Origin of the sequence: Clostridium ganghwense (assembly GCF_026735165.1) — a bacterium.
In the GTDB taxonomy this organism is placed as follows: Bacteria; Bacillota; Clostridia; order Clostridiales; family Clostridiaceae; genus Clostridium_H; species Clostridium_H ganghwense.
On record NZ_JAPQES010000006.1, the window covers coordinates 235,689 to 293,359 of the forward strand.

At 29.1% G+C, this 57,671-nt stretch carries 69 protein-coding genes, 1 tRNA gene, 1 riboswitch and 2 other annotated features (2 of these 73 cut by a window edge); of the genes, 7 read left to right on the forward strand and 63 right to left on the reverse strand.

What is annotated here, in order from left to right; all coding sequences use genetic code 11:
- The 34 genes from cobC to OXH55_RS16470 all read right to left on the reverse strand — a co-directional run.
- A protein-coding gene (gene cobC, locus OXH55_RS16305) for an alpha-ribazole phosphatase (protein ID WP_268051117.1) crosses the window boundary here: on the reverse strand, nucleotides 1-291 show its 5' portion. Its footprint begins 300 nt before the window's first position; the window shows 291 of its 591 coding nt (coding positions 1-291); its start codon is at nucleotides 289-291; the stop codon falls past the left edge of the window.
- A gap of 6 nt (nucleotides 292-297) precedes the next feature.
- Nucleotides 298-1,566 (reverse strand): glutamate-1-semialdehyde 2,1-aminomutase, encoded by a 1,269-nt coding sequence (hemL, locus tag OXH55_RS16310; protein WP_268051118.1) that lies wholly within the window; start codon nucleotides 1,564-1,566, stop codon nucleotides 298-300.
- Nucleotide 1,567: 1 nt separating this feature from the next.
- Nucleotides 1,568-2,536: a porphobilinogen synthase gene (hemB, locus tag OXH55_RS16315; RefSeq protein ID WP_268051233.1), complete on the reverse strand. Its 969-nt coding sequence runs from the start codon at nucleotides 2,534-2,536 to the stop codon at nucleotides 1,568-1,570.
- A 26-nt stretch (nucleotides 2,537-2,562) separates the two neighbouring features.
- On the reverse strand, nucleotides 2,563-4,041 hold the full coding sequence (cobA, locus tag OXH55_RS16320) for a uroporphyrinogen-III C-methyltransferase (protein ID WP_268051119.1): 1,479 nt from the start codon (nucleotides 4,039-4,041) through the stop codon (nucleotides 2,563-2,565).
- Between the two features lie 54 nt (nucleotides 4,042-4,095).
- Nucleotides 4,096-4,971, reverse strand: a complete 876-nt coding sequence (gene hemC, locus OXH55_RS16325; RefSeq protein WP_268051234.1) for a hydroxymethylbilane synthase — start codon at nucleotides 4,969-4,971, stop codon at nucleotides 4,096-4,098.
- Nucleotides 4,946-5,623 (reverse strand): NAD(P)-dependent oxidoreductase, encoded by a 678-nt coding sequence (locus OXH55_RS16330; RefSeq protein WP_268051120.1) that lies wholly within the window; start codon nucleotides 5,621-5,623, stop codon nucleotides 4,946-4,948. The genes hemC and OXH55_RS16330 overlap by 26 nt, the downstream gene beginning before the upstream one ends.
- On the reverse strand, nucleotides 5,581-6,777 hold the full coding sequence (hemA, locus tag OXH55_RS16335; RefSeq protein ID WP_268051121.1) for a glutamyl-tRNA reductase: 1,197 nt from the start codon (nucleotides 6,775-6,777) through the stop codon (nucleotides 5,581-5,583). Before hemA ends, OXH55_RS16330 begins: the two co-directional genes overlap by 43 nt.
- A 38-nt stretch (nucleotides 6,778-6,815) precedes the next feature.
- Nucleotides 6,816-7,883: a nicotinate-nucleotide--dimethylbenzimidazole phosphoribosyltransferase gene (gene cobT, locus OXH55_RS16340; RefSeq protein WP_268051122.1), complete on the reverse strand. Its 1,068-nt coding sequence runs from the start codon at nucleotides 7,881-7,883 to the stop codon at nucleotides 6,816-6,818.
- A gap of 141 nt (nucleotides 7,884-8,024) precedes the next feature.
- Nucleotides 8,025-8,202, reverse strand: a riboswitch (cobalamin riboswitch).
- A 63-nt stretch (nucleotides 8,203-8,265) separates the two neighbouring features.
- On the reverse strand, nucleotides 8,266-8,457 hold the full coding sequence (locus OXH55_RS16345) for a hypothetical protein (RefSeq protein ID WP_268051123.1): 192 nt from the start codon (nucleotides 8,455-8,457) through the stop codon (nucleotides 8,266-8,268).
- Nucleotides 8,458-8,585: 128 nt separating this feature from the next.
- Nucleotides 8,586-9,500 carry a branched-chain amino acid transaminase gene (locus tag OXH55_RS16350; RefSeq protein ID WP_268051124.1) on the reverse strand — a complete coding sequence of 305 codons (915 nt, stop codon included), beginning with the start codon at nucleotides 9,498-9,500 and terminating at the stop codon, nucleotides 8,586-8,588.
- Nucleotides 9,501-9,584: 84 nt separating this feature from the next.
- Entirely contained in the window at nucleotides 9,585-11,279 is a 1,695-nt protein-coding gene (gene ilvB, locus OXH55_RS16355; RefSeq protein WP_268051125.1) for a biosynthetic-type acetolactate synthase large subunit, read from the reverse strand.
- Between the two features lie 32 nt (nucleotides 11,280-11,311).
- Nucleotides 11,312-12,307: a ketol-acid reductoisomerase gene (gene ilvC / locus OXH55_RS16360; RefSeq protein ID WP_268051126.1), complete on the reverse strand. Its 996-nt coding sequence runs from the start codon at nucleotides 12,305-12,307 to the stop codon at nucleotides 11,312-11,314.
- A gap of 135 nt (nucleotides 12,308-12,442) precedes the next feature.
- Nucleotides 12,443-12,635: a binding site (T-box leader), on the reverse strand.
- Between the two features lie 114 nt (nucleotides 12,636-12,749).
- Nucleotides 12,750-12,944 (reverse strand) — a binding site (T-box leader).
- 277 nt (nucleotides 12,945-13,221) lie between these two features.
- Nucleotides 13,222-13,743, reverse strand: coding sequence for a flavodoxin domain-containing protein (locus tag OXH55_RS16365; protein ID WP_268051127.1), 522 nt, complete (start codon nucleotides 13,741-13,743; stop codon nucleotides 13,222-13,224).
- Nucleotides 13,744-13,977: 234 nt separating this feature from the next.
- Nucleotides 13,978-14,415 (reverse strand): hypothetical protein, encoded by a 438-nt coding sequence (locus tag OXH55_RS16370; RefSeq protein ID WP_268051128.1) that lies wholly within the window; start codon nucleotides 14,413-14,415, stop codon nucleotides 13,978-13,980.
- Between the two features lie 135 nt (nucleotides 14,416-14,550).
- On the reverse strand, nucleotides 14,551-15,072 hold the full coding sequence (locus OXH55_RS16375) for a hypothetical protein (protein WP_268051129.1): 522 nt from the start codon (nucleotides 15,070-15,072) through the stop codon (nucleotides 14,551-14,553).
- An 84-nt stretch (nucleotides 15,073-15,156) separates the two neighbouring features.
- Nucleotides 15,157-16,008, reverse strand: coding sequence for a pentapeptide repeat-containing protein (locus OXH55_RS16380; RefSeq protein WP_268051130.1), 852 nt, complete (start codon nucleotides 16,006-16,008; stop codon nucleotides 15,157-15,159).
- A 62-nt stretch (nucleotides 16,009-16,070) separates the two neighbouring features.
- Nucleotides 16,071-16,250 carry an SdpI family protein gene (locus tag OXH55_RS16385; protein WP_268051132.1) on the reverse strand — a complete coding sequence of 60 codons (180 nt, stop codon included), beginning with the start codon at nucleotides 16,248-16,250 and terminating at the stop codon, nucleotides 16,071-16,073.
- Nucleotides 16,251-16,327: 77 nt separating this feature from the next.
- Nucleotides 16,328-16,591: a hypothetical protein gene (locus OXH55_RS16390; RefSeq protein WP_268051133.1), complete on the reverse strand. Its 264-nt coding sequence runs from the start codon at nucleotides 16,589-16,591 to the stop codon at nucleotides 16,328-16,330.
- 166 nt (nucleotides 16,592-16,757) lie between these two features.
- Nucleotides 16,758-17,060, reverse strand: coding sequence for a hypothetical protein (locus OXH55_RS16395; protein WP_268051134.1), 303 nt, complete (start codon nucleotides 17,058-17,060; stop codon nucleotides 16,758-16,760).
- Between the two features lie 76 nt (nucleotides 17,061-17,136).
- Entirely contained in the window at nucleotides 17,137-17,649 is a 513-nt protein-coding gene (locus OXH55_RS16400) for an LURP-one-related family protein (protein WP_268051135.1), read from the reverse strand.
- Nucleotides 17,650-17,749: 100 nt separating this feature from the next.
- Nucleotides 17,750-18,160 carry a hypothetical protein gene (locus OXH55_RS16405; protein ID WP_268051136.1) on the reverse strand — a complete coding sequence of 137 codons (411 nt, stop codon included), beginning with the start codon at nucleotides 18,158-18,160 and terminating at the stop codon, nucleotides 17,750-17,752.
- Nucleotides 18,161-18,776: 616 nt separating this feature from the next.
- Nucleotides 18,777-19,418 (reverse strand): hypothetical protein, encoded by a 642-nt coding sequence (locus OXH55_RS16410; protein ID WP_268051137.1) that lies wholly within the window; start codon nucleotides 19,416-19,418, stop codon nucleotides 18,777-18,779.
- A gap of 173 nt (nucleotides 19,419-19,591) precedes the next feature.
- Nucleotides 19,592-20,257: an amidohydrolase family protein gene (locus OXH55_RS16415; RefSeq protein ID WP_336296791.1), complete on the reverse strand. Its 666-nt coding sequence runs from the start codon at nucleotides 20,255-20,257 to the stop codon at nucleotides 19,592-19,594.
- A gap of 3 nt (nucleotides 20,258-20,260) precedes the next feature.
- Entirely contained in the window at nucleotides 20,261-20,410 is a 150-nt protein-coding gene (locus OXH55_RS16420) for a hypothetical protein (RefSeq protein ID WP_268051139.1), read from the reverse strand.
- Nucleotides 20,411-20,446: 36 nt separating this feature from the next.
- Entirely contained in the window at nucleotides 20,447-20,908 is a 462-nt protein-coding gene (locus OXH55_RS16425; RefSeq protein ID WP_268051140.1) for a hypothetical protein, read from the reverse strand.
- A 54-nt stretch (nucleotides 20,909-20,962) separates the two neighbouring features.
- Nucleotides 20,963-21,115: a hypothetical protein gene (locus OXH55_RS16430; RefSeq protein ID WP_268051142.1), complete on the reverse strand. Its 153-nt coding sequence runs from the start codon at nucleotides 21,113-21,115 to the stop codon at nucleotides 20,963-20,965.
- A 52-nt stretch (nucleotides 21,116-21,167) separates the two neighbouring features.
- Nucleotides 21,168-21,407 (reverse strand): hypothetical protein, encoded by a 240-nt coding sequence (locus tag OXH55_RS16435; RefSeq protein WP_268051143.1) that lies wholly within the window; start codon nucleotides 21,405-21,407, stop codon nucleotides 21,168-21,170.
- A gap of 89 nt (nucleotides 21,408-21,496) precedes the next feature.
- Nucleotides 21,497-21,706, reverse strand: a complete 210-nt coding sequence (locus OXH55_RS16440) for a PF20097 family protein (protein WP_268051145.1) — start codon at nucleotides 21,704-21,706, stop codon at nucleotides 21,497-21,499.
- A gap of 58 nt (nucleotides 21,707-21,764) precedes the next feature.
- Nucleotides 21,765-22,079 (reverse strand): hypothetical protein, encoded by a 315-nt coding sequence (locus OXH55_RS16445; protein WP_268051146.1) that lies wholly within the window; start codon nucleotides 22,077-22,079, stop codon nucleotides 21,765-21,767.
- Between the two features lie 161 nt (nucleotides 22,080-22,240).
- Nucleotides 22,241-22,795, reverse strand: a complete 555-nt coding sequence (locus OXH55_RS16450) for a hypothetical protein (RefSeq protein ID WP_268051147.1) — start codon at nucleotides 22,793-22,795, stop codon at nucleotides 22,241-22,243.
- A 40-nt stretch (nucleotides 22,796-22,835) separates the two neighbouring features.
- Nucleotides 22,836-23,390, reverse strand: coding sequence for a hypothetical protein (locus OXH55_RS16455; protein WP_268051148.1), 555 nt, complete (start codon nucleotides 23,388-23,390; stop codon nucleotides 22,836-22,838).
- Nucleotides 23,391-23,425: 35 nt separating this feature from the next.
- Nucleotides 23,426-23,593, reverse strand: coding sequence for a hypothetical protein (locus OXH55_RS16460; RefSeq protein WP_268051149.1), 168 nt, complete (start codon nucleotides 23,591-23,593; stop codon nucleotides 23,426-23,428).
- Between the two features lie 157 nt (nucleotides 23,594-23,750).
- Nucleotides 23,751-25,064, reverse strand: coding sequence for an FtsW/RodA/SpoVE family cell cycle protein (locus OXH55_RS16465; RefSeq protein ID WP_268051151.1), 1,314 nt, complete (start codon nucleotides 25,062-25,064; stop codon nucleotides 23,751-23,753).
- Entirely contained in the window at nucleotides 25,055-25,396 is a 342-nt protein-coding gene (locus tag OXH55_RS16470; RefSeq protein ID WP_268051152.1) for a PadR family transcriptional regulator, read from the reverse strand. Before OXH55_RS16470 ends, OXH55_RS16465 begins: the two co-directional genes overlap by 10 nt.
- A gap of 284 nt (nucleotides 25,397-25,680) precedes the next feature.
- Here OXH55_RS16470 and OXH55_RS16475 point away from each other — a divergent pair, with 284 nt between their 5' ends.
- From OXH55_RS16475 to OXH55_RS16490, 4 genes are all read left to right on the forward strand, one after another.
- Nucleotides 25,681-26,475, forward strand: coding sequence for a right-handed parallel beta-helix repeat-containing protein (locus OXH55_RS16475; protein WP_268051153.1), 795 nt, complete (start codon nucleotides 25,681-25,683; stop codon nucleotides 26,473-26,475).
- Nucleotides 26,476-26,647: 172 nt separating this feature from the next.
- On the forward strand, nucleotides 26,648-27,481 hold the full coding sequence (locus OXH55_RS16480; RefSeq protein WP_268051154.1) for a right-handed parallel beta-helix repeat-containing protein: 834 nt from the start codon (nucleotides 26,648-26,650) through the stop codon (nucleotides 27,479-27,481).
- Between the two features lie 173 nt (nucleotides 27,482-27,654).
- The gene (locus OXH55_RS16485) at nucleotides 27,655-28,470 is read left to right on the forward strand and encodes a right-handed parallel beta-helix repeat-containing protein (RefSeq protein WP_268051155.1); all 816 of its coding nucleotides are present in this window, start codon (nucleotides 27,655-27,657) and stop codon (nucleotides 28,468-28,470) included.
- A gap of 169 nt (nucleotides 28,471-28,639) precedes the next feature.
- Nucleotides 28,640-29,494 (forward strand): right-handed parallel beta-helix repeat-containing protein, encoded by an 855-nt coding sequence (locus OXH55_RS16490; RefSeq protein ID WP_268051157.1) that lies wholly within the window; start codon nucleotides 28,640-28,642, stop codon nucleotides 29,492-29,494.
- A 96-nt stretch (nucleotides 29,495-29,590) separates the two neighbouring features.
- Here OXH55_RS16490 and OXH55_RS16495 read toward each other — a convergent pair whose 3' ends face one another.
- The 5 genes from OXH55_RS16495 to OXH55_RS16515 all read right to left on the reverse strand — a co-directional run bounded on the left by OXH55_RS16495 (nucleotide 29,591) and on the right by OXH55_RS16515 (nucleotide 33,128).
- A complete protein-coding gene (locus OXH55_RS16495; RefSeq protein ID WP_268051158.1) occupies nucleotides 29,591-30,805 on the reverse strand; it encodes a DUF1835 domain-containing protein in 1,215 nt (404 codons plus the stop codon).
- Between the two features lie 69 nt (nucleotides 30,806-30,874).
- The gene (locus OXH55_RS16500) at nucleotides 30,875-31,852 is read right to left on the reverse strand and encodes a S66 family peptidase (RefSeq protein ID WP_268051159.1); all 978 of its coding nucleotides are present in this window, start codon (nucleotides 31,850-31,852) and stop codon (nucleotides 30,875-30,877) included.
- 220 nt (nucleotides 31,853-32,072) lie between these two features.
- A complete protein-coding gene (locus tag OXH55_RS16505; RefSeq protein ID WP_268051160.1) occupies nucleotides 32,073-32,282 on the reverse strand; it encodes a hypothetical protein in 210 nt (69 codons plus the stop codon).
- Between the two features lie 44 nt (nucleotides 32,283-32,326).
- Nucleotides 32,327-32,581, reverse strand: coding sequence for a DUF3949 domain-containing protein (locus OXH55_RS16510; protein ID WP_268051161.1), 255 nt, complete (start codon nucleotides 32,579-32,581; stop codon nucleotides 32,327-32,329).
- A gap of 211 nt (nucleotides 32,582-32,792) precedes the next feature.
- The gene (locus OXH55_RS16515; protein WP_268051162.1) at nucleotides 32,793-33,128 is read right to left on the reverse strand and encodes a hypothetical protein; all 336 of its coding nucleotides are present in this window, start codon (nucleotides 33,126-33,128) and stop codon (nucleotides 32,793-32,795) included.
- Between the two features lie 111 nt (nucleotides 33,129-33,239).
- Here OXH55_RS16515 and OXH55_RS16520 point away from each other — a divergent pair, with 111 nt between their 5' ends.
- A complete protein-coding gene (locus tag OXH55_RS16520; RefSeq protein WP_268051163.1) occupies nucleotides 33,240-33,875 on the forward strand; it encodes a hypothetical protein in 636 nt (211 codons plus the stop codon).
- Between the two features lie 20 nt (nucleotides 33,876-33,895).
- On the opposite strand, the gene OXH55_RS16525 is transcribed toward OXH55_RS16520, so the two are convergent.
- The 11 genes from OXH55_RS16525 to OXH55_RS16575 form a co-directional block, all read right to left on the reverse strand.
- Complete coding sequence (locus OXH55_RS16525) at nucleotides 33,896-34,402, reverse strand: PIN domain-containing protein (protein WP_268051164.1); 507 nt, start codon at nucleotides 34,400-34,402, stop codon at nucleotides 33,896-33,898.
- 19 nt (nucleotides 34,403-34,421) lie between these two features.
- Nucleotides 34,422-35,786: an MATE family efflux transporter gene (locus OXH55_RS16530; protein WP_268051165.1), complete on the reverse strand. Its 1,365-nt coding sequence runs from the start codon at nucleotides 35,784-35,786 to the stop codon at nucleotides 34,422-34,424.
- Between the two features lie 101 nt (nucleotides 35,787-35,887).
- The gene (locus OXH55_RS16535; protein ID WP_268051166.1) at nucleotides 35,888-36,715 is read right to left on the reverse strand and encodes a MerR family transcriptional regulator; all 828 of its coding nucleotides are present in this window, start codon (nucleotides 36,713-36,715) and stop codon (nucleotides 35,888-35,890) included.
- Nucleotides 36,716-36,777: 62 nt separating this feature from the next.
- Nucleotides 36,778-38,136, reverse strand: a complete 1,359-nt coding sequence (locus OXH55_RS16540) for a metallophosphoesterase (RefSeq protein ID WP_268051167.1) — start codon at nucleotides 38,134-38,136, stop codon at nucleotides 36,778-36,780.
- Nucleotides 38,137-38,316: 180 nt separating this feature from the next.
- Complete coding sequence (locus OXH55_RS16545) at nucleotides 38,317-38,907, reverse strand: hypothetical protein (RefSeq protein ID WP_268051168.1); 591 nt, start codon at nucleotides 38,905-38,907, stop codon at nucleotides 38,317-38,319.
- A gap of 270 nt (nucleotides 38,908-39,177) precedes the next feature.
- Complete coding sequence (locus OXH55_RS16550; protein WP_268051169.1) at nucleotides 39,178-40,338, reverse strand: TolB family protein; 1,161 nt, start codon at nucleotides 40,336-40,338, stop codon at nucleotides 39,178-39,180.
- Nucleotides 40,339-40,428: 90 nt separating this feature from the next.
- Nucleotides 40,429-41,880: a sensor histidine kinase gene (locus OXH55_RS16555; protein WP_268051170.1), complete on the reverse strand. Its 1,452-nt coding sequence runs from the start codon at nucleotides 41,878-41,880 to the stop codon at nucleotides 40,429-40,431.
- Nucleotides 41,870-42,565, reverse strand: coding sequence for a response regulator transcription factor (locus OXH55_RS16560; RefSeq protein WP_268051171.1), 696 nt, complete (start codon nucleotides 42,563-42,565; stop codon nucleotides 41,870-41,872). Before OXH55_RS16560 ends, OXH55_RS16555 begins: the two co-directional genes overlap by 11 nt.
- Before the next feature lie 177 nt (nucleotides 42,566-42,742).
- Complete coding sequence (locus OXH55_RS16565; RefSeq protein ID WP_268051172.1) at nucleotides 42,743-43,510, reverse strand: MerR family transcriptional regulator; 768 nt, start codon at nucleotides 43,508-43,510, stop codon at nucleotides 42,743-42,745.
- Between the two features lie 79 nt (nucleotides 43,511-43,589).
- Nucleotides 43,590-44,879, reverse strand: coding sequence for a replicative DNA helicase (dnaB, locus tag OXH55_RS16570; protein ID WP_268051173.1), 1,290 nt, complete (start codon nucleotides 44,877-44,879; stop codon nucleotides 43,590-43,592).
- Between the two features lie 15 nt (nucleotides 44,880-44,894).
- Complete coding sequence (locus OXH55_RS16575; protein WP_268051174.1) at nucleotides 44,895-45,659, reverse strand: conserved phage C-terminal domain-containing protein; 765 nt, start codon at nucleotides 45,657-45,659, stop codon at nucleotides 44,895-44,897.
- Between the two features lie 272 nt (nucleotides 45,660-45,931).
- Here OXH55_RS16575 and OXH55_RS16580 point away from each other — a divergent pair, with 272 nt between their 5' ends.
- The gene (locus OXH55_RS16580; RefSeq protein WP_268051175.1) at nucleotides 45,932-46,402 is read left to right on the forward strand and encodes a heme-degrading domain-containing protein; all 471 of its coding nucleotides are present in this window, start codon (nucleotides 45,932-45,934) and stop codon (nucleotides 46,400-46,402) included.
- A gap of 118 nt (nucleotides 46,403-46,520) precedes the next feature.
- On the opposite strand, the gene OXH55_RS16585 is transcribed toward OXH55_RS16580, so the two are convergent.
- From OXH55_RS16585 to OXH55_RS16600, 4 genes are all read right to left on the reverse strand, one after another.
- The gene (locus tag OXH55_RS16585) at nucleotides 46,521-47,663 is read right to left on the reverse strand and encodes a glycerate kinase family protein (RefSeq protein WP_336296789.1); all 1,143 of its coding nucleotides are present in this window, start codon (nucleotides 47,661-47,663) and stop codon (nucleotides 46,521-46,523) included.
- A gap of 79 nt (nucleotides 47,664-47,742) precedes the next feature.
- Nucleotides 47,743-47,818 (reverse strand) — tRNA-Thr (locus OXH55_RS16590).
- Between the two features lie 109 nt (nucleotides 47,819-47,927).
- Entirely contained in the window at nucleotides 47,928-48,398 is a 471-nt protein-coding gene (locus OXH55_RS16595) for a DUF134 domain-containing protein (RefSeq protein ID WP_268051177.1), read from the reverse strand.
- Nucleotides 48,399-48,469: 71 nt separating this feature from the next.
- On the reverse strand, nucleotides 48,470-48,721 hold the full coding sequence (locus tag OXH55_RS16600; RefSeq protein WP_268051178.1) for a DUF5320 domain-containing protein: 252 nt from the start codon (nucleotides 48,719-48,721) through the stop codon (nucleotides 48,470-48,472).
- Between the two features lie 249 nt (nucleotides 48,722-48,970).
- Between OXH55_RS16600 and OXH55_RS16605 the strand changes: the two genes are divergently transcribed.
- On the forward strand, nucleotides 48,971-49,348 hold the full coding sequence (locus tag OXH55_RS16605; protein WP_268051179.1) for an Hsp20/alpha crystallin family protein: 378 nt from the start codon (nucleotides 48,971-48,973) through the stop codon (nucleotides 49,346-49,348).
- 37 nt (nucleotides 49,349-49,385) lie between these two features.
- Here OXH55_RS16605 and OXH55_RS16610 read toward each other — a convergent pair whose 3' ends face one another.
- The 9 genes from OXH55_RS16610 to lonC all read right to left on the reverse strand — a co-directional run.
- Nucleotides 49,386-51,212: a sensor histidine kinase gene (locus OXH55_RS16610; RefSeq protein WP_268051180.1), complete on the reverse strand. Its 1,827-nt coding sequence runs from the start codon at nucleotides 51,210-51,212 to the stop codon at nucleotides 49,386-49,388.
- Entirely contained in the window at nucleotides 51,202-51,888 is a 687-nt protein-coding gene (locus OXH55_RS16615) for a response regulator transcription factor (RefSeq protein WP_268051181.1), read from the reverse strand. Before OXH55_RS16615 ends, OXH55_RS16610 begins: the two co-directional genes overlap by 11 nt.
- Before the next feature lie 123 nt (nucleotides 51,889-52,011).
- The gene (locus OXH55_RS16620; protein ID WP_268051182.1) at nucleotides 52,012-53,379 is read right to left on the reverse strand and encodes a zinc-binding metallopeptidase; all 1,368 of its coding nucleotides are present in this window, start codon (nucleotides 53,377-53,379) and stop codon (nucleotides 52,012-52,014) included.
- A 158-nt stretch (nucleotides 53,380-53,537) separates the two neighbouring features.
- Nucleotides 53,538-54,443 carry a putative zinc-binding metallopeptidase gene (locus OXH55_RS16625; RefSeq protein ID WP_268051183.1) on the reverse strand — a complete coding sequence of 302 codons (906 nt, stop codon included), beginning with the start codon at nucleotides 54,441-54,443 and terminating at the stop codon, nucleotides 53,538-53,540.
- 25 nt (nucleotides 54,444-54,468) lie between these two features.
- Nucleotides 54,469-55,296: a 4Fe-4S binding protein gene (locus tag OXH55_RS16630; protein ID WP_268051184.1), complete on the reverse strand. Its 828-nt coding sequence runs from the start codon at nucleotides 55,294-55,296 to the stop codon at nucleotides 54,469-54,471.
- On the reverse strand, nucleotides 55,289-55,426 hold the full coding sequence (locus tag OXH55_RS16635) for a CD1871A family CXXC motif-containing protein (RefSeq protein ID WP_268051187.1): 138 nt from the start codon (nucleotides 55,424-55,426) through the stop codon (nucleotides 55,289-55,291). Before OXH55_RS16635 ends, OXH55_RS16630 begins: the two co-directional genes overlap by 8 nt.
- Before the next feature lie 16 nt (nucleotides 55,427-55,442).
- Nucleotides 55,443-56,039: a TlpA disulfide reductase family protein gene (locus OXH55_RS16640; RefSeq protein WP_268051188.1), complete on the reverse strand. Its 597-nt coding sequence runs from the start codon at nucleotides 56,037-56,039 to the stop codon at nucleotides 55,443-55,445.
- Between the two features lie 177 nt (nucleotides 56,040-56,216).
- On the reverse strand, nucleotides 56,217-57,548 hold the full coding sequence (locus OXH55_RS16645) for a replicative DNA helicase (protein WP_268051189.1): 1,332 nt from the start codon (nucleotides 57,546-57,548) through the stop codon (nucleotides 56,217-56,219).
- Nucleotides 57,549-57,671: the end of a Lon family ATP-dependent protease gene (lonC, locus tag OXH55_RS16650; protein ID WP_268051236.1), read on the reverse strand. 1,776 nt of this gene lie beyond the right edge of the window; only the last 123 of its 1,899 coding nucleotides appear in the window; the start codon falls outside the window, past its right edge — the gene reads right to left on this strand; its stop codon occupies nucleotides 57,549-57,551.

Here is a 57,671-nt window from a genome sequence, read left to right on the forward strand (position 1 = left end):
CTTGCATATTTCATCATAGGTTTTACCTTCAAAAACACCAAAGTCAATTTCATTTATTCTCCTATCCTTAATTAACTTTGTTTCTCTACCCTTTAAAACTATTTCTGCAGTTTGTAGTGTTCTTGTTTTTTCACTTATAAATACCTTATCCAGCTCTATATTCTTGAAGAATTCTCCTGCCTTCTCAGCTTGAATAATCCCTGTACTGTTCAGCTTAACATCCAGACGTCCATAATAAGTTTTATTTTTATTCTGCTCTGTCTGCCCATGTCTTAAAAAATAAATGTTCATATTGCCCTAAAACCTTTTAACAGCATCTATAAATTTATCAATATCTTCTTCTGTGTGTTTTGCACCTATAAATAATGCTTCAAATTGTGATGGTGCCATATAAATTCCGTTATTAAGCATATGTTCAAAGAATGCTGCATACATTTTTGTATCACAAGCTTTAGCTTCTTCATAATTAGTGACTCTTCCCTTTTCTGTAAAGAATATAGTCATCATTGACCCGCATCTATTTACTACTATAGGAAGTCCCTTTTCTTTTGCAGCCTCTTCAATTCCCTTTTGAAGTTTTGCTCCAAGCTTTTCAATGTGTGTATATATTTCTGTATTGTTGTAAAGCTTAGTAAGTGCTGCATATCCTGCTGCCATAACTATTGGATTTCCTGACATCGTTCCAGCTTGGTAAACAGGTCCTATTGGAGATAAATATTCCATAACCTCTTTTCTACCGCCATAAGCACCACACGGAAGTCCTCCTCCCATTATCTTTGCAAAAGTAGTTATATCTGGTTTTATGCCATAAAGACTTTGCGCCCCTTTATATGCCACTCTAAAACCTGTCATAACCTCATCAAAGATAAGAAGGCTTCCATTAGCTTTACATAGTCTATCTAATTCTTCTAAAAATTCCTTTTCAGCAGGAACAACTCCCATGTTACCTGACACTGGCTCAATTATTACTGCTGCTATGTCTTCTCCATACTTTTGGAACACTTCTCTTATACTTTCACAATCGTTGTAATTAGCGATAAGAGTATTTTTTATACTTTCTTCTGGAACTCCAGCACATCCTGGTATTCCTTCTGTTAAAACACCAGAACCAGCACTAACTAGGAAACCTTCAAAATGTCCATGATAGCAGCCTGCAAATTTCACTATCTTATTTCTTCCTGTAACTCCTCTGGCAAGCTTAACTGCACTCATTGTAGCCTCTGTTCCTGAGTTAACCATTCTAATCATGTCTACATTATCTAAAGTTGTACATATATGCTTAGCTAGTTTTAATTCAATATCAGTTGGTGCTCCAAAAGCGATTGCACTATCACAGGTATTCTTAATAGCATTTACAACATCTTTATCACAGTGACCTAGAATCATAGGACCCCATGCCCCTACAAAATCTATATATTTATTGTTATCTTCATCAAAAATATAAGCTCCTTCGCCTTTTTTAATTACAGGAGGATTTACATTCACATCCTTAAAAGCTCTTACTGGACTATTAACTCCACCTGGCATATATTCCTTTGATTCATTGAAAATCTCTAAATTTCTCATACTAATCCTCCTTAAGCCATTTAACTGCATCTAATGCATGATAAGTAATTATTATGTCTGCACCTGCTCTTTTCATTGATAAAAGCATTTCCATTGCTATTGCTTTTTCATTGATAACTCCCATCTTAGCTCCTGCTTTCACCATTGCATATTCGCCACTAACACTATAAGCCGCTACAGGAACATCATGTCTATCTCTTGCACATCTTATAACATCTAAATAAGAAAGAGCTGGTTTAACCATTATGATATCTGCTCCTTCCATGATATCATCCTCTATTTCCTTCATAGCTTCTCTTAAATTTGCTGGGTCCATTTGATATGTCTTTCTATCACCAAATTGAGGTGCAGAATTAGCCGCATCTCTAAAAGGTCCATAGAAAGCTGAACAGTATTTTGCACTATATGACATTATTGAAACGTGTTTATATCCTTCTTTATCTAATAAATTTCTCATAGCCATAACTCTTCCATCCATCATGTCAGAAGGTGCTACCATATCTGCTCCTGCTTTAGCATGAGATAAAGCAATCTTAGCTAGGTATTCCAAGCTTTTATCGTTATCTACCTTTGTTCCATATATTATTCCGCAGTGTCCATGACTTGTGTATTGACACATACATACATCTGTAATTACCCATAGTTCAGGTGCAATCTCTTTTATTTTTCTTACAGCTCTTTGAACTATACCATTTTCATCAAAGGCACTAGAAGCTATTTCATCTTTACTATCTGGTATACCAAAAACCAAAACTCCTCTTATGCCACCAGCTTTAACTTCATCTATAACTTCATGTAATCTATCAATAGAATAATGATAATTTCCTGGTAAAGATTCTATCTCTTCTTTAATATTTTCACCTTCAACTGCAAAAATAGGATAAATAAAATCCTTTGGAGTAAGCACAGTTTCTCTTATTAAATCTCTTATTGCACCATTTTCTCTCAATCTTCTATTTCTGCTAAACATATTATTTAACACTACCTTTCTTTAATTTATGTTGGTATATTATCCTCTTTTAACTGAAGTAATTTTTTTATAAGTCCTTCGTTACAATACTCATCACATACAAAACATTCTATATTATTTTTCACAAGTTCCTTTTCTGTAATTGGTCCAATAGCAACACATATTTTTTTGCTTATTTCTTCGATTCCCACCATTTTAATCATATTTCTCACAGTAGATGGACTTGTAAATAGTACAATGTCCACATCATTAAAGGAATTAACATTTACTATCTCTCCTATATCAGGATAGTATATATGCACTCTATCTACTTGGCAGCCACATTGTATTAATTCCTCGTAAAGATATTGTCTCGAATCTCTTGAACAAGGAATCAGCACTTTATCTCCTTCTTGTACTTCACTCTTTAAGCATTTAAATAGTTCTTCTGCCACAAATTCTCCAGCAGTAATATCCGGTATTATTCCTCTTTCTTTTATGCTGCTTTCCGTAGCACGTCCTATTGCAGCAACTCTAGCTTTTAGCTTTCTTATATCAAATTCTCTTTCTTTAAGATAATCAAAGAATATATTTACGGTATTTACACTTGTAAAAACTATATAGTCATAGTTTTCTAATTTATTCATATAGTTCTGTAGATTACTACTAGTACTTTTAATCTTTATAGAGTTTATTTCTGTAACCTCTGCTCCAAGATTAAGTAATTTATCACTCAAACTCTTAGCCTGTTCTTTTGAACGGGTAACACACACATTCCAGCCAAATAAAGGCTTTTTCTCATACCATCCTAACTCTTGAGTAAATTCAACCACTTTTCCAACTACTATTATGCATGGAGAAGTAAATCCTGCTTCTCTAACCTTATCTCCTATGCTTTTCAAGTTTCCAGTTACCCTTTTCTGTTTTGACGTTGTTCCTCTCATAATAACTGCACAAGGAGTATTTTCATCCATACCATTTGATATTAAATTATTTGTTATACCTTCTATATTTTTTAACCCCATTAGAAAAACCAAAGTTCCTTTAAGGTTTGCAACTGACTCCCAGCTTATATCAAGATTTTTGGAACTTCTCCCAGTAAAGACATGAAAGCTTTGAGCAATTCCTCTATGGGTTATTGGAATTCCTGCATAGTTAAGCACAGATATAGCAGAGGTTACCCCTGGAATAACTTCAAATTCTATACCTTCTTCATAAAGTCTTAGTGCTTCCTCTCCACCTCTACCAAAAACATAAGGATCTCCACCTTTAACTCTTCCAACTATATGTCCTTCTTTTGAAAGTGAAACAATCATATCATTTATTTCTTCTTGAGTTTTATAATGACACCCTGGCTCTTTTCCGCAGTAAAATACTTTACATTCCTCATTTATATGTTTAAGTACGTTGTTTCCTGAAAGTCTATCATATAAAACTGCTGTACATTCTTTTAGCACTTTAGCTGCCTTTACTGTCATCAATCCTTCATCACCAGGACCAGCTCCAATAAGATATACCTTTCCCATGTTTTTCTCCTTTATTTTTAAACTTTTATTTATACTTATATGCTCACTTCATTTTTACCCTTTAAGTATCTTTTCTCCTAATGCTTCCCCAAGTTTAATGTAGTCCCATTTGTTTCCTGAGATATCCTTTTTAATCAACCTATTGCCTAATTGATAAATCCCTACCATGTACATTAATTCTCCTTCTATTGCACTATAAGCTCCAAGAGCCGTATGACATCCTCCATTCAGCCTTCTCATAAAGCTTCTTTCACCGTCAACACCTATTCTGGCATCCTCATTGTCCAGCTTTCTAAAGATTTCTGCATTGATACTGTTTGATACTATCTCAATTCCAAGTGCTCCCTGTCCAACTGCTGGTAAGAACTCAACAGGATCAAAATAATCTGTTATTATGTCGTCCATGTTCAATCTTTTAATTCCTGCTGATGCAAGTATAATTCCATGAAGATTTTCTTTTTCCATCTTAGCTATTCTTGTTTGAACATTTCCTCTAACAGGTACAACCTCAATATCTGGTCTCATAAGCTTTAATTGAGCTGCCCTTCTATTACTACTTGTTCCAACTCTAGCTCCTTTAGGTTGTTCACTCAAGCTTATACCGTCTCTTGAAATGAAGACATCTCTTACATCTTCTCTTGATGGTACAGCAGCTATCTCAAAAATTTCATTTATTTCAAAAGGAACATCCTTCATACTGTGAACTGCTGCATCCGCTCTTCCTTCAGCTAAAGCAACTTCTATCTCCTTTACAAAAAGACCCTTGCCACCTATTTTGTCTAATGTAACATCAAGCTTTCTATCTCCCTCTGTTTGAATAAGAAGCTTTTCACTTTCTATATCAAATTTTTCCTTTATCAGTTTCATAACAAATTCTGTCTGAACTTGAGCAAGCTTACTTCTTCTAGTCGCTATCTTTAAATTCAAAATTCCTACCTCCGTAAAACATTCTTAATACTTTTTCATGGACACCTTTATCGTAAAAAAATTTAAAATCCTCACTAGATACAAAACCCAATATTTCATTCTTATGCCGTACATCTTTAATTCTTTCTCTCAAATTTACTATATATTTCACTAACCCATCATACTCTTTAAGCTTTTCTCTCATAGTTTCCGCTAAAAATTGAGAAGTTTTTGGACTTCCTCCTCTTGTATGCACATTAAAAATAATGTTTTCTGTCTCTCTTTGAATGGGACTTATGAAAATTCCTTCTTTAAAATTGCTGCAATTTAAATACAGTTTGTAATTATCTTCGCAATCCGTTAATATTCTTTCCATACTCTCTTCATCATCTACCGCAATTATTACAAGATGACTCTCTATGATGTATTTAATTGAGTAACTATCTTTAATCAATTTTAGGTTCAGTAGGTTTTCTTTCTTAAAAACATCAAAATTACTACTGAATTCTTTTGAAACCACTGTTACATTACATCCCCTTTTGACAAAAGAGGTACATTTGATAAAACTAGCCTTACCACCGCCAATAATTACTACCTTTGTTTTATTAGATATAAGAGAAATACAAGTATACTCTAGCTCTGAGGACAGAATATTTTCTCTAGTATCCTTAGACATTCCTTTTCTCTTCCTTTTAACTGTTCTTCCTTTAATATCTCAATAGCTCTATTTATATAAGCATCTGATGTACTTTTCAAAAGTGTTTTAGCCAAAGCTTCTGTATCTTTTGTATATCTCTTATTTCTAAAGGTAGTATATCGTTCCTTGTATACATCTTCTCCGTATTTCTTCATTTTCTTTATATGTGGAGTTATCTTTCTTAATTGTCTCCATGTAATAAATTCTTCTATGTGTTTATCTATAATGCATCTATTTTCAAGCATTAACTTTTTTCTTTTGTTCCTATTTTCATCATCAATAAAACCTATATGGTCAATATCATAAACCTTAACCTTTTCCATTTTGTACACATCCTCATGCACATCTCTAGGTACTGCCAAATCAAAAATAATCATATCTTTTTCTTGCAAATCTTCTGATGTTATTACGCAGTGAGGTGCTGAAGTGCAAGATATTATACAATCGACATCCTTGTAGTAAAGTTTTCTTTCATTAAAAGGAATTACTTTAACTCTATTGTCTGTAATTGAAACCGAATCTACATTTCTTACTGATATATATACTTCATCAAATTCTCCACTTAATATATACTTTGCTGTCAATTTTCCAACATCGCCATAACCTAAAATCATAAAGCTTCTAATTCCTCTTTTCCTACTTTCATTAACAACTATTGATGAAGAAGACACAGGTATCTTATAAAGTTCCGATTTAACCTTAAATTCTTTTCCACAAGTAATTGCTAACTGAAAAAGTCTCTGTAATTCCTTTGTCACAGCTTTTATTTTTATAGCACTATTATAAGAGGTTTTAATTTGACCTAAAATCTGGTCCTCTCCTAATATTTTTGAATGAAATCCACAGGCAACTTCCATTAGATGTTTTACTGCCGCCCTCTCCTTTAAGTGAAAAACATATTTAATTAAATCCAAATTCCATCCTAAAGCTTCAAAGATTTTTTCTAATATACTTTCATCCTCAATCTCTGAATTAAAATATATTTCTGTCCTATTGCATGTACTTATTATTACTGCTTCTTCACATATGCTTAAAAGCTTTTTCAGACATTCCTCTGAATGTTTTTGAATTATAGAAAACTTTTCTCTTGTATTTAGTTCAATATTGCTCCGTAGACCAATTAGCTGTATCATTGCATCATCTCCATAAAACTTAAATAGTATTATAAAACTTATCTTATATCAACATAGTGTTTTCTATGTAATTGAGCCTCTTCAAAGGTAGCCATATTATTAATAGTATATAATGCAGATTCAATAATATTAAAAGCCAGCGGACAACCTGACCCTTCTCCTAATCTCATTTTTAAATTAAGCATAGGCTCTAAACCAAGCTCTTTCATTGCATATATTGCACCTGGTTCTGCTGATAGATGCGAAGGGAAAATGTACTCCTTAACTAAAGGATTCATTCTATACGCACACAATGCTGCAGCTGATGCAATAAGTCCATCAATAACTATTGGAACTCTATTTTTAGCTGCTCCTAAAAAGCATCCGCAAAGTCCTGCTATATCAAATCCTCCAACTTTTGATACAACATCCAACATATCATTTTTATTGGGGTTATTTATATTAATAGCTTTTTTTACTATCTTCTTTTTATGTTTATACTGTTCTTCCGTAAGTCCTGAACCTTTTCCCACAACAATGTCTGAATCCAATCCCAACAATACACTTAAAACTGCAGCAGAAGTTGTTGTGTTTCCTATTCCCATCTCACCAGTACCAAAAAGGTCATATCCTTCTTTTACAAGTTTATCTACAGTTTCTATACCAACCTCTATGCATTTTACCGCTTCCTCTCTGCTCATAGCAGGCCCTTTTACCATATTTTTAGTGCCATAGGCTACTTTTCTATTTATAATTTTAGGATTATTAAAATCATCCTTAACTCCAATATCAACAATAGTTAAATCAGCATTTACCTGTTGTGCTAATACACAAACTCCCGTTATATTCTTAGTAAAATTATTAGTAACAATAGCAGTAATATTTTGCGGACAAGTACTTACTCCTTCTTCTACTACACCGTTATCTCCGCACATTATAATTATATTTTTCTTATTAATTTCGTTATTTAGATTTCCTGTAATACCAGCCATTTTAACTGCTATTTCCTCAAGAGTCCCAAGACTCCCTATAGGTTTCGTAAGATTATCAATTCTCTCCCATGCCTTCTTTACAATAGCTTTATCACTTGTCTGGATATTATCCAAGGTTTCTTTTAATAAACCCATAAATTCACCTTCTCATATAAAAATAAAACCTCTGTCGAAGAGACAGAGGTATAAATATTCATTTCAATAAAAAAAACTCACCATATATGGTGAGGACATATAATCGTATGAATAACTTATGCCACTCGCCTTCCCTCCGAAGGATTAGCTTAATTATAGGCAGGTCTCCTGACTCACGTATCATTCTCCTCTGACCTTCCCAGAATAATCCAGTGGTTATTCAGATTCGTCTACGCATACAGTAGCGGGGGCTGTAACGGCTTTTCACCATTTTCCCTTTTAATCTTACAAAGTAAGTACCTACAATCAAATCTCTATTCACTTTTGCCTTTATTAAATTGTATAGTAAAATTATTAATCTTTCAATAAAGTTATTTTGTTTTTAAATTTTTATACTGTCAATCAGCATTCCCTCAGCATTTCTAAGATAAATATGATCATTTTTCTTTATTCCTATTGTATAATCACTTGGAAGGCAATCTTCTGCCTGATAATACTTTATGCCATATTCACTTTCTTGTATTACCTTAGCTATTTTACGTCCAGAATTTTTAATAATATCTTGTATACTCATATACTCACCTCCTTAATATAAATTTATTTTGAATACTATTTTTTAATGTTAAATTATTTCTATATACAACAAAAAAAACATCAAGCCTATAAAAAGCTTGATGTTTTATATATTCTCTTCTATTAAATTTAATAAATAGGAGTACAAAAATGAGCATATTTAGGATTTTTCCCTCTTGTTATAGGGAAGAATAGATCTTTAATCTTCTTGCAAACTTGCCCTGTTTTTCCATCTCCAACAGCTCTATCATCTACTTCTACAACAGGAGTAACCTCCATAGCTGTTCCACTAAAGAAAACTTCCTCTGCTGCATAAAGCTCTGTCCTTGTTATACTTCTTTCAACAACTTTCATTCCTAATTCCTCTTCTGCCAGAAGCATAACTGTTTCTCTTGTTATTCCTTCAAGAATATTATCTGAAGGTGGAGGTGTAACTAATTTCCCTTTTCTAACCATAAATAAGTTTTCTCCTGGTCCCTCACATACATGACCATTTTGAGTTAAAAATATAGCTTCATCATAACCTCTACTAACAACTTCTAAAGAAGCAAGCGCTGAGTTCAAGTAAGCAGCAGTAGCTTTAGTTCTAGGTGGAAGCATATTATCGTTTATTCTTTGCCAAGAAGTCACTGCAACCCTCAACTCATCTTTACCTGTATAACTTCCTAATGGCATACAATAAATAAGCAAACGATCGTCATCATCTATAAGAGTAGGTCCTAACTTATTACTTCCTTTATAAGCAATTGGTCTTATATAAGTAGTTGTTTTAAATCCATGCTTCTTTATTAGTTCAATTGTTATATCGATAAGTTCATCAACTGTATATGGTAATTTTATATTTAAAGTTTTACAAGATTGAAGTAATCTTTCATAGTGTTCCCTCATTCTAAAACCGTAAAGTTGATTGGTTTCCTCATCCCAATAAGCTCTTATACCTTCAAAACATGCAAGTCCGTAATTAAATGCCTTACATCTTACACTTATACTAACATCTCTTTCATCTAATATTTTACCTTGGTAAAATACATATGATTCCTTCATATTAAAGCCCCCTTTTCATTTGAAATTGATGATTGCGCCCCTAAATCATTTCAAATCTTGCCCTTTTCTTTAATCTTTAATATTCTAATATTGATCTATCATGTAAGTTATAGCTTCTCCTGGAGGAACAATAGGAAATACCTTTTCTTCAGCATTAATCATACATTCTATAACAATAGGTTCATCTAACTCTAGTGCATATTCTAGAGCCTCTTCTACTTCATCATTTTTTGTAATCCTAATGCATTTTATTCCGTAAGCTTCACTTAGTTTCATAAAATCTACATCATTTTCAAAAATAGTACTTGAAAATCTCTTTTCATAAAACATATCCTGCCATTGATAAACCATTCCTAATGCATTGTTATTTAATACAAGCTGTATAATAGGAAGTTTATATCTAGCAACTGTTGCAAGTTCATGAGAATTCATTTTAAAACTACCGTCACCTGCTACATTTATAACTTTTCTTTGATTTTGTCCTATTGAAGCTCCAATTGCAGCACCTAAGCCAAATCCCATTGTTCCAAGTCCACCTGAAGAAACAAAAGTTCTTGGCTCAATATATTTATAAAATTGAGCTGCCCAAATTTGATTTTGTCCTACCTCAGTAGTTATAACACACTCACCTTCTGTAAGCTCATATAATTTATTTAAAATGTATGGAGGATATAAAGCCTTTTGACCGTTATATTGAAGACGATACATATCTTTCCATATTTTAATCTGAGAATTCCATTCACTTTCGTTTTTCTCATTAACTCTATCTGTTAATACTTTTAAAATTTCCTTAACGTCTCCTTTAACAGGAATATCTACATTTATATTCTTACCAATTTCTAAATCATCTATATCTATATGAATAACTTTAGCCTCTGGTGCAAATTCTTCTACTTTTCCTATGACACGATCACTAAATCTTGTTCCTAAAGCAATTAATAAATCACTATTTGTTACTGCATAATTAGAACATCTTGTTCCATGCATACCCACCATTCCAGTAAAATACTCATGATTTCCTGGAAAAGCACCTAACGCCATCAAACTACAGGTAACTGGTGATTTTATCTTTTCTGCAAAGTCTAATAGTTGTTTGCTGGCACCTGAAATAATCACTCCTCCTCCTGCATAAATAACAGGTTTTTTAGCATTATTTATTGCCTCAACTGCTTTATCAAGTTGTCCTTCCAATTCATTTTCTTTAGAATTTGTTTTATTGTAACCTTTAATATATGTTTTACATTTTTCTTTTAGATTTTCACTTTTATATTCTAACTCTGCTATTTGTATATCTTTGGGAATATCAACAAGTACAGGTCCAGGTCTTCCTTCTTTAGCTACTGCAAAAGCTTCTGCTATAATTTCAGGAAGTTTTTTTATATCTCTAACTATATAATTTTTTTTAGTAATAGGACGGGTTATTCCTGTTATATCAACTTCTTGGAAAGCTGCTTTCCCAAGCTGTGCTTGGGCTACTTGCCCTGTAAAAACTACCATAGGTATAGAATCTCTATATGCTGTCGCTATTCCTGTAACTGTATTTGTAGCTCCTGGTCCAGAAGTCACAAGGACTACCCCTGTTTTTCCTGTAGCTCTTGCATATCCATCAGCAGCATGAGCTGCCCCTTGCTCATGTGCTGTTAAAATATGTTTTATCTCTTTTTCATAATACAGTGCATCATAGATAGGAAGCACTGCTCCACCTGGATACCCAAAGATTGTATCAACACCCAACTCTTTTAAACATTCTAATAATACCTTCGCCCCTTTTAATTTCACTTTCCTAGCCCCCTATTACTTACTAAAAAACTTTATTTAGAATTTATCCATGACATCATGGCTCTTAATTCTTTACCAACTTTTTCAACTTGGTGTTCTCTTTCTCTTCTTCTAGTAGCGTTAAATTGTGGTCTGTTAACTTGGTTTTCTATAAGCCAATTTCTCGCAAAAGTTCCATCTTGAATTTCTGTTAAAACCTTCTTCATTTCTTTTCTAGTTTCATCAGTTATTATTCTACGTCCAACACTGTAGTCCCCATATTCTGCAGTATCACTAATAGAATATCTCATATTGCTTAGACCACCTTCAAATATTAGGTCTATTATTAATTTCATTTCATGTACACATTCAAAATATGCATTTTCTGGTGCATATCCAGCTTCAACTAAAGTTTCAAAACCAGCTTTCATAAGTTCTGTTAATCCACCACAAAGAACTGCTTGTTCTCCAAAAAGGTCCGTTTCTGTTTCATCTTTGAAAGTAGTTTCTAATACTCCTCCTCTAGTTCCACCAATTCCTTTAGCATAAGCTAAAGCATAGTCTTTAGCTTTTCCTGTATAATCTTGATATACAGCTATTAAGCATGGAACACCTTTCCCTTCTTCATATTGGCTTCTTACAAGATGTCCTGGTCCTTTAGGTGCTGCCATGTAAACATCTACGTATGCTGGTGGTACTATTTGACCATAGTGAATATTAAATCCGTGTGCAAAAACTAAAGCATTTCCTTCTTCAAGATTTGGTTCAACATCTTCTTTATATACTTTTGCTTGCTTTTCATCTGGTATTAATATCATAACTACATCAGCTTCTTTTACAGCTTCTGCTGTTTCTAAAACTCTTAATCCAGCTTCTTCTGCTACTTCTTTAGACTTACTTCCTTTGTAAAGTCCTACTCTAACATCTACCCCACTCTCTTTAAGATTTAGAGCATGTGCATGACCTTGACTTCCATATCCAATTACTGCAACCTTCTTTTCCTTTAATAATTCTAAATTTGCACTTTCATCATAATAAATCTTTGCCATTTTTATAGCCCCCTATTTTATATTTTAATTTTGTTTATAATAATAAAATCTTAATAATAACAGTTAGCCCCTTTGTAATTGTTATCATTTAATAATATTTATCAATCGTTTTTTTGTAATAAAAAAGATTTCCTGCCTTGAGGCGAAGAAATCGCGGTTCCACTCAAATTTATAACTCTAATAAATAACGGCTTCTACCGGCACAGCTTACTAATTTCAGCCTGCAGCTCCAGGGTGATTTTCAATAACCTATTATCTATGGGCTTTCACCTTTCCCCACTCTCTGTAAGACATATAATTATCTACTCTTCCCTATCTCAGCTTTTATTTTTTATAATTTAATATTTAGAATATTCTTGAAATAGAATTTTTGTTACTATTATTTTTCTTTTTTTGTTAAAAGCGACCCGATTTTTTATAAAAAAAATACATACTCTACCTCACATGAGGCGAAATATGCTCGCGGTACCACTCAAATTTATGACTATTATTAATAACGGCTCACACCGGCTCAGCTTACTTGATTCAGCCTGCAACTCGGAGGTGATTTTCAATAACCTATTATCTGTGGGCTTTCACCTTTTCCCACTCTCTGTAAGACATATAATTATTTACTCTTCCTCTTCACAGTTTTTGAAAATTGAAATTTATTTTTTGATTTGAGTCATAGTTTACTACTTTAAAGCAACTATGTCAATACATATTTTGAAAAAATTTTATATTTTTTAATATAGTAAGTTTATTTTATATTTTAATATAATCTATTATATTTACACATCCTATCAATTATGACCTAATTTTTTAAATTTATAAATAATATTTTATATTATCTTTATAAATAAGTTGATATATTTCTTTCTTATTGTAATAAAAATTGAAATTTAACCTTCAATTTTTACTACCCTTTTAAAACATTATGAATTTACATAAGTAATTATTTCATCTATATTTTTCTTTTTCGTAAAATCTACTGGATTGTTATAACTGGCGAGCATACCTCTTTCATCAGATGTTAATTCCTTTTTCTTCTTAAGCTTCCACTTTAGCAATGTCATAAGAAATTTATCAAAAGGGTTCAGTTTGTTGTAATTAAAACCACCCCGTAAATAAAAGAATCTTATATATTTTTGTTGCTCTTTAGTAAAGTTTTTATTTCTAACTTCGTTTATTACTTCTTCTCTTGAAGGTGATGCACCCGTTGCAAAAACCACAATCTTTTTGTCTTTGAGTTTATTAATGTTTTCCGTTATAAACTTTACTCCATTGATATCAACAGCATATAAACTGCCACCATAAATCACAGTATCATAGTTTTTAATAATATTTAGAGTGACTTTTGAAGCCTCAAAAATATCCGCAGATAACTCCTCTGCAATCCATTCTGAATATCTCTTTGTAAATCCTGTTTTCGACTTGTATATTACCACTGTTTTCATTATTTACACCTCTCTCTTATAATATAATAATCAAAGTCGACAATATTACTACTCCCGACTTTACTAATATTTATATATAAATATCAAGTGCTTTTATTCCTCTACGAGTAAGTTTAACAAAAATATAAATCCATAAATTCCTATTAATATAAATAAAACTATATTTACCTTAAATTCTTTAGATTCAAGTATTTTGACTTCCTATCAAATAGCCAAATCATTTTATTTTATGGGTTATCTAATTTTTTTACAATGGTTGTAAAAATCCTCAATATATTTCATGTCTAAACTAGTATTAATAATTTTATAATTCCTTGATCTTTGCCTATCACTTACATGAATATGAATAAAATTTCTATTTTCTATAGTAATACCAATCAAACCATTCTCATTATCATAAATACTGATCCAATAAATATCATCCACTTCACGAGGTACCGATCTTTTATACTCAATAAGCTGAAGTTTATCTAAGTATCCTAAAAACTCATTAATTTTATGAATATCATTACAAATTTTATGATTAAGCTCTTTTGTTATTTCAATTTCAGTAAATTGTTTTTCTGGATATTTACTTAATATCAACTCATTGAATGAACCACTTCTAGGATATTCATTGTATACTACAATAATTGTAACTATAGCAAATATAGCAATAAAAAATTTTTTCAAAACACTCACCTTTTAATTGTTTTACAATATTATACATTAAATCCAATTCAACTTCAATTTCAAGTGGAAAGTAAGCAAAAAGAGCTTAACACCCAATTAGTGTTAGCTCTTTAATTTCAATGTTTATATGTATTTTTACAAATGCGATATTTTATTTCCATTTTTGTCATATATACATCCCTTACTCGAAATATCTGAAGTACCTTCAATCTTATATATATCCAACACATGCTTTCCTAAATTTTGATTTGTATAGGTATTTCCATTATTACAAAATTGGTAAGAAGTAGCTTTTAAATCATAATTATTACCATACACAATAATCAAAGCCCATGAAGATGATTCTCCAAAATTATAGGTATTGAAATTAGAAGAACTATAAGAACCACCGAAGTACCTGTATCTATTAGAGAAAATGTTATCTTCTTCTAAAACAATGAGACGGTTCTCTGTTCCATTATTATAATAAGCAGCTAAAAAACCTTCTTCTGTTTTAGTTTTCAAAATATTCACTTGTTGAACATTCTCTTTCTTAGAAATAAAATTAATCAATTCTTGTTCGTCAGTAACACCTATTGATGATATATAGTGAGAACTAAAAAAATATACAGCTAAAAAACATATACCAGCTATACTAATTATGAATATTTTTTTCATTATGATTCTCCTTTTTTTATAACTAAACCATACTTCATCTAATTTTAAGCTTGATTTATCATAAGTAACCTTATTGACAGTTAATTACTTTGACCAATATAGTGGGCGAACTAGCATAATAGGTAGCTTTGTATGGGAATTACCTTTAGCTGTGTTGATCTGTGCTTGAGTAAGAAATATGCTATTTGTAAGATTAGCTCCACTAAGGTCAGTATCTCGTAAATCAGCACCAATGAGATCCGCACCACTCAAATCAACTCCCCTAAGGTTTGCTGCAATAAGACACGCTCCCCTCAGATCTGCACCTCTAAGATTGGTTTTTCTTAGGTCTGCTCCAAAATAATCTAATCTACGAGAGTTAGTATTACAATTTTTTGAACGAGTATTCTTTCCACTACGAGCTTTAGTACGCACCAACTCGCTAGTATTTTTAAGCAGCATATTAACCTTTGTTCGATGAGCTTCCACATCCAGTCCTAATAGAGAATCAATGTCAAGAAGTGTAAGGCGCTCAGTATTTTCCAATAATGAATTTATCTCATCTTTAATACTGTGGTTCGTTTGCAGGATGAATGCTTGAGTAAGATACCATAGCATTTCATGAAGCTGCCTCATTATCAGAAATGCCTCAAACATTTTCTTAGCATATTTTGGATTTTGTCGCCAGTCATGTCCACCACAAGTAACTTGAGCCACCTTTTGACCAGCACCAAAGCAGTCATAAGCAGTACACCCCTTAAGGCCCTTATTTCTAAGATTTTTGTGAACAGCGCAGGTAAATTCGGATTGTAAGTTTATACAAGGCTTACCGGCTTCTTTATTCGTTGGGAAACCTTCAGAAGCTGAAAAGTACAATGCTACACAGCATAAACCGAAACATTTTTCACAGTCAACTCTTAATTCTTTATTAATCTTATTTTCATGTGTATATATCATATTCATTTACCTCATATTAGAAAAAATATCTTTAAATTACGTAATTATTAATACTTATACAATTATACCAAAATAAACCATACTATACCAGCGTATCTATGGGCAAAGTTCCATGTATCTTTGTTTTTGGAAGACATTGTAGTTCTATACCCAAATGTCGAATTGATTTCCTTAGGTGGTTTCTTCATAAATAGAAGTCCAAATCCTATCATAGTGAATGATATAATAATTGTGATAAACAAAGAAAATATAAACATTTCCATCCGCCCCCAGATTAATATATCATATTTTATTTGTCATGAATTAATACCTCCAAATATTACAGCTTATTTATAAGAAAAGACACTAAAGTAAATAATAAATATACTAATACTACATCAACTAAAAAAGCTCCTATATCTACCCCTATTCTCATTAAAAGTATTTCATCTTTTCTTATAGGTGCTATATTAAAAGTAGTAAAATAAGCAATTGGATATCCAAATTTAAATTGAAATCCGTCACTATAAGAATAAGGTAATAACGGTACTGTTAGTAACACTATAATAATTGAATATATTAATAAATTCTTCCTTAATCTCATATAATCTCCCCTCTAAAATATTGAATGTCCTATTTTAAAGGTATTTGCCTTCAAATAAAACTATATAATAAAAATTTTGTATATATTGATACTTTATACACTATTATCATATTCACTTATGTCATCATATTTTGCTATTGTGTTGTTAGTATCAACTTAAATCTAATTATTGGATTATACAATCTTGTGAAATTATTTCAAGTGAAGCATCATCATCGTCATTCCAATTAACAAATACAAATTTACGGAAGGGGGATTGTTCTTTCATCTCACTAATTGAATAAAGTATCATACCTTCAGGTCTATTAGAACTTACTGATTTAACTCCTACAAATTTTACTATAATGATTTCATTATCCTCACTTCTTAAAGATACTTGAAGAGTATTTTGGTCTGATTCGATTGCTTTTATCCTACTATCGTGTACTCTATAGTCTCCAATATATCTAACGAAACTTTCCTCATGCATATATTTCATCTCCTAAAAATTACTATTGTATAATATCTTTAAAATATAATTTACCAATTACGAAAGATTGTGCTGCCTATATGTGATAAGTATTATCAACAATGAAGGCAGCGGCAATAGCAATGCTATCGAAATCATCTTCTATAACAATAATTTGATAATATTTAAGAAAATTATTACTCTTTACTTTTATAGTTGAAACCGTTACGTCATCCTTTTTAACTGAAAAATCACGAGCCATTATATCTCCAATAATCATGTATTTACCATTTGGTGATATAACAGTTATTTCTGGCTTTTTAAATGCACTTCCTTCTCTTACAGTAATACAGGTATTATCTACAAGAATAATATCAAAATCTCGCCTTAAAATAGCCCATTGCTTTTTAATTGAAAACAATTCATTTCCATTTAAATCTTTAATGAATATCCTATGACCGATTCCAGCAATTGCACCTAAAAACCTGTCAATCAAGCCCAAGAATCTGTTTTCAGTTGCTATGTAGACTGGTTCTTTTGATTCGTTATATATGTTATATTTATAATCACCAAACAATGAAAACTTATTTTCCATGTAATATCTCTTCAATCGTCTACACCTCTGTTATGTAAATAATCTACTTCGTTATCATCTACAATCTTGTATTAACACATTATATGATCTTATAAGGATTTTTCTTAAAATACATTTAAATATTTAAATGCATTTTAAGAAAAGTATATATGTCATTATAATAATTTCTTTCAAAGCTAAAATACCATCTATAATTTATAATCAACAAATTACAATCCTTAAACTCATAGTTTTCAATATCTTCCCATTTAATAAGTGTAAAACAATATACTATTCCCTCTTTGGTTACTCCTATTTTTCTTTTAAATTTAATAGTATAATTTATTAATTGTAATAGAATTATGGGCTTAATAGTATCAAATATTATTAATCCTTCACTTATAAAACCTTTAATACAAAATAATAATAGATATATCATTATAGTAATTAAAATAATTATTAATCTTTTATTGCCTTTATCTAATCTTAAATCAAAAATATAATTAGCCTTCTTATTTTCTTTAATAATACTAATAAATCTAAACATACATAAAACACTACATATTATAAATGCAATACTATAAAAAATTCTAAAATACATACTTAATATCCCTTTTTTAACCTTATCATCGTTATATTTGAAAATATTAATTCAGATCATATTTCTATAATATATAATATCTGCAAAATATTTTACTTATCTTTGAATACTTTTTATTTATTTGTCAATAATTTTTAATAGTTAACACTCAACCAAAATCTTAATTTTTTTTCATTTTAACTTAATTTATCCCCCAAGGCTTATAAGTCAGATACTTATAAGCCTTTATCCCTTATATACCCCTTCTCAATATTTTTTTCTTAAATTCATTAAAAATAGTTATATTCCACCATTATTTAGTTATACTTTGGTATCATTGGATTATATTTAAAGATAGCAAACTCTTTTTGTCATAGTTAATATATTTTTATTTCTTAAACTAAGCTCCTGCAGTTGCAGGAGCTTAGTTTATTGTATAGAATTTTTGTTACCAGTTGCGTCGCTATTTTTTGCTATTATGCCTTAACTGTTTCTTTTAATATTAGCTTTTTATATCGTCATTTTAGAAGATTGTGACTAAGCAACAAACACATTGTACTCATAAATGCTCTGCTTTAGTAAATTATCGATGATGCCACTCCTCGATTCGAAATTTTTCAGTCATAATAACATATGCTGAGCATACCGAACAATATCCACATTCCGGATTAGAGCAACAATACGAAATCTCATCATCTGACAAATTACATGTTTCTCCGATTAAGGATTTCATAAATATTTCAACATCAATCATAGGGAAAAAAGTTCTAATATAATTTTTCATATTTATATTCATATTATTTAAGTATTCGTCTATATCATCATCCAATGGACTTCTTCCTTGATAAAACACTTCATCTGCTTCTTCTGTAAATATTTTTTGCGCATATACATAATCGGAATAGCTTTCATCATCCTCTAATTCAGGCATTTTATCTTTAATAATAAAACTACACAATTCATCGGTTTCTTGATCTGCCCAAAAAGCATCCCCACACCCGAAATAATCATTAAATAAAAATATTAAAAATCTATTCTCTATCTGTTCAATATTTTCAACGATTTGTTTCTGCTTGTCAGCATAATATAAATTGATTTTAGTAATATCAGGCTTTTCATCAGAATTTAAGGCTCCCATTTTATTTAAGAAATCCCAATTTAAATCAATTACTACTCTATCACTTGTGAAAATGCCTAAATGTCCAATATAGAAATCACCTTTCAAATATAACTCACCGTCATCATTAGATTTAATCTCAAACATACTCTGCCCCCTCATATTCTATAAATCATTACTTCATAATATTAAACAATTTCGTCTTAAAATGTTATATATTCTTGCGACGTAATATCTTTATATTGTAACCTAACTGAAACCATAAATTATGTTCATAATCTTTACATCTTTAATAGTTTCGCAAGATTATTCCCCATTATATTATCTAAATCTTTCTGGGATAATAATAATTGTTTTAATCTGTTTTGTATCTTCTCAATATTATCAATTCCATAAGGAGTATCTGACCCTAAAATCAGCTTTGTACTTCCAACTGCCTTAAAAGCCTTTTTAAGTATTTTAATTGGATATAACTGTGGTGCAGACAAATCATAATATACATTAGGATTTTTAGTACTTTTATTTATTTTTTCAAAACCAATCATATGCGCAACGATAAACGTAGTATCCTGAAATCTATTTGTTACCTTGATAAACTGCAACACTTGTTCTTCTGATAATAGATGTATAAAAATAGGAATGTTTTTGTCTGTTGCCCATTTAATAATTTTAATGCTTTTATGATTACAAATATCAAATCTGTTCCAACATTGATGCATTTTAATCATTCTAAAGTGATACAATTGGTAATATTTATTGAGTTTTTCAAGGCAATCCTCATCTAAAGGATTTGTCCAATAAGTATTCAGTATTCTTTCAGGATATTCTCTTGAAATATCGTATACAACTTTGTTTTGCTCATCAATGTGAGCAGATGCCCCACTTATTTTTGTTACAACACAGATAATCTTATTGAAAAAGTACCCTAAGTTTGCACTTTTAAATATATCTTATAACATTGGATAAGCATAATTTTTTTTGCTTTCTGGTTCTCCTGCGCACAATACAACTATATCTATTCCATGCAAGTCTAAATACTTTATGATGTTGTCACCATTGGCATATGTACCACAAGCATGTGCATGTCCATCTATAATCATAAAACGTGTCTCCTACCTTTTTTATGTAAATTAGATTCAATTTATCTCAAATTTTATTTGATTTTTGTTTGACTTATCATATAAAGTTCCAATCACCGTGGCTCCAAACCCATGCCACTTTATTATAATATCCAAATTATATTTCTTATTTTTATATTTAGCAGTGCCTTTATATGAATGATTTTTTACATCTCTTAAATTAGCTTTTTTATCTTTTAAATTAAGTTTCAGTATATTAAATGAAACACTATTCTTCTCTATAAAAAAACTCCCATAAGTTCCACTTAATATTCCACAATAGAATTCTCTCATTTGTACATTTGAAATTATATCTTTTTTTATTTTTTCACCTTTTGGGGCTTGTTCATATGTAAATCCTGCAACGCATGGCATTCCAACTCCTCTAGACTCTCTTGAACATCCATGAAGTGATAATAACACTATTATTACTAACAATACTTTTAAAATTTTTGATTTATTTATTTTATAATTCCGCATATATTATATCCCTCGTATAACATATATTAATAAATTTATATTGAAAAATTTTAACTAAATCTTAAATATTTTAACAAATTTATCGTCCTGTTTAAAATACTGTAATATACCTTCAATCTTTTCAGTGCTTTTATCTTTTAAATTGTATATATAAGTTGCTTGAGTTTTTGATTTACCATCAAAAAGAATGACATTATCCTCATCCATAAATCGATTGAACTGTCTTAAGCTTTCATCTTTTATTCCTTTAATGGTTTATTTATCTCCACTCCTGTTCATATATGAAATCAAATTTCACAACAGAATTCTCGATTTTATCTCCTATTCTATATTGTACCTTATATATTGACTCTCGCCAGCTAAGTGATTCAATATCAACTACTTCTCCACCAATTTTTCTTATATGACTTTGAATTTTTTTATTACAGACTTTAGGTCTCCAGTAACATTCATGTATTATTAAGGCTACTAATACTAATATATAAATAACGTCAGTCATATTTTCCCTCCCACAAAGTTAATCAAATTATTATATCTTTTTAAGTCGTTTCATTAAATAAGAATACATTTAAATAATTAATTTATACTTTACAATTCATTTAAGTCAATTATAATCTTATTGCAATTTTTACGCCTATAGCATTTAACCCTTATACAATCACTTAATACTTCTCCACCAAATACAGTTACTTTTTCAAGCAGCCCCATATTTTCATTATGCCACTTAAGGCTGTGTAATCCACTATCAATAAAACCTTTTATTAAGTCACCTTTACAGTAAGGACACTCTAACTTCATACAGTTTCTCCCCTCCCACATATTCACAATATATAAATATTCGTATCACTAAGAATACTTAAGGTCCAAAAATAAGTGTTCCAACATACCAATATATCCATGGTAGAAAGAATAATATACAGTTAGTTATAATTCCCAGTTTAATAATTCTGTTGTAATCTTTTTGAAGAGCTATAATAGCAAAAATAATACCTACTGTGCTTATGAACGGAGTAAGTAATAAGGGTAGTCCCTCTAATTTTTGAAAGGGTGTTATTTGAAAAAGCCAATTTAAGATAAGTAATATTTGAAATATAGCTATACCAATGGGGAATATACTTATAACTTTCCAAATCTTTGATTGTGATTGTTCACCGTTATTTAGTTTTGTCATTTCAATTTCCCCCAATATATTTTTACTTAAATAGATATTCCTTTTTGCTCAGTTGATCCTTCCACATTTTTCACCTTTCTTCATTTCTGCTTATTAATACACTATTTCTTTATATAGAGTAATGTGCAAAAACTATAAACACATATTACCCTATCCTTTGACTACCACCCATAATTCATAACTCCACTTATGCTTTTAAGAGCCCACATTCCTTTATCACTTTTTTCATAAATATTTTTTCTATCAAATTGTCCCCATCTTTCATATTTGCCACTTTCCTCAATTACTAGTTCTTCTTTATCTAGATACGTATACTTTTTAATATACGCCTTTTTAATAGAAACCTCATCATCATAAATTGTGGGAATAAATATATTATGCTTAATATTAAATTTCCCATCTTCTGATTTTTCTAGCAGATTAGAAGCTATATTTACAGCTATTTCTTTATTCCTTCTGTTTTCTAAAATTTTTATAAACTCCTCTTTACTGACTATATAATTATTTGTATTATTTTTAGTCAAATCATTATTTAAATTTTTCAATGGTTTCCATGTTTCCTTTAATATGTTTGATGCTTCATTAATGTTAAATTCAATTTGCTCTGCAGCAGTTTGCTTGATGTGTCTAACTCTATTATGATAAAGAATCAAAAACATTATTGTAAAATAACCTAATAAAACTAATATCCTACTAACACCAGTAATTTTTTTCATACTATTCTTACCTCTTTAATTTGAACTTATTAAGTCATTCCTACTTAAACCTATTTGAGCAATCAATAAATAAAGACACTGTTTTAACTGTTACATATAATGAATATACAAGTAGCCCTAATAACACGATTATATCTAAAAAAGGTACTATCATAAATAATGCTCCTACTAGTGAAAATACAATTAGTTTTATATTCATATCCCATAATTTTGCACTTCTATCTCCTATATCAGATGCTTCTATAGAATTCGCCATTTCTTGTATTCCCATAAATATGTGAAATAACATTATAAATTGAAATATACTTTCAATAACCGTCAAACTCGATGTCACTAAGTTTGACATACTTAATCCCATATGAAATGTTAGATATTTATAAAAATAACTAAATAAAGCTAAAGGTATAAATGGAATCATAAGATATATTAACTTCTTAAAATGCTCACTACTATCTTTTAATTTTATAAAAGCAATAAGAAATAAAATGTATCCTAAAAAATTAGGTAGAATTTTAAAATCATATTTTGTTATAGGAACTGAGATAGTTGAAAATATAATCCCCCATATTAATAGCTTAAAAGAATTCTTGTACATACTGCTTCCCCCTAAATGCATTGTCTTTTTCTCTGCTATTCTTTTTCACTTATATTTTTATTATTTTTGTCTATATAAATATCAAGTGCCCTTATTCCTCTGTGAGCAAGTTTAACAAATAATACAAACCCGTATATACCAGCGCCTAAGAATGCAAGATATATTAATATAATAATCATTGAAAATCCAGAATAATATGCCATTGTAAACACCCTCCTAATAATTTGTAATATATAAAAATAATACCACTTTGATATAAAAATAACAATTAAGCTTATAAACAATAATAAGCTTAAGTAAAGGGATTCTACACTTAAAATTTAATGTAGAATCCCTTTACTTTATAATATACAAATTTATTTAATTTTTTATTGCACTTTTATTATTGTTCACTGATAAGCTTCTTCGTCTATAAACACTTAATATAATTCCTACCGATATCATATTAAATAAACACATTGCTCCTCCGTAACTTATAAATGGTAGAGTTACTGATACAGTAGGTGCTAAATTAACATTTATAAGTATATTGAGTAAGTACTGAACTATAAATATACTTACTAAACCACTTATAAGTAACTTACCATATCCATCATGAATTTTATTTGTTATGTGTAATATTCTCATTATAAAAGCAATAATAAGTGTAATTAATACAGCTGCCCCTATCCATCCAAAGGTATAAACTATGTAATTGAATATATACTCTGAATGTATACCAGGAAATGAATATTCCAGAAAAGCTTTTCCATGCCCAAACATTCCTGATGAATGTATTATATTGTATATAAGTGAATTAGTATATGTGTTTCCTCTTGGATCAGAAAGAGGGTGTAAAAAAGCAAAAAATCTTTTTATTCTATAAGGCTCTGTAAATATACACATTACAAAAATCATAATATTAAATCCAATCAACAAAAAAGCATATTTTTTATTTAATCCTGATTTTACTGCTAAAACTATAAACGCCACAAAATATATTCCGCATGAAGTTAATGATACTCCTAGGAACATAATTATCATAGGACATATTAAATAAGCAAATGCTTTAATCAAATTTATTTTTCTGCTCCAATCCCAATTATTGAAAATACCTGCTAAAGCAATTATAAATACATATGGACTAACATCTATAAAATTAAAAGGATAATCTCCTATATAAATCACAACTTGCCCATGCATAGTTGTACCTATACTCATAAGAAATACACAAAGCATAAAGAAGCCTATGAACATGTAATTTGAATATTTTTCTAATTTCCTGTAATCAAAATAATACAATAAAATTACTGATGCTGTTCCAGCAAGAGCATATTTAATACTGTTGTTAAACATGTATTCTGTGCTTCGAAGTAATCCACTGTTTTCCATAAAATACATTAATACTACCCCTATATTCACTAAAACTAAAGTCAAAATTAAAGTTATCAAATCTGGAGTACCTTTATGCGCTAAATTCAGCTGTTTTCCTACTTCCTCTGCATCTCCCATACGCTCTATAGCTTTAATTAATGCTTTATCTTCTGAAATATCATTATCCAGATATTCTTCTTCTATTTCTTCAATATGAGAAATTAATTCTTCTTTTATTTCTGCATGAGCTTCTTTATATTTAATGTATGAACATACTCGATCTAAATACTCATTAACATTAGAATTTTTATCTACTGACACACGATCCCCTCCCACAAGATTTTATCTACAGTTGAACGGAAAGTAGTCCATTCCTCCTGCTTTTTCTTTAGTGATAGTTTACCTTCATCAGTAATCTTATAATATTTTCTTCTTCGTTTGCCTTCGCTTTGATTCCAATATGCCTCTACCAAACCTTCTCTCTCCAAGGTATGTAAAATAGGATATAGGGTCCCTTCTTTAAATGTAAAAATACCACTGGATTTTTCTTCAATTTCCTTAATCATCTCATAACCATACATGGGCTTTTTATCTAAGAGTTTTAAAATTAGAATTACGGTACTTCCTTTAAGTAATTCTTTATTAATTTTCATTATTGTCACCTCCAAGTAATGATATTTTAAGTTATCTTTATTATACCTCGTAAATCTATGTATCGTATTTCTAGGTATAATTATAGCATATTTTTACATTAAGTAAATATTTTTGACGGAGAAAAAAGCTTCGATAATTTAAAAATTTTCTCTGAACTCATAAATGAACTTCACGGAAAGAATATCTTTATTTATCTATCTTTTTTTTAGCGTTTGATATTTAGCTCTTCATCTGTAACAGTTCAAAGCTTGTCTACGTAATATGTAGTGTGAGGTGATATTATATGGCAACATTTTATGTTCCAGATGATTATAGTTCAATTAACGCTGCTGTTAATGATACAGCTGTAAAACCAGGAGATACAATTATAGTTAAATATAATGCAAGTGGCTATAATGAAGAGGTATCTATTACTAAAGATAATCTTCGCATCTTAGCATATAATGCTGATGTATTTCTTGATGGAAATACTCCTACAACTCTATCTGGACCTGCATTCCATGTGAATGGCTGCAGCAATGTAAGAATTGAAGGTTTTAAGATTCAGGACTATACACAAGGAATTAAGATTGAGAACAGTGCTAATACTATTATAAATAAATGTAATTTTATTAATATAACTACCACTGGAGTTAATATTACAGGAACAAGTAGTAATAATACTATAACTAAATGTGAGTTTACAACAAGTACTGGAGATGCAATAGTAATTGGAGGTGTATCACCAACCTATCCTTCTAATGGTTGTAATGATATTACTAAAAACAGTATAAATGAGTTAAATGGAATAAAAATTACACATTCGCACAATAACAATCTCGCTTGTAATCAAATAACTGGTAATGCATTTACCGGAATCAGCTTGGAAAATGCAAATAACAATCATATTATCAGAAACTTTATAGAAGGTGCTGCTGGACACAATACCCATGCAATTTATATTAACGCTTCAAACAATAACAATCTTTCTAGAAATATGATTAAAGTAGATACTGACGCAGGTTCAACACCAATTGACATTGTAGATTCAAGTGGTACAACTTTATCCAATAACACAATAGAAGAACTTACAACTTAAAATTAAACAATAGATTCTAATTTAAATAGAGAAAACTTAGGCTTTATCACCTAAGTTTTTTATTTATCACCTCACTTTTAAAATAATCTGTTTATTTTTTTAATAATAAACTATTTTATAAAAACACCCATAAAGGCTTGTCTACATAATATATAATGTGAGGTGATATTATATGGCAACAATTTATGTTCCAGATGATTATACTAAAATTCAAGATGCTGTTGATGCTGCATCACCAGGAGATAAAATTAGAGTTAAAGATGGTTCCTATAATGAAGAGGTATCTATTACTAAAGATAATCTTCACATCATAGCAGATGGTTCTAATGTAGTTCTTGATGGAAGTGGTACAACATTCCTTTTGGATGGCTGCAGTAATGTAAAAATTGAAGGGTTTACTATTAGAAGCTATTATACTGGAATTAAGATTTATAATGGTAGTAATAATACTATATCTCAATGTGCGTTTAGTGATATTAGTGGTTATGCTGATGCTGCTGGAGTTAGGATTTATAACGGTAGTAATAATACTATATGTCAATGTGCGTTTAGTGATATTAAGAGTCGTGTTGGTGCTACTGGAGTTAGGATTTATAACAGTAGTAATAATACTATATCTCAATGTGATTTTACTCAATGTAATACGGAAGGAGATAGTGAATATGCACCAATAAAACTTGAAGATGCCAATTGCAACGATATAACTAAAAATAGAATATGGGACTCGTATAATGGAATAATACTTTCAAATTCCCATAACAACAATTTTATTAGTAACCAAATATGGAGTAATACCGGCATTGATTTTTATTTAGAGAATTCAAATAACAACTTAATAAGTAGAAATCTTATAGACAGTAATGGAGACAGAACAATTTATATTAAATCTTCAATTAACAACTCAATTTCTAGAAATATGATTAGGGTAGGTTCAGGTTCTAAAGCAATTGTACAGTCAGGTAGTATAACTTTATCCAATAACTCAATAGAAGAACTTACACCTTAAAATTAAACAATAGATTCTAATTCAAATAGAGAAAACTTAGGATTTATCACCTAAGTTTTTTTATTTATCGCCTTACTTTTAAAATAATCTGTTTATTTTTTTAATAATTAACTGTTTTATGAAAACACCCATAAAGGCTTGTCTACATAATATATAATGTGAGGTGATATTATATGACAACAATTTATGTTCCAGATGATTATACTACAATTCAAGCTGCTGTTACTGCTGCATCACCAGGAGATGAAATTAGAGTTAAAGATGGTTCCTATAATGAAGAGGTATCTATTGATAAAGATAATCTTCACATCGTAGCAGATGGTTCTAATGTAGTTCTTGATGGAAGTAGTATATCTTCTCCTTCTACAGCATTCACTGTGGATGGCTACAGTAATATAAAAATTGAAGGGTTTACTATTATATTCTATAGTACTGGAGTTTATTATAGCGATAATAATAATACTATATCTCAATGTGAGTTTAATGAATGTATCTATAGCACAGTTTTTATTAGTAACAGTAGTAATAATACTATATATCTATGTGATATTAATAAGTATGGAGTTTTTATTTATAACGGTAGTAATAATACCATATCTCAATGTAATTTTACTCAATGTAATACGGAAGGAGATAGTGAATATGCATCAATAAAACTTGAAGATACTAATTGTAACGATATAACTAAAAATAGAATATGGTACTCTGGTAATAATGGAATAATCCTTTCAAATTCCCATAACAACAATCTTATTAGTAACCAAATATGGAGTAATACCGACACTGATTTTAGTTTAGAGAATTCAAATAACAACTTAATAAGTAGAAATCTTATAGATAGTGATACAGACAAAGCAATTTATGTTAAATCTTCAAATCACAACTCAATTTCTAGAAATATGATTAGGGTAGGTTCAGGTTCTAAATCAATTGTACAGTCAGGTAGTACAACTTTATCCAATAATACAATAGAAGAACTTACAACTTAAAATTAAATAATAGATTCTAATTCAAACAGAGAAAACTTAGGCTTTATCACCTAAGTTTTTTATTTATCGCCTCACTTTTAAAATAATCTGTTTATTTTTTAATAATGAACTGTTTTATGAGAACACCCACAAAGGCTTGTCTACATAATATATAGTGAGGTGAGATTTTATGGCAATAATTTATGTTCCAGATGATTATACTAAAATTCAAGATGCTGTTGATGCTGCATCACCAGGAGATGAAATTAGAGTTAAAGATGGTTCCTATAATGAAGCGGTATCTATTACTAAAGATAATCTTCACATCATAGCAGATGGTTCTAATGTAGTTCTTGATGGAGAAACTCCTACAACTTTATCTGAACCTGCATTCCATGTGAGTGGCTGCAGTAATGTAAAAATTGAAGGGTTTACTATTAGACACTATAATACTGAACTTTTCATTGATAATGGTAGTAGTAATAATACTATATCTCAATGTGCGTTTAGTGATATTGATAGTGGTATAGCTGATGGTAGTGGAGTTAGTATTTCTAACGGTAGTAATAATACTATATCTCATTGTGCGTTTAGTCATATTGGGAATCCTACTGGTGCTACTGGAGTTTGGATTAGTTTCGGTAGCAATAATACTATATGTCAATGTGAGTTTAATAATATTGAGGCCTATGGAGTTCGGATTCTTAACAGTAGTAATTGCAACGATATAACTAAAAATAGAATCTGGAACTCTCATAATGGAATAAAAATTCAAGATTCCCACAATAACAATCTTATTAGTAACCAAATATGGCGTAATACCGACACTGATTTTAGTTTAGAGAATTCAAATAACAACTTAATAAGTAGAAATCTTATAGATAGTGATACAAGTCAAGTATTTTCTATTAATTCTTCAAAGAACAACTCAATTTCTAGAAATATGATTAGAGTGGATACTAGAACAGATGCTGGCGTAATTAATATTTTAGATTTAAGTTGCAATACTTTCTCTAAGAACACAATAGAAGAACTTACACCTTAAAATTAAACAATAGATTTTAATTCAAATAGAAAAAACTTAGGCTAACACCTAAGTTTTCTCTTATGTTTGCTTCATAATATCAAATTATATTGCTTCTTAATCATCAAAGTTCTTAAAATCAATTCTCAAACTAACACTAATATACGGTCTAATTTTTATCTCTAAATATCTATCTAATAAGCTATCTGCAAAAATTATTATAGCTTCTTCTCTTACTAATTCACCATTATTATCTTCATATTCTTCCGTTCTATATTCTATATTGCTTACCCTAATATGATTTATACTAATTAGGTTTCTGCCTTCTTTAAACCAACTTAAAGAAAATAAATTATCTTCATTATAATCTAATATTAATTTATTAGATAAATCAACTGTATCCCACTTAGTTATATGTGTTGTATCAACTTCTAAATTATCATCTTTCTCTTCCAATAAATAGTGATAGAAACCATCTCCATCTATTTCGCAATTCATATTAAATATATCAGAAAAGAATTCATTTAAATCTCCTATTAACCTTGCTTCAAACTCTCTCATGGCAGCAAGCTTTCCCCTGTATTCAATTTTTCCACTCTCAATTAACTTTCTTACTCTATAATCAATATATAAATCCCCAACAAGCTGTTCTGATTTACCCATAGTATCTCCAATAATTCTAGCAGCTTTTCTAAAACTCAAAGTACAATTATATAATATATCATTATCATAATAGCTTTCATCTACTCCAACTATTTTATTGTCCTTTAATATTCTCAAATTTTCTTTAGAGTTTCTTAGAACTTCCCAGTCATCAATCAAATTATTACATCTTTCTTTATCTATCTTTTTAATTTTAGAAATAATGTTATGTATCTCTTCTGGACTGCACTCCGCTAAAGCTCTTGGTATGTATTCATTATCATTATACCCTCGTACATATGACTCTGAAACATTAACCTCATATAAATCTCTATTTTTTAATAAAGAAACTAAACATCTTAATCCAACTTGGTCATTAGTGTTTTCTCCATGCCATATTACAATCTTTGAATCCTGCTCAATATTTCTTATATCTTCATGTATTTCAATAAAATCTTCCTTAATATGTTCAAGATATTCATAAGCTGAAACCTTCTTTAAAATATCTGTAAAATATTCTATTCTTTTTATCATTCCTACTTCAGTCTCAATTTCATAAATTGGTCCTATTGAATAATCTTCTCTTATACCTATTATACTTCCGTTGTATTCATTTGGATTGTTTTCAATAAAATATCTTAAACTTCCTCTAGCTGAATCTCCAAATACAATATGAACATATTTACTCATACTTCTATCCCCTTTAATTGAAAATTTGTAATATGAAACAATGTAACAACAAGTTAGTCTAATGTAGAATTAATGTTTATTAATTTTAATCTTTACATTTTTCTCATTAGCAATTATTTCTGCTTCACCACCTATTGGAAAAGTTATTTGTGGAGTTGTATGCCCAAAATTCACTTCAGCAATTACTGGTATATTGTTCAATATTGGTTTTGTTTTAACTATTTTATATAGTTGTTCTTTCGTAATTTTCATATCTACTTGGAATTTACCAAGTATTATTCCTTTTACTTTATCAAAATTAGGTTGATGAATTAAAGATTGTAAATCTCTATCAAAAGTTTCTGGTGAACTTAGATCATCATCTTCTATAAATAAAACTACATCTTCTAAGTCAGGCATATATTTTGTACCTTGTAAAAGATTAAATGTACATAGATTTCCACCAATTATTTTCCCTTTAGCAGTTCCTTCATTAATTACTTCATATCCTTCATTTTCAAAAAAAACTCTATTCTCTTGGTCCAAATACCAAGAATCATCACTCCATTGTTTTGATGGCTCAACTTCAAACTCAGTTTCTTCCATTAAACATTTTTTAAAATATTCTTTTGTATATTCTATACCTTTTTTCATTCCAAAGCTTGAAAAATGCGGGCCAGAGTATGTAATTAAACCTGTCATTTTATAAATGGCATTACTTAAAGCAGTTATATCTGAATAACCACATATTATTTTAGGATTATTTTTTATGATTTCAAAATCTATATAATCTAATAACTGATTAGAATTATAGCCCCCAATAACTGTTAGTATTGCCTTAACATTTTTATCTAAAAAGGCTTCATGTAAGTCATCAATTCTAGATTTTATTGATGAAGAACAAAACTCATCGATTTCTTCACAATTCTTAGAAAAACTCACTTTGAATCCCATGTCTTCTAAGGTTTTAACTGCTATTTCTTTTGATTCATCATTCATTATACTTAAACTTCTTGCTGGAGCAATAACTCTTATTTCATCACCAAATTTTAATTTATTAGCTAACATTTTAATTCCCCTTTCAAAAATAATTTTTTGAATTCTTTAGTTCATTTTTCACTTCATTCTCTTAATTATTGTATTTAATTATATATTAAATTATATAGAAGAACAATATTAAGCATAGTACATAAAACTTTTTATTTCATTACATATATTTTTATAATTTGTAAATAAAAAAAGTGCTAATAAATTAGCACTTTTTCATAGTATATTATAATTTTAAAATCTATTTAGTAATTTTAAAACATTTTTTTAGAATTAGTAGGATAACTAAACTTATAATCATCCAAGTTCCAAAATCTATAGTAAATTTTATTATGTTAAAAGGTTCACTGAAAATTGAATAGTTAAAATCAGTTAGTTTAAATATTCCTCTTGATACTATATAAGCAAATATAACTGTTATTATTTCTAATGAACGCTCACTAATTTTCATACAAATTTCACCACCTATTATCTATTGAATTTTAAATATTCCTATTAAAATTCTGTTCTTTTATTTTTATTAATTAATTTGTATAAAAAATATGCAATTGCTCCTGTAATGAAATTAGATTGAATGCCTCTATGCAGCATATTTTCTTGGAATGACATTTTTTCATACATCTCACCTTGTGTCATATTTAACTCTTTTTGTCTCTTATCCATTGCTTCAATATATTTATATTGAGCCACTACCATTAATCCAAGTGTAATAACTATGATACCCACTAAAAAACAAACAATTAAGTCCATGTTTATCTCTCCCCTATATATGATTTAAATAAATCTGATTAATGATTTTTTGCATCTTATTTGGATGTTGAATTTATTATATTATATAGTTTTAATAAACTCAAATAACGTTTTCAATACCATTTATCTGAATTTCTTGTATTTTTGAGAAAAACATGTTGTTTTCTTCCTTTTGCTTTTAATATTGCTTATTTTCTATGATCTTCATTATTCATATATAATTATCATTTGGATAGTCTTTATATCTCAATCTTGTTCCACAATAAGGACAATGAGTAATATCATCCATATCCCCATGTCTAATAGCAAAATTTCTTTCGCACTTAGGACACTTCCAATATATTAAATCTAAAACTATAGATATAATAAATGAAATCATTATACTTGCTATTGCAAAAAATCCGCCTACCTTTGTATCAAATATAGTGCTGAAAACAACCCATATGGGGAAAGAAATCACAATACCCCCATATAAAAAATAAATAGCAATTGCTCTATATTTAAAAACCTTTTTTCCTTCTGTTATAAATCTTTCTTCATCACTCAAATACTATCACCTACCTTTTAAAATAATCAAATAACTATTCAAAGTAATTACATAATAAAATCTATTCATACAAATTATATTTATAAATAGTTTTTTGATAGGAGGCATACAATGAATATTAACTGGTTAGAATGGTTGGGTTATTTAGCTTCACTTCTTGTTCTAATATCTCTATTAATGAATTCCATAATAAAGCTAAGGTGGATTAATTTATTAGGTTCTGGTATATTTTCTCTTTATGGATTCTTAATTGGTGCATTACCAGTAGGATTTATGAATCTTGGTATTGTCTTAATAAACATATATCATCTTATAAAGATATATCGATCTAAGGAGTACTTTAAGATTCTTTCTATTGAAGGTAACTCTCAGTATTTTGATTACTTCCTAGACTTTTATAAAAATGAGATTGAAAAATACTCTGATAAGGCTAAATTTAATATTAGTAATTTCGATGTGAGCTTTTTTATCTTAAGAAATATGGTGCCAGCAGGACTATTTATAGGTTCACGTTATAATGAAGATACTCTTAATGTAGAGCTTGATTTTGTTATACCAGAATACAGAGATTTTAAAATTGGCACATATGTGTTTGAACATAATAAACACTATTTTATAGATAAAGGTTATTCTAAATTTATAAGTTTTTCATCAAAAGATGAGCATATTGAATACTTAAAGAAAATGGGGTTTAAAGAAAGTGTAGAGAATGATCGCAAATGTTTTATAAAATCAATAAATATCTAACTTTTAAAAGATAACAAAGTTCAAAATAGAACTTTGTTATCTTTATTTATAACTACATTAAACGTCTTTAAATCACATAGAAATTCATTGAAAGTTAAAACTCTTGAATGGTCTAATATAATCTTTGCACTATTGACCATCTTTTTATCTTGGGTAACTAATGTATATTGTTTATAATTTTCACAGATACAAATAAGATTATAGTCATTTCTAGAGAGTTTATTGCCATTTATAGAATACATATGTTTATTGACATCATGCTTAATACAAACATTAGGTTTACAAATTTCTGCAAAATCAACTGCATCCTCATTAATTATATGTCCCAATAATTTTAGAAATTTATCTGTAAGTACTGGTACTCCATTAACTTCTCTAAATTCTTTTATAGATAATTCTGCAGCTATATGATGATAAATCTTAAAATCAATTTCATCATTACCTTCCATAGCTTCAAATAAGTCAGGATATTCATTCCATATTTTTATAACTATATTAGTATCTAATAGGTATTCTTTATTAACCATGTTATTTTTCTCCTTATAATCAACAACTTAGGTTTTTATAGTTTATATCCTTTCTTATATTACCCAATAAGTTATCATTTATTTTAATTAAATACATACCTACAATAAATGTAATACATTCAGCAAATGGAACTGTAAGCCATACTCCACTCATTCCTATAATTATAGGAAGTATATTTATACCTAAAATTATAAATACTATTCCTCTGCTTGCTGCTATTATAATAGATCCTTTAGCATCTCCTATAGCTGTAAAATACCCTGAATTAATTATGTTATATCCACACATTAAAAAGGAAAATGCATATATTTTTGATCCATCTACTGCTAAATTTAACACCTCTTTGTTTCCACTTACAAACATTGATACTAATTGCTTTCCAAATAAAAATAATATAAAGAATAGTATTACTCCAACAATTAAATTTATCTTTGTTGCTAGCTTTAGTGTACCATTTACTCTATCATATTTTTTGTATCCGTAATTATAGCTAAGTATAGGTCCTATTCCATCTGATATACCAAACATTATAAATGTTCCAAATTGAGATACATAATTTATTGTTGTAAATGCTGCAACCCCAGCTTCCCCAGCTATTTTCATGAATGCCATATTAAACACATATGCAGTTGTTGCTATTGCAATTGCAGTTACTCCTTCTGATGAACCATTATATGCCATTGGTACTATTGTTGATTTATCAAATTTACCACTAAATATATTTACTATATTCTTTTTATTTAACATAGGACGTACTACTATAAAAAATGCTGATACATATGCTACTCCTGTAGCAAAGGCTGCTCCTTTTATTCCTAAACCTAGTTGTTTTACAAGTGTATAATTCAAACAAATATTAGTAGCTAAACTTAAAATCATACCCTTTAAATACAATTCTGGTTTTCCTACTACTCTATCAATAAATCCAAATAGAAACATTAAAGACATTACGGGTGCAAATACAGCTATAGTTTTTACATATGTTGATACACCATCTAATAATACTTCATTTGCACCTAATAATACTGCAATTTCTCTATTAAATAATCTTCCAGTTATTGCTATAATTAAAGATATTATTATAATACATATAAGTGCTGTTTTGAATATATTTTGTGCTTCTTCTTTTTTACCTTCTCCCAAACTTCTTCCTATGAAGCTTAGAGAACCTACACTTATTATCATACTACAGCCTATTATTACCTGCATAAATGGCTGAACTAAATTGGCACAAGCCAGTGCATTTTGTCCAACAAAATTTCCTAAGAATATCCCATCTACTATAGTTTGCGCACCTGCTATTACCATAGAGATTATTGCTGGAATTGAATACTTAATAAATAATTTAGATATTTTTTCACTTCCTAATATATTTTCACTCATTTACTCTACCTCCAAAAGAATATAAAAAACATCCAGTACTTATATACTGACTATGTTTTTTTCTAACGGAGTAGATTATAAACCTTTGTGTTACACAAAAGTCAATATTTTTTTACAGGTATTTGTATTTCGAATAATACTTCTTCACTTTGATCTGTAACACTAATGTCTATTTGAACAATTTGAAGGACATCACCACATACTCTATACCCCTCTTTCTTAATATATTCAATCATTTCTTGCAAATTAACTTCCATATCCCAAATAGTTCCTTTATAATACATGCAAGCATAAGTACCTTTAGGAATTTTTTTAATATACTTTTCATCAATGTTCTCTTTATCTTTAATAAAAAGAAACATAACAACTGATTCTGTGTACTTATTAGACTCTATGTCCTTTTGTTTTCTAATTGTTCCATAGCGATTACTTGCAACTATAGGTGATATTTCTTTTAATGCATTCTCTAATTCAATACATGCATAACCTAAGTCAATCTCATTTTTTATAGATTTATCAAAAGTAACTATTTCTCTTTCTTTAATTTCTTTAATAACTATATCGTGAAAATCTGATACCTGAGAAATATCTTCTAAGTGTTTAATTTTTTCACCAATACTTTCTTCTAATTGTTGTAATTCTTTAATTCTCTTTCTAAGTTCATTATGTTTATCTTTTAATATATTGAAAGACTGTTTTAAATTTCTATTATTAAAGTACTTCTTAATTTCATCAATACTCATGCCTAGTTGACGAAGCTCTTTAATGGTTCCTAATTCTTCATGCTGTAAAATAGAATAGTATCTATATCCAGTTTTAGGATCTATTTTAATAGGCTTAAGTAAACCTATTCTATCATAGTGTCTTAATGTTTCAGTAGTAACATTTCTTAGTTTTGCGAATTCGCCAATTGATAGTTTATCTTTCACTTTTTCTCACCTTCTCCTAATCCTATATATAGTTTACTATATTTTTTCGTAGATTGTGGCTCTTAGTGAAACACCTGTTTTATTAGAAAGTTATTATCATCAATATCCTCATCGCTATATATACTCATGATATAGCTCTTTATAAAGCTAGGTTTAGCTTCCTCCCATAGCTTAAATCCTTCTGAATTTATAATTTCCTGTGTATTATTGTCTGTACCTTCAAAATATTTTACATTCACTTTTTTAAAAGTTTCTGCCATTAAATTTTTTTGCCTATCATCATAATTTTTATCTTCTTTTAAAAATTTATAAGCCATATCATACCCTTTATCCGCAAAAAAAGTATAGGAATATTTCTTAAATTCATTTAAATTCTTATCAAGTATTCCCTTTTCTTTAGACCACCCTTCTACATCAACAAATGCAGTACTATAATTATACGAATTTAACTCAGGAGAGTAGTCAAGGATTCCATATTGCTGTGGATACACTGAAAGTGAGCTTGTTGCAATATCAAAAAACTTTTCAGATACATTTGATTTACTAATTTTTTCATATGAACTTATGTCCTGAATATGAACATGTCCACTTAATGCTAAATTCAAACCTAGGTCTGAAAATTTTTCTAACACTTCTTTATTATTGTTAATTGTAAAACCTGCTCTGATAATCTTACTATGATCTAATAAGTTATGATGCATCACTGTAATAATTTTTGCATCATTTTCTTTTGCTAATTCACTACATTCTTGTATCCACTCAAAGGTTTCATCTTTAATCATCCCATCTGTTTGGGGTTGACCATACTTTTGATTATCTGAATATTTATTTGTATCAAGCATTAATAGCCATGTATCCTCTGAGGGAGCTGCAAGATAACTTAATGTATGTTTATCTTTTGAAATAGCTTCATTATATCCAAAATTGTTATAAATCTTACTAAAGTCTTTATCAGTTATAGTATCTACAAAATATCTTTTATTGTCTTTAAATCCTAATGCCCATGGATTCAATATATCATGATTGCCAGGAATTACATAGACAGAGATTCCCATCTCTTCAATCTTATTTAACTTCTCTGCTAACTCAATATGACTTTGTTTTTCTCCATTATTTGTTAAATCACCACTAATTATCAAAATCTCTGGTTTCTTCTGTTCAATATCATTTATAAAAGCTTCTAATATTTCATCTATATAATTTAGCTGTTTCCCATCTCCATCAATAAAAAATTTCTGAAATGCTTCACCCTCATCTCTTAAACCTTCAGCTAAGTAGTGAATATCATTTGTTACAAAAAACGTGATTTTTTCACCAGATTTAAATTTCGGAGATATAGTCATTTGTGTATTATTAGTACATCCGGTTAGAATGAGAATAATAAAACCTATAGTTATTAATAACCTTTTGTAAGTATTCATATTACCTCCTAATATATTAATTATTTCAATAATATCAAAATTTATTATCTATAATTAATTCTATTAGTATTTTTCATAATTCTATAGGTAAGTTTGGTTTTAAAAACTATAAAAATGGCACCTATTACTATTTAATTAATTGTATATAAAAAAACAGACTCAAAAGTCTGTTTCTCTTTTTTAATTCCAAAGTGCAGGTTCTTCATAAAATTCCCAACGCACTATTTTATTTTCTGAATTAAAATAAATATTTAAATATAAATCATTAGATACGCGTTCATGATATCCATAATAAGAATAGTAATATGCAATAGTTTGGTCCAAATCTCCCTCATTTTTATATTTTGTAAAAGAGTATTCGCCTAGAAGATTCTCTACTTCCTTTGCAGTCATATTCTTTTTTAAGTGTTTTTTTGTTAAGTCATCTATCATAAAATGTCTAATAGACGGATTGTTCTTCCACTTTTCTGATGAAAAATTAGTATATTGTTTGCATACCATTTCATTAGCACCAATAATTATTATTAAGCCAATTACAGCTCCTATTATTGATGCTTTTCTGATATGTTTTTTATATTTCAACATAACAAAAATATTTGAAATTACCATTGTTATCAACGGAATAAAAATTACTGCATCGTCTAAAAAATACTCTCCAGTTCTAATAAAAATAATGTAAAAAAACACTAAAAACAAACTAGCTACATAAATACATATCTCTCTAAGTATAATTGGAAGTATTCTTATACAATCTTTTATTAATTTAATCACAACCACCTCCATATTGGATATTAAAATGTCAATCCATTGTTTTCTAGATCTCCTACACAAAATCCAAAGTATATCCTATACCCTTATAATTGTAAATAGTAGATTAATAGCACTTATAGACACTTCTTAATAATAACTTAAAAATTTAGATACAATTCTTTAATCTTAAAAAAATAATAAATGTTAAAACAAAATAAATTTCCACCCCCTTTAATCATAGGGTGGAAATTTATAAATAATTCTATATTTTGTTTTTTTATATTCCTTTCATTACTTTAAAGTAATTACATTCGTAACATCAATTTCATCAAATGGTCTTCCATTATTTTTTGGCTTTTTACTATGTATCATTATTTTTTCACCAGATGGACTCCATGCAATAGGCATATAATATTCTCCTGCACAAATCAATGATGCTTTCTTTGTTTTTACATCTACTACATAAAGCCCTTCATGTCCTTCTTCATTTGATATATAAGCTACCTTTGTTCCATCTGAAGACCATCTTGCAGCATATATATATCCTTTAGCTAAAACCTCTCTTTGTTTTCCTTCTAGATCTGTCAATACCAATTCATTTACATCTTTCTCAAGATTTGATGTAAGCATAAGAAGTTGTTCTTTATCAGGAGATACACTAACCTCTTGAACATCATCTTTAACTAATTCTTTCTTTTCTTTTTTATTCATATCATAAACTTTTATTTTGTCATCATCATCTGCTCCACGATGTATTGTTACATAATATATTTTATCTCCAACTTTTATTGGATTTGTGATGCTACGTCCATTTAATGGATCTTTTGTTCCTATTGTTCCCTGTTCTACATCTTTTATTTTTTCTATATTTCCATTAACATTTATAATAGCAAACCCTCTAATACTATGGCAAGGAACAATTAACTCTTCATCATTAATCCATTGAGCTTCACTCAAATCATATTCATCTATAGCATTATCTGAAATTTTAACTATTGTATTTCCTTGTACATCTGCAATATAGCCTGTAGCCATTTTTTCAAATTCATTTCTATAAAATATATACTTGTTGCTCGGTGAAGAAATTGCCCCATCTTGAAATTTTAATTGATCACCAATTCCTTTTTCTTCTTTAGAATTTAGATTATATAAATAAAGATTTTTCACTTTAAAATCAGCCTTAAGTTTAGCATTATCAATTTTTATTGATTCTAATCCTTTGTTTTCTTTTGTGATTGCTATTTTGTTTTCATCTACCCAATCATATCCTGTTACACCTTCATAAGTATCAATTTTAGATGCAACCACCTCAGTTGCTAAAATATCTTTTGTATCCTTTATAATCGTTATATTTTTATTATTTTCTTTTCCTTTTACTTTATATTGTGTATATCCAAAAGTTCCTAATAAAGTACTAAACGCCAACAAACCTATTAATAATTTTCTTTTCATAATTTTTCAATTCCTCCTTATTTTCTATAAGAATACTATACCTAATTGATTTTTCAAAAGTATATCTAATTATTTCAAAACTGTAAACTTTTATAAAGAAGGAAAAGAAATTAAAAATGTAGTTCCTTTTTCTTTTGTATCTAATAACAAAATGGTTCCTTTTTGTTTTTCTATTAATTCTTTTACAAGAGAAAGACCTAATCCTGTTCCTCCATGATTTTTGGATTGATCTTTATTAACCATATAAAAAGGTTCAAATATCTTCTCTCTTGCTTCTTTTGGAATCCCAATTCCTGTATCTGCTACTTCTATAAATACTTTTCTGTCCTTAGTATAGCTATTAATAAATATTTCTCCATTAACCGTGTTATATTTTATAGCATTGTCTATTAAATTAATAAAAATATGCATTAGATTTTCTTTATCTCCTAAAATAAATCCGGATTTCAAGCTTTTTATTAAGCTAATATTAAACTTATGAGCTTTGCCTTGCATGCGACTGCAAATTTCTTCTAGTATGTCTTTCACATCTACTTTTTCACATTGAAATTCAAAATCATATTTTTGCAAGGAAGATAAATGTAAAATTTTCTCCACCATCTCATAAAGTCTTTGTGTCTCTTTTACGATATTCACTTTTGCATCTTTCAGCAAATTAGGATCGTCTGAATACATATCCAATACATCCATATATGTTTTTATAACTGTAAGAGGTGTTTTGAATTCATGTGTTATATTCCCAATAAAAGTTTTCTGCTGCTTTTCTAATGCTTTTAGTTTTTGTACTGCTAATCTAAGCTTTTGCTGTTCTTCTTCCATTTTTTTTATATTTTCTTCAATTTGACTGCTCATATAATAAATTCCTTCACTCAATTCCCCAAGTTCATCCTTCCTTCTAAGAGGAACAATACGATTATATAAGCCCATCTTAATATCTAGTGTATCTTTTTTGAGTTTAACAATACTTTTAGAAAATGTATTAAAATAAAAATATGCACCCATGAAACTTAATACAAATACAGCAGCTCCTATTCTGATAAAAAGGGATTTTATATTATTATAAAAATTAATATTTTTTTTAAGTGAATAATAAAATTTAATAACTCCTATTTGGTCTCCATTATAAATAGGAGCCATATATTCTACATAATCTCCTGCAATTTGATACGCTATTTGATCCTTCAGTGCGTGAGAAAGTAACTCTTTAACATCTTTTCTATTATTATATGGCATAGAATTAGCTATTTCTTTTCCATTCATATCATAAATTGCAGTATGCATTCCATTTATTGAATTTAACTGACTTACAAGTTTTGATCCACTCTTTTGTAAAAACTGTCCTGAATCTTCTATTGATTCTGTAAGATATATTTGCTTGATATATGTGTTTGCAATTTTAACCTGTTGTGCTAAATACGTTTCATAATCCTTCTTTTGATTGTTTCGTATTCCACTTAGCACTAGTATGCTGAGTATACTCACTGTCAAAAGTAGAAGAATTGCTAAAAACACACTAGATTTTATCTTTATACTAACCTTCATAGATTTCACCTACAGCTTTATATCCTACTCTATATACTGTTTGTATTATATTTTCATATGATTTACCTAATTTTTTTCTAAGTCTTTGAATGTGAATATCCACAGTGCGGGTTCCTCCAATATACTCCATCCCCCAAATTAAATCTAAAAGTTCATCTCTTGTATATACTCTATCTAAATTTGATAATAAAAGAACTAGCAAATCAAATTCCTTAGGCGTCAATTCCACTTCTTTTTCTTTTATAAGAACTTTTCTTTGTTTTAACATAACCTTCACATCTTTAATTTGTATATCTGTATCTTCAGATTCATTTGTATTTTTATTTAACCTTCTAAGTAATGATTTAACCCTTGCCATTACTTCTCTTATATCAAAAGGCTTTGTTATATAATCATCCGCTCCTAACTCTAATCCTAATACTTTGTCTACAATATCATTTTTTGCAGTAAGCATGACAATTCCTAAATTTTCTCTATTATCTAATTTCCTGCATACTTCAAATCCATTCATTTTTGGCATCATCACATCTATAATCACTATATGTGGATTAAAGTTTTTTATATTATTTAATGCTTCTTCTCCATTATAAGCCACGTCAACACTGTAACCTTCTCTTTTAAAAGTATATGCAATTAAGTCTGCAATACTTTTTTCATCATCTACTACTAATATTTTTTCTTCCATGCATTTATCACCCTCTCTATATATCACAGTATAATATATCTAATAAAAAATTATCAATTATTTATAGAGATAATTTTAATTAGCAAAAACCACCATATGAAGTTATTAACCTCTGGTGGTTCTCTTATTTTCATTTCTTTATATATTATTTATTCATCTAATATATCCTTAAATATATTACTTTTCTAGATTGTCACAGTAGATGTTCATAGCTTCTTTTAAAAATTCGGCAAGCCCTTCCTTGTATTTATCAATATTAGTCTTAAAGCGTTCATCATTAACATACAGTTCTCCAAGTCCTCTAAATATTTCCGGAGTACAGTCATAGAAATACTTTGTAATATGCTGTCTTAACTCTCCTACAGCTTCTTGAACTTGTGAATCTGCTGGTCCTTTATCCATAACATTTGCGATTTTTTTATAGATTTCATCCCATTTTGCCATTATTGCAGCCCAATCATTTTTTCCATATCCTGAAGTCTTCTCCTGACTTTCTTTATATGCTTTAGTATTTCCGTACTTTTGTCTTACCTCTTTTGCATATTTTTCTTTGTGCTCTTCTATCTTAGTCATATCAAATGCTTCAAACATTTCTTTTTTATTCATATCAATTCCTCCCTCAATTGAATCGATTGTCTTTTCTACAGATTTAATTATTTTTTCAAGTCTTTTCTTTTTCTCTACAAGTAGTTCTTTATGAGACTTTAATGCTTGTTTTTTATCAAATCCAGGACTATCTAAAATTGTTTTTATTTCTTGGAGGCTAAATTCAAGTTCTTTAAAAAATAAAACTTGCTGTAACCTTTCAAGGTTTTTATCTGTATAAAGTCTGTATCCGGCCGGACTTACAGACTCTGGTTTAAGCAGTCCAATTTTATCATAATGATGAAGCATACGTACGCTTATCCCCACCATATCTGCTACTTCTTTTACCTTGTAGTACATCTTATCACCTCCATCTTTATAGTAATCTATAACACAGTGTTAGGGTCAATAATAATTTTATAAAAAATATACTTTCTTATTAAACCAATTGAACTACCCTCTGGTACTGCGGTATCCATCCCATTTTAAAGCTTCCAACTCTTCCATTTCTATTCTTGGCTACAATACATTCCAGCTTCCCCCTGTCCTTTGAATCCATGTTGTAATATTCATCCCTATACAAAAACATAACAACATCTCCATCCTGCTCTATTAAACCTGATTCCCTTAAATCAGAAAGCATAGGTCTATGGTCAGCTCTCTGCTCAACCGCTCTGTTTAACTGACTTAAAGCTATTACTGTAATATCAAGATCCTTTGCCATATTCTTAAGTTCTCTTGTTATTGTACTTATCTCCTGTTGTCTATTTTCAGCTTTTGCATTTATAAGTCCTATATAATCAATAAGTACCACATCTAAATTGTATTTTAGCTTTAAAGCCTTACATTTTGCTCTTATTTCACTAACTGTAATATCTGAAGTATCATCAATAAATAAGTTTTTATCTCCTAAAGCACTGCTGCATTTTGCAAGTTCAACCCACTCCTTATCATTTATACTAGCTTTTCTAATATTCTGATAAGGTATCAATGCAGTAAATGAAAAAATTCTTTGCATAATCTGAAACTTGCTCATTTCTATGCTAAAAACAGCTGCTGAACCATTATTTTTTACTATATTCATTATCAAATTTAGTCCAAAAGCTGTCTTACCCATTGAAGGTCTTGCAGCAACTATAATAAATTCTCCCTTCTGCATTCCACCAGTAGCTATATTTAATTCTTTATAACCTGTAGAAATTCCTAACAACTCGCCTTTCTTACCATAATTATCTTCCAGCTTTTTAAAACTGTCCTCCACTATATCACTTATATGAGCCATCTTATTTTCTTTTTCTGTATATATATTGTATAACCCCTGTTCCACCATATCAGCTATATTTTTTGATGTCTTTTCTTCACTATAAGCCATTTTTTGTGCATTGTAGGACATTATAATAATTTTTCTAAGTCTTGCTTTCTCCTTTATAATCTTTATGTAACTATTTATATCCTCATATCCCATGAAGCTTGATAATAACTTAGAAAGATACGTGACCCCTCCAACATCTTTAAGTCCATTTCCTATTCTGTCACTTAAAGTTAAAACACTTATTTCTATATCATTTTTATATAAATCACACATTGTTCTAAATATAAATTGATGCCTTGTACTATAAAAATCCTCAATTTTTAAACTGCTTATTACCTGGGAAATTTTTGAATTGTTGTTTAGAATTATTCCTAAACTCCCTGCTTCAGCTTGTAAATTTTGTGGTAACTTATTCATAACACAACTCCCCCTCTACACTTCCAAAGCTTGTTCTTTAAATTCATTTATATATGCACTTGCATTTATTTTCTTTTCATTAACCTTTACTTCTGTTTGATTTAGATAAATTTCAAATTTACTTCCAAACAAAGTATCTGGTCTCAAATACTTTGCCATCTTCTCTTCACCAAGCCATTCCTCAACCTTTATATCAATTACCTTTTTAAAGTCATTAAGCCTGTACCCATCTTTCCACCTAGCATTGATGCATTTACATGTAAGCTTTGAATTATGCTTGTAATTAGAATTAATCCTTTTATTTAGATAATCAATTATTTCAAAGTAAGGTATATTATTCTTTATACATTCTTTGTTCTTTTTGTTTATATCCAAGCTCTGTTTCCTTTGTGTTTCTTTACTGTTACCTTGATAGATATAATTTTGGTACAATTCCCAATTTACAATGGTTATAAGTGTGTACTGTCTGTTACCTATACCATGATTTATAGAGATCATATTCTTTTTTATCATCCATTCACAAACTCTTTTTATAGTCTTTGGATTAGGCTCCTTCCATCTCAGCTTTTCATACCACCCTACTCCTTTTGCGATATTTCTATAGCTTGTTAAATACTGTCCTCTTTTTATAAGAAGCTTGTCCCCGTCCATCATAGGTATTTCGCACTTCTCATGATTTGCTCTATATTTTATAAACTGCCATACCCTGTGATACAAAGGAGGCATGTACCATATTTCAGAATGAAGTTCTTTTCTATAGTCTTTAATATATCCACTCATATTCATCACCTTTTCCAACTTATATTTCAATTAGTAAATATGCAGTTATAAATTTTTATGTACCATTTTTTACAAAAAATAAAGCTAATAAAAAGAACTGGCTACAGATTCTATAGCTATGCTAATTTTAAAAAAAAGATAATTGCACGTTTTGTATTGTTTTTTATTATTGTTTATTGTTTTGTATTGTTATATAATTGAAATAAGAAAAATTCAATAGAAAATTTAATATTTTTTTGATTTTATGACAAAAAATAGAGAGGAGCTCTAGTATGCCTGATTATGACAAGATGTTAAAAGAATTTAAAAAGCAAGAAGAAATATTGCAGTTTACTAAATTTACTAGTGAAACAGCTTTAGAAATTGGTATGAAGTTGATTGAGAAAGCAAAAAATAAAAATATACCAATTACTGTTGATATCGTAAAAAATGGGCATCAATTATTTCACTATTCATCAGAAGGAACTTCACCAGACAATGATCAATGGATTATTAGAAAGAATAAAGTGGTCAATAGATTTCATACGAGTTCTTTGTATATTGGTACCAAATTAAAGATGGAAGAGAAGACGCTAGAAGAAAAATATCATATTTCTTCTAAAGAATATTTACCTTATGGAGGAGCGTTTCCATTAATTATTAAAAATGTAGGAGTAGTAGGTACTATTTCTGTATCTGGCTCAAGACAAATAATAGAACATAACTTAATTGTAGAGGTTTTGACAGAAATTTTATCAAATTAAGGTAATTTTAGATGTGTAATTCATTCTCCTGTAAAAAATACAGATTAATAAACAAAAACAGAGAAGAATAAATGATTTATTCTTCTCCATCAATACCATTATATTAAAACATTTTTTATTATTTTATACCTTGAGTTCCTTTTATCAAACGCATTACTGATTCAGTTGTTTTTAAAAGATTTTTCCTACAGCAAATCTTAGCTTCCTCAAAAGGTATTGGTTGAAGATTTGTTGAGAATATTGAAGTAATACCTCTTTCATATACTTTTTCAGCCTCATCACCAACTGCTCCAACTATAGCTATTACTGGAATATCATATTTTGAAGCTTTCTCTGCAATTCCAACTGGAACCTTTCCTCTCAAACTTTGACCATCTATTTTACCTTCACCTGTTATAACTAAATCTGCATTAGAAATTATTTCATCATATTTTACAACATCTAATACTATTTTTATTCCAGGCTGAAGTTTTGCTCCTGCAAAAGCCACAAGACCTGCTCCAAGACCTCCTGCTGCACCAGATCCAGGTATATTTTGAACATCCACACCCAAATCTCTTCCTACTATTCCAGCAAAATTCTTTAGATTTTCATCTAACATTTTTACCATTCTTTCATCAGCACCTTTTTGTGGTCCAAAAATATATGCTGCTCCAGATGGTCCAAATAGTGGGTTGTCTACATCACATGCAGCAACTATTGTACAATTCTTAATTCTCTTATCAATACCTGATATATCAATACGTTCTAGATTCTCTAAACCTCCACCATTTAAATCAACCTCTTTATTTTCCTCATCTAAAAACCTCACACCTAATGCTGCCGCCATACCAATACCACCATCATTAGTAGCACTGCCACCTATACCTACAATAATCTTTAAACATCCTCTGTCTAATGCATCTAAAATCAACTGTCCTGTACCATAAGTAGTAGCAACCAGTGGATTTTTTCTATCTTCTACAAGGGTAAGACCTGATGCAGCTGCCATCTCAATAACAGCTGTTTCTTTATCTGGTAAAACGCCATAAAAAGCTTCTACTTCTTCAAATAAAGGATTTTTTACTTTAACTTTTATTTTTTCTCCTCCAATAGCTGTTAAAAATGCATCTACAGTTCCTTCTCCCCCATCTGCTATAGGAATCTTTATTACTTCTGTATCTGGAAAAATATTTTTAATACCTTGTTCAATAATACTGCATACCTCAATTGAGCTCATTGTTCCTTTAAAAGAATCTGGTGATATAATAATCTTTTTCAAAGTCATTCCCCCTTGTAAATTAAAAAAGGTCCAAACCTAAAATAGTCTAAACCTTTAAATGACTTATATTAAAATTTAATGGTGCTCCTGAGGTGATTCGAACACCCGACCTACTGATTACGAATCAGTTGCTCTACCAACTGAGCCACAGGAGCAATATAAAATTTATCTATAAAGATATTTTACTACTATGTAAAACCCTATATCAAGATATTTTTTACATTTATACTATAATTATTCAATAAAATAGTAAATAAATTTATCTTATCTAAATCTTTGTCCGTTTCTATTTCTCCTTCTGCAGTGTCTACACATAACCATATCGTTATCACATGATGAGTTTACTTTTGAACCACAACTAGGACATATTACAGTTATATTATTTAAATTATCTGTACTTTCTTCCCATTCATGTCCGCAGTTTTCACAAGTAATTTTGCATTTATTTAAAGTGTAATTTCCACCTTCTATTTTTAACCTTTTACCATTTATAAGGCTGTCTGCTACCTTTTGTTTAGCACTTGAATATATTCTTTGAAAAGTAGAACGAGCAATTCCCATAACTTCTGCACATTGAATTTGATCAAGTCCCTCTAAATCCATAAGTCTTATGCTTTCTACTTCTTCAATATTCATATATATTATGTCTTTATCGTTGCTATCCAACTCTAAAGGACCAAAGTTTCTGAATCTTGGTAAATACATTACTCTTCTAAATTTGGGCGGTCTTGGCATAAAAAATCTCCTTTCGTAAAATAAAAATAGCATACTATTTATAGTATGCTATTTTTATTTTACATCTAAAATTATGCATCGCCAAGCATCTTTAATTTTTCTTCTATAACCTTCAGTTTTTCTTCCAATAAATCTTTTTCTCTTTTTAATAAAGACTTTTTTTCTTCATCATTTAAATCCTCATATGCAATCCAGTTTCCAAATCCTCTGCCCCAATTAAAGCATCTTCCAAAATCTCTTCCTCTAACTCTATATCTTCTGCCAAATCCTCTTCCAGTCATTGGACCTTCTTCAAATGGACCCATTCCATTTAATCCTGCCATATATACGCTCCTTTCAAAATTTGGTTATGAGCATATGCTCTTTATGTTTTAATTATAAATCTTTTTGGGTATATGTCAATAACTTTTTTTAACATTTATTTGCTAAGTGGCTAGATATGTTTATAATTATTTTTTTTGCTTATACTAAAATATAAAGCTAAGAATTATTTTTACACTTCAGCTTTCTTTTACTGTAAATTTATTATGTAAATATGAATTATTATTAATGGTCACAAGGAGGTATTTTGTATGTTTCAAACGGTTCCTGCTAGAAAAAATAATAAGGATTCTTCGGTAGATGAATTTTTTGAAGATAATTTTTTCTCATCAGCTTTAATGAATACTCCTTTTAGTGTTGATGTAAAAGAAACAGACGATTCTTATTTACTTGAAGCAGATTTACCTGGAGTAAAAATAGAAACCATAGAATTAGATTATGAAAATAATTATTTAACAATTAGGGCAAAACGTGATGACACTATGGAAGATAAACAAGATAATTATATAAGACGTGAAAGAAAATATGGAGAATTTAGAAGAAGCTTTTATATAGATGATGTTGAAGAAGATAAAATAGATGCTTCTTTTAATGATGGTGTTTTAAAACTTACTCTTCCAAAACAATAAAAAATAAGGCAGTACCATTAATGGTATTGCCTTATTTTTATGCTTCAAGTAAGCTGAAATAAAATTCTACTCCTTGCTCCGTATTTCTAACACCAAATTTACTTTTGTGCATTTCTAAAATATTTTTAACTATAGGAAGTCCCAAGCCCGTTCCACCTAATGCCTTACTCCTTGATTTTTCTACCCTGTAAAATCTGTGCCAAATTTTGTGAAGTTGCTCCTCTGGTATATGTGATCCGCTATTTTCAATATACACATTTATCTCTTTATCTTTTACTTCTGTTTTTACTTTAATAAATCCACTGTTTTCAGAATATCTAATAGCATTACTAAAAAGATTTACAATTACCTGCTCTATTTTTTTTGCATCAGCATAAACTTCACAACAGTCTATATCTAAATCAACTTTTAAATTTTTATCTTCAGCAATATGTCTAAATTTATCACTTGTATTCACAATGATATCTTTTATATCAAAGTTACTTTTCTCTAAATTGTGTGCTCCTGCTTCCAATTTAGACAACTCCAGCATATCTAATACAAGCCCATTCATCTTTTCTATTTCATCTATTATAACTTCTAAATAATAGTCCTTTTTATCTTCATATATACCATCTTTAATTCCCTCTGCAAAACCTTTCATAATTCCAAGAGGAGTTTTTAATTCATGTGAAACACTTGCTACAAATTCTTTTCTTATCTTATCTTGTTCCTTCTCTTTTTCTATATCATCTTTTAGTTTTTCATTTGCTTTCTTTAATTCCCTCATATTATTATCTAAATTCTTTGATAAGGTATTTAAACTTTTTGATAAACTACCTAATTCATCCTCTGATTTTACTTCACAACAAACTGAAAAATCTAAATTTGCCATATTTTTAGCAACATTATTAATTTTAATAAGAGGTTTTGAAATCATTTTAGAATATGCAAAAGATAATATAACTATAAATAATATTGCCAATAAAAACATATATCCATAATATTTTTTCATTATTCCAATAGCTTCATCTACTGGTTGAAGAGATGTTAAAACAAAAATATATTCTTTGTTGCCCTTCTTTGTTGTAAGTGGTTTTATACAAACTAAATTTTGTGTTTTTGATTCAGGTTCATTATAGCTATAACTTATTATCTCGTTATTTACTATTCCCTTTACTTTATCCTCGTTGTAAAACCATGAATCTACCTGCTCCATTAGTAAAGTTTCTTTATATATCATATCGCTGCTAATATCATTTGAATTGTCTGCATATACAACCGTTCCTTTTATTTTCTTTACTTCTTCACTTTGTCCATATATTATTTCCTCATCGCCATTATCTAGATTATAATCATAAATTTCTACTTCATCTATATCAACAGCTTTACTAACATATTTTTTTCCTTTACTTTCTATTATTATAGGATTTATTATATCTTCATTATCATAAACATTTATCCCTTCGACATAAATACTATCTCCTTTTTTAGTTTTAAACTCTGTTCCATCATTTGAATCTACAATATATTCCGTAGGTATTTTATAATAATTATCATTTTTATCTTTAATTATAACTACTGAATTATAAAAACTATACATATATAAATTTTTAGGAAAGCCAACCTCATTAGTAATAATTATTGCTGAATTATTTTCTTTGATAAAATTATCTATTTCTTTTATTCCATCATTTATTGACCAATTAGAATCTAAATATTTTTTACTAAAGTCTTCAATATTTTTCTCTATAATTTTTGTTTTTTCTTTTATATAAAATTTGCTAAAAAAAGTACTTTGTAAACTCATTTGAATAACTATAAATACAGTAAATACAATTACAGTAATAAAAAATAATTTATATACAATACTTTTACTTTTCATTATTCACCTCAAATTTGTATCCTACCCTTATAACAGTACAGATACACTCTGATTTATCACCTAGTTTCTTTCTTAACTTCTTAATGTGAGTATCTACAACTCTTGAATCTCCGAAATAATCATATCCCCAAACTTTATTTAGAATATTTTCTCTAGACAATACAATTCCCTTATTCTCCATCATGTAGCAAAGTAATTGATATTCTTTCGGAGATAAATCTATAACTTCACTATTAACTTTAACAATATGAGACTGTTTATTTATTTCAATTCCTTTCATATCTATTATTTGTTTGTCATTTCTAATATTTCCTTCTATTCTCTTTAGAAAAGTTTTTACTCTTGCAACTAAAACCTTGGGACTAAAAGGTTTTGTTACATATTCATCTGCACCTAACTCAAACCCCATAAGCTTATCATCTTCATCTGAACGAGCTGTTAACATAATTATGGGAATATCCGATTCTTTTCTTATACGCTTGCATACAGACCATCCATCTATCTTAGGAATCATAATGTCCAAAATCACTGCATCCAGCTCATTTTTCTGAAAAATTTCCATAGCTTTTTTACCATCTTCAGCTTCAAAAACTTGAAAACCACTAGCTTTAAAATAATCTGCAGTAATTTCTCTCATTCTATCTTCATCTTCAACTATTAAAACTTTTTTATCCATATATTCAACTCCTATTTCTAGTAAAAACTTCAAATAATAAAATATAGAAAATACTTATATCTATTAATTATATATTAACCTTAGAAATAGGAAAAGAGTGCAGCAGCACTCTTAAAATAAATATTATTTTAATCCTAAATTTTTTCTGATTTCCTTTCTTATCTTAACTAATTCAGGGAAATCATAGAAGAATAACATCTTCTTTTCAGCTATAGTTTTTCCTTGTGGTTTATTTTCTGTTACAAATGTTCTGAATGATTCTGCTATATCCTCTTCTGGATTAGTTGAAGCATAACCTGAAACAAATTGGTTACTATATTTTTCATAAAAAGCTAAATTAGGTTGTCCATCTTCTTCATTATTTTCAGCTTTGTTAAGTTTTTTGTAATCATCATAAATATTTGCCCAGAACTTTTTATAGAATAAATTTAAGTAAGCATTCTTTTTAGTAGTTCCTTCATCTGTAGTATAAGTTGAGCTTTTTTCTTTATGTTCCGGTATAACTTGTTCATTATTTAAAGTTAAAACATGTCCAAATTCATGAATAATAGTCTCATTTAAATCTTTATCTATTAATTTTCCTTTTTCATCAAATGCATCTTTTATATCTATAGATAATGTCCATACTTTATTACTATCGTCCGGATAAACATAAGCCAGTATATTATCTTTACCATCTGTAACTACTTCATATCTTTTGATTTTATTAAGATAAGATTTAGGTATTATTTGTTTTGCTCTATCCCACATTAATTTATGTTTTTTTATATCTTCTTTTGATAGTTTCTTATTCTCTCCATCAGTAGATTTAAGCTGTATATTGTTATTTTTAACTTCATAAGAAGCTATTAACTTACTCATTTCCTCTGCAAAATCACCATTTTCAGAAAAAATTCCAGCTTCCTGTATTAAATTCTCAAGTTCTTGCCAAAGAGAATCTGCTTCTGTATATTTTTTTTCTTCTTCATATTTAATAATTTCAGAATACAATTTTTCTAATTTTTTAATTTGCTCTTTATCAAGCTTTTTAGTCTCTTCTCCTAATATATCTTGAATAGTTGGTATACCTTGCTCTTCTAATTCATTTATACCATAGTCTTCACACTCTACACATATTGGCATATATTTATCTAAAATTTTATAAATTTCATCCCAAACTTTACTTGCTTCTTCAAACTTCTCTGTATCCTCTAATGATATTGCTTTATTATATAAACCTTCTAATTTTTTAATATCTTCTTTTTTAATATCTCCTCCTATGCTCTTTAAGAATTCTTCAAATGTTGGTACTTCTATTTCACCAAAGTCTATATCATCAATTTCTACATTTTCATTCTCCTGTTGTAATTGCATAACCGCACTTTTAAAATTCTTGTCTCCTAAATATGCCTTATTAACTTCTCTTGCTTGTACACTTGTTGCTATTGCTGAAGATAGCATCATTGTTGCTGTTATTCCCATAATTAATTTTTTAATCTTTTTAGATATCATTTTATCCCCTCCTGAAATTTTTATTTTTCGTTTATCTCTAATCTTAATATACATCTGTGATGTGTACTCTTTGTGTACTTACTATGTATTTAAAAAATTTATTATTATTAATTATAACAAAATAAAACCTATACATTTAAATGTATAGGTTTAAATATCTAATTTAGGTTTAAATTACCTCTAATTTCTTTTCTTATCTTAACTAACTCAGGGAAATCGTAGAAGAACAACATTTTCTTTTCTGCTATAGTTTTTCCTTGTGGTTTGTTTTCTGTTACAAATGTTCTAAATGATTCTGCTATATCCTCTTCTGGATTAGTTGCAGCATAATCTGAAACAAATTGATCTTTATATTTTTCATAGAAGTCTAAATTAGTTTCTGGTTCTTCTGGAACATTTCCATCGTATTTTTCATCATTAGCCCTTTTTAATTCATCATGAATACCATTCCAGAATTTTTTATAAAAAAGATTCAAGTAAGCATCTTTGTTAGTAGTCCCTTCATTTGTAACATAAGTTGGACTTGCTTCATCATATTCTGGTACAACTTGTTCATGATTTAAAGTTAAAATATGACCAAACTCATGAACAATAGTCTCATCCAATGCTTTACCTATTAATTTCCCATTTTCATCAAATGCATCTTTTATATCTATAGATAATGTCCATATTTTATTGTTTTCATCCGCATTAACAAATGCCAATATATTATCTGGACCATCTGTAATTACTTCATATCTTTTGATTCTGTTTAAATATGATTTTGGTATTATCTGTTTTGCTCTCTCCCACATTATTTTGTGTTTTTCTGCATCTTCTTTTGATATTTCCTTATTGTTTTCACCAATAGATTTAAGCTGTATATTATTACTATTTACTTCATAAGAAGCCATCAATTTATTCATCTCATTTTCAAATTGACCATTACTCTTATCTTTCTTCACTTTACTTTCTATTTTAGTGTTTTTAGCTGTATCATTATTTTTATCACATCCTACTAATACAGCACTTCCACTTACTATAGTAAAAGCTATTAATAAAGTTAATATTTTTTTACACTTCAATGTTATTCCCCCCTTCTTCATTAGTTTACTTAATTTTAAATACAGTTTTTATTGCATTTGTAGGACATGTATCCTTACATTCTCCACATCTGATACACTCCATACTATTTGGTTTCTTATATATTTCAACATCCATCTTACATGCTCTTGCACATTTACCACAGCTTGTGCATTTATCTTCGTCTATTGAATACCTGTAAATACTAATTGGATTAAAAATAGCATATATCGCTCCTAATGGACAAATAACCTTACAAAATGGTCTAAAGCTAATGATAGCTAAAATTATTGTTAAAATTAATATTGTCATTTTCCACTTAAATAAAAATCCAATGCTGTTTTGTAATGCAGGATTTGTTGATATAAGAGGAATACCACCCTCTAGTGTTCCTGCTGGACATATATATTTACAAAAAGTTGGATTACCCATTCCTATGTCGTTTACCCATAAAATAGGCAGTAGCAGTACAAATATTATTAATACAGCATATTTGATATAGCTAGTCCACTTTGGTAATTTAATTTTAGGAGTTGGGATTTTATGCAGTAATTCTTGTATGAGTCCGAATGGACATAAAAATCCACACACAAGTCTTCCTATTAATGTACCTATTAAAATTAATATTCCAAATATATAAAATGAAAACTTATATTTTGCACTTCCCATTACAGCTTGTAGAGAACCTATAGGACAGGAACCTACTGCACCTGGACAAGAATAACAATTAAGCCCAGGAACACAGCCTTTCTTTGGTAATCCCTTATATATTCTTCCTTCTAAAAAACCTTTTAAGTTAGCATTTGTTAGTACTGCACTAATAATTTGAATTACTTTTCTTTTTACTTTACCCAATTCCTATACACTCCAAACATATTCTAATAGCTTTATTAAAAACTTTTCCTACCTCACCTCTATAAGTACCCATTATTATAAATGCTGCTCCAGTAAATAAAAGTCCTATTCTTATTAATTTCCCTTTCATAATTAATCACCATTCACTATTTTATCTTGCCAGATAAAATATCATCTACAATATTTTTGAAGCCTTCAAAATCGCTGCCTCCTGGTACAAACATTTTTAGTACTTCTCCCTTTGAATTTACAAATAAAGTAGTAGGTACATAATCAAAAGATTTTACTACTTGTTTTTCCAAAGCTTCATCTGGAATGATATTAAGATATTTTGCATTTTTCTTACTTAAAATATCCTTTGCTGTATCTTTATCTTTATCGGATACTATACCAATCACTTTTACCTTTTTATCTTTAAATTCATCTTGAAGCTTTTGTAATTCAGGCATTTCCTCTATACATGGCCCACAAAACGTTCCCCATATGTTTATAACCGTTAAATCATTATCTGCAAAAATCTTATTTGTTACTTCTTTTCCCTCTAAATCTTTAGCAGAAAATTTGTTTATAGTCTTACCTCCTAGAGGATTTTCTTCTCCACTATCATCTTGTTTATTTGTTTCTGATTTATCAACAACTTTATTTTGTGCCTTTCCATTTTCCTTTGTTATCTTCTTTTGACCACAAGCTCCTAAAGTTCCAACTATAAAAACACTTAATATTAACATTGATATTTTTTTCATAATATCCGCTCCTTTTAATTCTCTTTGTATTTGAATTAATTTCTTCTATATCTTGAGTATATATTTTTCCTGTGTACTCTTTGTGTACTTAGCATGAATATTAAATGTTTTTTGCAACAAAAAAACACTGTTGTTATTGTAATCAACAGTGTTTTTTGATTTGCTAAATTTTTAATTTTATTCCTGATGTATAACATCAAGTCTTGCAAATTTACTATATTGTCCAAGAAAGGCAAGTTTTACTGTACCAGTTGGACCGTTTCTTTGCTTTGCAATTATACATTCAGCTACATTCTTATCTTCTGATTCTTTGTCATAGTACTCATCCCTATAAAGGAACATAACAATGTCAGCATCCTGCTCTATTGACCCTGATTCTCTAAGGTCAGAAAGCATCGGTCTGTGATCTGCTCTTTGCTCAGGCGCACGTGATAATTGTGAAAGTGCTATAACTGGGCATTGCATCTCTTTAGCAATAGCCTTAATAGACCTTGAAATTTCAGATACCTCTTGTTGTCTACTTTCAGAATTACTTCCACTCATAAGCTGAAGATAATCTATTATAATTAAGTCTATACCATGTTCTATTTTTATTCTTCTACACTTAGAACGCATTTCCATTACTGAAACCCCAGCTGTATCATCTATATATATCTTAGAATTAGCAATTGGTCCAGCTGCTTTTGCTATTCTTTCCCAATCGTTCTCATCTAGCTCTCCTGTTCTAAGTCTAAGCATATCTATATTAGCTTCTGCACAAAGCATTCTATAAGCTAATTGTTCCTTTGACATTTCAAGAGAAAATACAACTACACTTTTACCTTCTCTAAGTGCTGCATATTGACCAATATTTATTGCAAAAGTAGTTTTTCCCATGGATGGTCTTGCTGCAATAAGTACCATATCTCCTGCTTGAAGTCCTGAAGTTTTAGCATCTAACTCTGGAAAACCAGTAGCTATACCAGTAGTCTCCCCTTTGTTATTGAATATTTTTTCTATCTGCTCAAAACCTCTCTCAAGTACAGTGCTTATAGCCTCAAAATCATTTGTTTCTCTCTTTTGTGCTATATCAAATATTCTTTTTTCAGCAGCATCAAGTACACTTTCTACATCATCCTGCTTTGTATAACTTTCTTCCATTATATCTGCTGAAGCTTTTATAAGCCTTCTCAAAATTGCTTTTTGCTCAACAATTTTAATATATGAATTTAAATTAATAGTAGATTCTACAGAATTGCTTAATTCTGTTATATAGGTAATACCTCCAACTGCCTGTAGCTTTTCTGTAGCTTTTAAATGCTCTATTAATGTAATCATATCAACAGGAATATCTTTTCTAAATAATTCTAATATGGCATCAAATATAATCTTATGACCTTCTCTATAAAAGGCATCTCCATTTAATGGTTCTGCTGCTTGTGCTATAGATGTCTTATCTTTTAACATACATCCTAATACTGTCTGTTCTGCCTGCAAATTATGAGGCAAACTTCTTAGAGGTGCTTCCATCTATTCATCTCCAAATACAATTTTAATAAGTTCTTCTATATTATCTACTGCTCTAGCTTCAATATCTTTTAGTCCTTGAGGTACCTCTTTTATATTATCTTCAGGAACAAGTACAAGCTTTAC

Excerpts from the sequence above, each read along its gene's own strand:
- hemL (WP_268051118.1), bottom strand. The coding sequence starts at position 1,566 with ATGAGAAATTTAGAGATTTTCAATGAATCAAAGGAATATATGCCAGGT.
- hemB (WP_268051233.1), bottom strand. The coding sequence starts at position 2,536 with ATGTTTAGCAGAAATAGAAGATTGAGAGAAAATGGTGCAATAAGAGAT.
- cobA (WP_268051119.1), bottom strand. The coding sequence starts at position 4,041 with ATGGGAAAGGTATATCTTATTGGAGCTGGTCCTGGTGATGAAGGATTG.
- OXH55_RS16330 (WP_268051120.1), bottom strand. The coding sequence starts at position 5,623 with ATGTCTAAGGATACTAGAGAAAATATTCTGTCCTCAGAGCTAGAGTAT.
- hemA (WP_268051121.1), bottom strand. The coding sequence starts at position 6,777 with ATGATACAGCTAATTGGTCTACGGAGCAATATTGAACTAAATACAAGA.
- cobT (WP_268051122.1), bottom strand. The coding sequence starts at position 7,883 with ATGGGTTTATTAAAAGAAACCTTGGATAATATCCAGACAAGTGATAAA.
- OXH55_RS16345 (WP_268051123.1), bottom strand. The coding sequence starts at position 8,457 with ATGAGTATACAAGATATTATTAAAAATTCTGGACGTAAAATAGCTAAG.
- OXH55_RS16350 (WP_268051124.1), bottom strand. The coding sequence starts at position 9,500 with ATGAAGGAATCATATGTATTTTACCAAGGTAAAATATTAGATGAAAGA.
- ilvC (WP_268051126.1), bottom strand. The coding sequence starts at position 12,307 with ATGGCAAAGATTTATTATGATGAAAGTGCAAATTTAGAATTATTAAAG.
- OXH55_RS16365 (WP_268051127.1), bottom strand. The coding sequence starts at position 13,743 with ATGAAAACAGTGGTAATATACAAGTCGAAAACAGGATTTACAAAGAGA.
- OXH55_RS16375 (WP_268051129.1), bottom strand. The coding sequence starts at position 15,072 with ATGAAAAAAATATTCATAATTAGTATAGCTGGTATATGTTTTTTAGCT.
- OXH55_RS16380 (WP_268051130.1), bottom strand. The coding sequence starts at position 16,008 with ATGATATATACACATGAAAATAAGATTAATAAAGAATTAAGAGTTGAC.
- OXH55_RS16390 (WP_268051133.1), bottom strand. The coding sequence starts at position 16,591 with ATGAGATTAAGGAAGAATTTATTAATATATTCAATTATTATAGTGTTA.
- OXH55_RS16395 (WP_268051134.1), bottom strand. The coding sequence starts at position 17,060 with ATGCATGAGGAAAGTTTCGTTAGATATATTGGAGACTATAGAGTACAC.
- OXH55_RS16405 (WP_268051136.1), bottom strand. The coding sequence starts at position 18,160 with ATGTTTAGATTTATTAGTATTATTAAAGAAAATAAGAAGGCTAATTAT.
- OXH55_RS16420 (WP_268051139.1), bottom strand. The coding sequence starts at position 20,410 with ATGATTATAGATGGACATGCACATGCTTGTGGTACATATGCCAATGGT.
- OXH55_RS16425 (WP_268051140.1), bottom strand. The coding sequence starts at position 20,908 with ATGCGGAATTATAAAATAAATAAATCAAAAATTTTAAAAGTATTGTTA.
- OXH55_RS16430 (WP_268051142.1), bottom strand. The coding sequence starts at position 21,115 with ATGGATGAGGATAATGTCATTCTTTTTGATGGTAAATCAAAAACTCAA.
- OXH55_RS16435 (WP_268051143.1), bottom strand. The coding sequence starts at position 21,407 with ATGACTGACGTTATTTATATATTAGTATTAGTAGCCTTAATAATACAT.
- OXH55_RS16440 (WP_268051145.1), bottom strand. The coding sequence starts at position 21,706 with ATGAAGTTAGAGTGTCCTTACTGTAAAGGTGACTTAATAAAAGGTTTT.
- OXH55_RS16445 (WP_268051146.1), bottom strand. The coding sequence starts at position 22,079 with ATGACAAAACTAAATAACGGTGAACAATCACAATCAAAGATTTGGAAA.
- OXH55_RS16450 (WP_268051147.1), bottom strand. The coding sequence starts at position 22,795 with ATGAAAAAAATTACTGGTGTTAGTAGGATATTAGTTTTATTAGGTTAT.
- OXH55_RS16455 (WP_268051148.1), bottom strand. The coding sequence starts at position 23,390 with ATGTACAAGAATTCTTTTAAGCTATTAATATGGGGGATTATATTTTCA.
- OXH55_RS16460 (WP_268051149.1), bottom strand. The coding sequence starts at position 23,593 with ATGGCATATTATTCTGGATTTTCAATGATTATTATATTAATATATCTT.
- OXH55_RS16470 (WP_268051152.1), bottom strand. The coding sequence starts at position 25,396 with ATGAAAATTAATAAAGAATTACTTAAAGGAAGTACCGTAATTCTAATT.
- OXH55_RS16475 (WP_268051153.1), top strand. The coding sequence starts at position 25,681 with ATGGCAACATTTTATGTTCCAGATGATTATAGTTCAATTAACGCTGCT.
- OXH55_RS16480 (WP_268051154.1), top strand. The coding sequence starts at position 26,648 with ATGGCAACAATTTATGTTCCAGATGATTATACTAAAATTCAAGATGCT.
- OXH55_RS16485 (WP_268051155.1), top strand. The coding sequence starts at position 27,655 with ATGACAACAATTTATGTTCCAGATGATTATACTACAATTCAAGCTGCT.
- OXH55_RS16490 (WP_268051157.1), top strand. The coding sequence starts at position 28,640 with ATGGCAATAATTTATGTTCCAGATGATTATACTAAAATTCAAGATGCT.
- OXH55_RS16495 (WP_268051158.1), bottom strand. The coding sequence starts at position 30,805 with ATGAGTAAATATGTTCATATTGTATTTGGAGATTCAGCTAGAGGAAGT.
- OXH55_RS16500 (WP_268051159.1), bottom strand. The coding sequence starts at position 31,852 with ATGTTAGCTAATAAATTAAAATTTGGTGATGAAATAAGAGTTATTGCT.
- OXH55_RS16505 (WP_268051160.1), bottom strand. The coding sequence starts at position 32,282 with ATGAAAATTAGTGAGCGTTCATTAGAAATAATAACAGTTATATTTGCT.
- OXH55_RS16510 (WP_268051161.1), bottom strand. The coding sequence starts at position 32,581 with ATGGACTTAATTGTTTGTTTTTTAGTGGGTATCATAGTTATTACACTT.
- OXH55_RS16520 (WP_268051163.1), top strand. The coding sequence starts at position 33,240 with ATGAATATTAACTGGTTAGAATGGTTGGGTTATTTAGCTTCACTTCTT.
- OXH55_RS16525 (WP_268051164.1), bottom strand. The coding sequence starts at position 34,402 with ATGGTTAATAAAGAATACCTATTAGATACTAATATAGTTATAAAAATA.
- OXH55_RS16530 (WP_268051165.1), bottom strand. The coding sequence starts at position 35,786 with ATGAGTGAAAATATATTAGGAAGTGAAAAAATATCTAAATTATTTATT.
- OXH55_RS16540 (WP_268051167.1), bottom strand. The coding sequence starts at position 38,136 with ATGAATACTTACAAAAGGTTATTAATAACTATAGGTTTTATTATTCTC.
- OXH55_RS16550 (WP_268051169.1), bottom strand. The coding sequence starts at position 40,338 with ATGAAAAGAAAATTATTAATAGGTTTGTTGGCGTTTAGTACTTTATTA.
- OXH55_RS16555 (WP_268051170.1), bottom strand. The coding sequence starts at position 41,880 with ATGAAGGTTAGTATAAAGATAAAATCTAGTGTGTTTTTAGCAATTCTT.
- OXH55_RS16560 (WP_268051171.1), bottom strand. The coding sequence starts at position 42,565 with ATGGAAGAAAAAATATTAGTAGTAGATGATGAAAAAAGTATTGCAGAC.
- OXH55_RS16565 (WP_268051172.1), bottom strand. The coding sequence starts at position 43,510 with ATGTACTACAAGGTAAAAGAAGTAGCAGATATGGTGGGGATAAGCGTA.
- dnaB (WP_268051173.1), bottom strand. The coding sequence starts at position 44,879 with ATGAATAAGTTACCACAAAATTTACAAGCTGAAGCAGGGAGTTTAGGA.
- OXH55_RS16575 (WP_268051174.1), bottom strand. The coding sequence starts at position 45,659 with ATGAGTGGATATATTAAAGACTATAGAAAAGAACTTCATTCTGAAATA.
- OXH55_RS16580 (WP_268051175.1), top strand. The coding sequence starts at position 45,932 with ATGCCTGATTATGACAAGATGTTAAAAGAATTTAAAAAGCAAGAAGAA.
- OXH55_RS16595 (WP_268051177.1), bottom strand. The coding sequence starts at position 48,398 with ATGCCAAGACCGCCCAAATTTAGAAGAGTAATGTATTTACCAAGATTC.
- OXH55_RS16600 (WP_268051178.1), bottom strand. The coding sequence starts at position 48,721 with ATGGCAGGATTAAATGGAATGGGTCCATTTGAAGAAGGTCCAATGACT.
- OXH55_RS16605 (WP_268051179.1), top strand. The coding sequence starts at position 48,971 with ATGTTTCAAACGGTTCCTGCTAGAAAAAATAATAAGGATTCTTCGGTA.
- OXH55_RS16610 (WP_268051180.1), bottom strand. The coding sequence starts at position 51,212 with ATGAAAAGTAAAAGTATTGTATATAAATTATTTTTTATTACTGTAATT.
- OXH55_RS16615 (WP_268051181.1), bottom strand. The coding sequence starts at position 51,888 with ATGGATAAAAAAGTTTTAATAGTTGAAGATGAAGATAGAATGAGAGAA.
- OXH55_RS16620 (WP_268051182.1), bottom strand. The coding sequence starts at position 53,379 with ATGATATCTAAAAAGATTAAAAAATTAATTATGGGAATAACAGCAACA.
- OXH55_RS16635 (WP_268051187.1), bottom strand. The coding sequence starts at position 55,426 with ATGAAAGGGAAATTAATAAGAATAGGACTTTTATTTACTGGAGCAGCA.
- OXH55_RS16640 (WP_268051188.1), bottom strand. The coding sequence starts at position 56,039 with ATGAAAAAAATATCAATGTTAATATTAAGTGTTTTTATAGTTGGAACT.
- OXH55_RS16645 (WP_268051189.1), bottom strand. The coding sequence starts at position 57,548 with ATGGAAGCACCTCTAAGAAGTTTGCCTCATAATTTGCAGGCAGAACAG.